The organism is Leptolyngbya sp. FACHB-60 (assembly GCF_014695775.1).
Classification (GTDB): Bacteria; Cyanobacteriota; Cyanobacteriia; order Phormidesmidales; family Phormidesmidaceae; genus Nodosilinea.
Genome location: NZ_JACJOX010000007.1, coordinates 1 through 55,801 on the forward strand (window position 1 = coordinate 1; position 55,801 = coordinate 55,801).

At 53.6% G+C, this 55,801-nt stretch carries 56 protein-coding genes and 3 pseudogenes (1 of these 59 cut by a window edge); 27 read left to right on the top strand and 32 right to left on the bottom strand.

Going from position 1 to position 55,801, the window contains the following annotated elements:
* Positions 1-220 precede the first annotated feature (220 nt).
* The 3 genes from H6F57_RS01060 to H6F57_RS01070 all read right to left on the bottom strand — a co-directional run bounded on the left by H6F57_RS01060 (position 221) and on the right by H6F57_RS01070 (position 3,592).
* Positions 221-613, bottom strand: coding sequence for a hypothetical protein (locus H6F57_RS01060; RefSeq protein WP_190624765.1), 393 nt, complete (start codon positions 611-613; stop codon positions 221-223).
* A 228-nt stretch (positions 614-841) separates the two neighbouring features.
* A complete protein-coding gene (locus H6F57_RS01065) occupies positions 842-2,431 on the bottom strand; it encodes an Hsp70 family protein (protein ID WP_190624766.1) in 1,590 nt (529 codons plus the stop codon).
* Between the two features lie 60 nt (positions 2,432-2,491).
* Entirely contained in the window at positions 2,492-3,592 is a 1,101-nt protein-coding gene (locus tag H6F57_RS01070) for a calcium/sodium antiporter (protein WP_190624767.1), read from the bottom strand.
* 90 nt (positions 3,593-3,682) lie between these two features.
* On the opposite strand from H6F57_RS01070, the gene H6F57_RS01075 reads away from it, so the two are divergent.
* The gene (locus tag H6F57_RS01075; protein ID WP_190624768.1) at positions 3,683-4,291 is read left to right on the top strand and encodes an Npun_F5749 family FMN-dependent PPOX-type flavoprotein; all 609 of its coding nucleotides are present in this window, start codon (positions 3,683-3,685) and stop codon (positions 4,289-4,291) included.
* A 207-nt stretch (positions 4,292-4,498) separates the two neighbouring features.
* Positions 4,499-4,672, top strand: coding sequence for a hypothetical protein (locus H6F57_RS01080; protein WP_242042916.1), 174 nt, complete (start codon positions 4,499-4,501; stop codon positions 4,670-4,672).
* Positions 4,673-4,814: 142 nt separating this feature from the next.
* Here the strand turns inward: H6F57_RS01080 and H6F57_RS01085 are convergent, their stop codons facing one another.
* Positions 4,815-6,059, bottom strand: coding sequence for an MFS transporter (locus H6F57_RS01085; protein WP_190624814.1), 1,245 nt, complete (start codon positions 6,057-6,059; stop codon positions 4,815-4,817).
* Entirely contained in the window at positions 6,059-6,244 is a 186-nt protein-coding gene (locus H6F57_RS01090; protein ID WP_190624769.1) for a hypothetical protein, read from the bottom strand. The genes H6F57_RS01085 and H6F57_RS01090 overlap by 1 nt, the downstream gene beginning before the upstream one ends.
* A 144-nt stretch (positions 6,245-6,388) precedes the next feature.
* Between H6F57_RS01090 and H6F57_RS01095 the strand changes: the two genes are divergently transcribed.
* On the top strand, positions 6,389-7,249 hold the full coding sequence (locus tag H6F57_RS01095; protein WP_190624770.1) for a PfkB family carbohydrate kinase: 861 nt from the start codon (positions 6,389-6,391) through the stop codon (positions 7,247-7,249).
* A gap of 44 nt (positions 7,250-7,293) precedes the next feature.
* Entirely contained in the window at positions 7,294-8,253 is a 960-nt protein-coding gene (locus tag H6F57_RS01100; protein WP_190624771.1) for a 3'(2'),5'-bisphosphate nucleotidase, read from the top strand.
* On the opposite strand, the gene H6F57_RS01105 is transcribed toward H6F57_RS01100, so the two are convergent.
* Complete coding sequence (locus tag H6F57_RS01105) at positions 8,158-8,742, bottom strand: hypothetical protein (RefSeq protein ID WP_190624772.1); 585 nt, start codon at positions 8,740-8,742, stop codon at positions 8,158-8,160. The genes H6F57_RS01100 and H6F57_RS01105 overlap by 96 nt on opposite strands.
* Before the next feature lie 204 nt (positions 8,743-8,946).
* Here H6F57_RS01105 and H6F57_RS01110 point away from each other — a divergent pair, with 204 nt between their 5' ends.
* On the top strand, positions 8,947-10,497 hold the full coding sequence (locus H6F57_RS01110; RefSeq protein ID WP_190624773.1) for a GTP-binding protein: 1,551 nt from the start codon (positions 8,947-8,949) through the stop codon (positions 10,495-10,497).
* A 17-nt stretch (positions 10,498-10,514) separates the two neighbouring features.
* Here H6F57_RS01110 and H6F57_RS01115 read toward each other — a convergent pair whose 3' ends face one another.
* Both H6F57_RS01115 and H6F57_RS01120 read right to left on the bottom strand, forming a co-directional pair.
* Positions 10,515-11,234: a Fe-S cluster assembly protein HesB gene (locus tag H6F57_RS01115; protein WP_190624774.1), complete on the bottom strand. Its 720-nt coding sequence runs from the start codon at positions 11,232-11,234 to the stop codon at positions 10,515-10,517.
* Positions 11,235-11,248: 14 nt separating this feature from the next.
* The gene (locus H6F57_RS01120; protein ID WP_190624775.1) at positions 11,249-12,037 is read right to left on the bottom strand and encodes a hypothetical protein; all 789 of its coding nucleotides are present in this window, start codon (positions 12,035-12,037) and stop codon (positions 11,249-11,251) included.
* A gap of 307 nt (positions 12,038-12,344) precedes the next feature.
* Here H6F57_RS01120 and pyrC point away from each other — a divergent pair, with 307 nt between their 5' ends.
* Positions 12,345-13,373 (top strand): dihydroorotase, encoded by a 1,029-nt coding sequence (pyrC, locus tag H6F57_RS01125; protein WP_190624776.1) that lies wholly within the window; start codon positions 12,345-12,347, stop codon positions 13,371-13,373.
* 157 nt (positions 13,374-13,530) lie between these two features.
* Here the strand turns inward: pyrC and H6F57_RS01130 are convergent, their stop codons facing one another.
* A complete protein-coding gene (locus tag H6F57_RS01130) occupies positions 13,531-15,483 on the bottom strand; it encodes a P-loop NTPase fold protein (protein ID WP_190624777.1) in 1,953 nt (650 codons plus the stop codon).
* A gap of 262 nt (positions 15,484-15,745) precedes the next feature.
* On the opposite strand from H6F57_RS01130, the gene trmFO reads away from it, so the two are divergent.
* The 3 genes from trmFO (at position 15,746) to H6F57_RS01145 (ending at position 18,530) form a co-directional block, all read left to right on the top strand.
* Positions 15,746-17,131, top strand: coding sequence for an FADH(2)-oxidizing methylenetetrahydrofolate--tRNA-(uracil(54)-C(5))-methyltransferase TrmFO (gene trmFO / locus H6F57_RS01135; protein WP_190624778.1), 1,386 nt, complete (start codon positions 15,746-15,748; stop codon positions 17,129-17,131).
* Between the two features lie 161 nt (positions 17,132-17,292).
* Entirely contained in the window at positions 17,293-17,541 is a 249-nt protein-coding gene (locus tag H6F57_RS01140) for a hypothetical protein (protein WP_190624779.1), read from the top strand.
* Between the two features lie 311 nt (positions 17,542-17,852).
* Complete coding sequence (locus tag H6F57_RS01145; RefSeq protein ID WP_199289468.1) at positions 17,853-18,530, top strand: exonuclease; 678 nt, start codon at positions 17,853-17,855, stop codon at positions 18,528-18,530.
* 127 nt (positions 18,531-18,657) lie between these two features.
* Here H6F57_RS01145 and H6F57_RS01150 read toward each other — a convergent pair whose 3' ends face one another.
* The 4 genes from H6F57_RS01150 to H6F57_RS01165 form a co-directional block, all read right to left on the bottom strand.
* Positions 18,658-19,173 (bottom strand): CHRD domain-containing protein, encoded by a 516-nt coding sequence (locus H6F57_RS01150; RefSeq protein ID WP_190624780.1) that lies wholly within the window; start codon positions 19,171-19,173, stop codon positions 18,658-18,660.
* A 200-nt stretch (positions 19,174-19,373) separates the two neighbouring features.
* Positions 19,374-20,564 (bottom strand): benzoate/H(+) symporter BenE family transporter, encoded by a 1,191-nt coding sequence (locus tag H6F57_RS01155; protein WP_190624781.1) that lies wholly within the window; start codon positions 20,562-20,564, stop codon positions 19,374-19,376.
* 143 nt (positions 20,565-20,707) lie between these two features.
* Entirely contained in the window at positions 20,708-21,547 is an 840-nt protein-coding gene (locus H6F57_RS01160; protein ID WP_190624782.1) for an AraC family transcriptional regulator, read from the bottom strand.
* A 112-nt stretch (positions 21,548-21,659) separates the two neighbouring features.
* Positions 21,660-22,046 (bottom strand): DUF559 domain-containing protein, encoded by a 387-nt coding sequence (locus tag H6F57_RS01165; protein WP_190624783.1) that lies wholly within the window; start codon positions 22,044-22,046, stop codon positions 21,660-21,662.
* A 482-nt stretch (positions 22,047-22,528) separates the two neighbouring features.
* Between H6F57_RS01165 and H6F57_RS01170 the strand changes: the two genes are divergently transcribed.
* Complete coding sequence (locus H6F57_RS01170; RefSeq protein WP_190624784.1) at positions 22,529-23,860, top strand: MFS transporter; 1,332 nt, start codon at positions 22,529-22,531, stop codon at positions 23,858-23,860.
* 418 nt (positions 23,861-24,278) lie between these two features.
* Positions 24,279-25,202: a glycine zipper domain-containing protein gene (locus tag H6F57_RS01175; protein WP_190624785.1), complete on the top strand. Its 924-nt coding sequence runs from the start codon at positions 24,279-24,281 to the stop codon at positions 25,200-25,202.
* 150 nt (positions 25,203-25,352) lie between these two features.
* Here the strand turns inward: H6F57_RS01175 and H6F57_RS28210 are convergent.
* From H6F57_RS28210 to H6F57_RS01190, 3 genes and pseudogenes are all read right to left on the bottom strand, one after another.
* Positions 25,353-25,754: pseudogene (locus H6F57_RS28210) on the bottom strand (transposase); the annotation flags it as partial.
* A gap of 109 nt (positions 25,755-25,863) precedes the next feature.
* Positions 25,864-26,502, bottom strand: a complete 639-nt coding sequence (locus tag H6F57_RS01185) for a poly(R)-hydroxyalkanoic acid synthase subunit PhaE (protein ID WP_190624786.1) — start codon at positions 26,500-26,502, stop codon at positions 25,864-25,866.
* 32 nt (positions 26,503-26,534) lie between these two features.
* Positions 26,535-27,488, bottom strand: a complete 954-nt coding sequence (locus H6F57_RS01190; protein WP_190624787.1) for an SDR family oxidoreductase — start codon at positions 27,486-27,488, stop codon at positions 26,535-26,537.
* 285 nt (positions 27,489-27,773) lie between these two features.
* Between H6F57_RS01190 and phaC the strand changes: the two genes are divergently transcribed.
* Positions 27,774-28,826 carry a class III poly(R)-hydroxyalkanoic acid synthase subunit PhaC gene (phaC, locus tag H6F57_RS01195; protein ID WP_190624788.1) on the top strand — a complete coding sequence of 351 codons (1,053 nt, stop codon included), beginning with the start codon at positions 27,774-27,776 and terminating at the stop codon, positions 28,824-28,826.
* Between the two features lie 343 nt (positions 28,827-29,169).
* Here the strand turns inward: phaC and H6F57_RS01200 are convergent, their stop codons facing one another.
* Positions 29,170-29,433, bottom strand: a complete 264-nt coding sequence (locus H6F57_RS01200; RefSeq protein WP_190624789.1) for a hypothetical protein — start codon at positions 29,431-29,433, stop codon at positions 29,170-29,172.
* Positions 29,434-29,764: 331 nt separating this feature from the next.
* Between H6F57_RS01200 and H6F57_RS01205 the strand changes: the two genes are divergently transcribed.
* From H6F57_RS01205 to H6F57_RS01215, 3 genes are read left to right on the top strand one after another with little or no spacing between them, the layout of a single operon-like run.
* Positions 29,765-30,955 (top strand): thiolase family protein, encoded by a 1,191-nt coding sequence (locus tag H6F57_RS01205; RefSeq protein ID WP_190624790.1) that lies wholly within the window; start codon positions 29,765-29,767, stop codon positions 30,953-30,955.
* A gap of 45 nt (positions 30,956-31,000) precedes the next feature.
* Positions 31,001-31,723, top strand: coding sequence for a 3-oxoacyl-ACP reductase FabG (gene fabG / locus H6F57_RS01210; protein ID WP_190624791.1), 723 nt, complete (start codon positions 31,001-31,003; stop codon positions 31,721-31,723).
* A 32-nt stretch (positions 31,724-31,755) separates the two neighbouring features.
* A complete protein-coding gene (locus H6F57_RS01215) occupies positions 31,756-32,628 on the top strand; it encodes an alpha/beta fold hydrolase (protein WP_190624792.1) in 873 nt (290 codons plus the stop codon).
* A 146-nt stretch (positions 32,629-32,774) separates the two neighbouring features.
* Here the strand turns inward: H6F57_RS01215 and H6F57_RS01220 are convergent, their stop codons facing one another.
* The 3 genes from H6F57_RS01220 to H6F57_RS01230 form a co-directional block, all read right to left on the bottom strand.
* Positions 32,775-33,431 (bottom strand): GIY-YIG nuclease family protein, encoded by a 657-nt coding sequence (locus tag H6F57_RS01220; RefSeq protein ID WP_199289470.1) that lies wholly within the window; start codon positions 33,429-33,431, stop codon positions 32,775-32,777.
* A gap of 136 nt (positions 33,432-33,567) precedes the next feature.
* Positions 33,568-34,626 (bottom strand): AI-2E family transporter, encoded by a 1,059-nt coding sequence (locus H6F57_RS01225; RefSeq protein WP_190624793.1) that lies wholly within the window; start codon positions 34,624-34,626, stop codon positions 33,568-33,570.
* 218 nt (positions 34,627-34,844) lie between these two features.
* Positions 34,845-36,176: an NAD(P)/FAD-dependent oxidoreductase gene (locus H6F57_RS01230; protein ID WP_190624794.1), complete on the bottom strand. Its 1,332-nt coding sequence runs from the start codon at positions 36,174-36,176 to the stop codon at positions 34,845-34,847.
* Positions 36,177-36,234: 58 nt separating this feature from the next.
* Here H6F57_RS01230 and H6F57_RS01235 point away from each other — a divergent pair, with 58 nt between their 5' ends.
* The 4 genes from H6F57_RS01235 to H6F57_RS01250 all read left to right on the top strand — a co-directional run bounded on the left by H6F57_RS01235 (position 36,235) and on the right by H6F57_RS01250 (position 39,309).
* On the top strand, positions 36,235-36,447 hold the full coding sequence (locus H6F57_RS01235; protein ID WP_190624795.1) for a hypothetical protein: 213 nt from the start codon (positions 36,235-36,237) through the stop codon (positions 36,445-36,447).
* A 228-nt stretch (positions 36,448-36,675) separates the two neighbouring features.
* Positions 36,676-37,575: a polysaccharide deacetylase family protein gene (locus tag H6F57_RS01240; RefSeq protein ID WP_190624796.1), complete on the top strand. Its 900-nt coding sequence runs from the start codon at positions 36,676-36,678 to the stop codon at positions 37,573-37,575.
* A gap of 108 nt (positions 37,576-37,683) precedes the next feature.
* The gene (locus tag H6F57_RS01245; RefSeq protein ID WP_199289471.1) at positions 37,684-38,223 is read left to right on the top strand and encodes a hypothetical protein; all 540 of its coding nucleotides are present in this window, start codon (positions 37,684-37,686) and stop codon (positions 38,221-38,223) included.
* Between the two features lie 3 nt (positions 38,224-38,226).
* Entirely contained in the window at positions 38,227-39,309 is a 1,083-nt protein-coding gene (locus H6F57_RS01250) for an amidoligase family protein (protein WP_190624797.1), read from the top strand.
* Positions 39,310-39,769: 460 nt separating this feature from the next.
* Here the strand turns inward: H6F57_RS01250 and H6F57_RS01255 are convergent, their stop codons facing one another.
* Positions 39,770-40,309 (bottom strand): WGxxGxxG family protein, encoded by a 540-nt coding sequence (locus H6F57_RS01255; protein ID WP_313933545.1) that lies wholly within the window; start codon positions 40,307-40,309, stop codon positions 39,770-39,772.
* 454 nt (positions 40,310-40,763) lie between these two features.
* On the opposite strand from H6F57_RS01255, the gene H6F57_RS01260 reads away from it, so the two are divergent.
* The 3 genes from H6F57_RS01260 (at position 40,764) to H6F57_RS01270 (ending at position 44,780) form a co-directional block, all read left to right on the top strand.
* Positions 40,764-41,252, top strand: a complete 489-nt coding sequence (locus H6F57_RS01260) for a hypothetical protein (RefSeq protein ID WP_190624799.1) — start codon at positions 40,764-40,766, stop codon at positions 41,250-41,252.
* Between the two features lie 400 nt (positions 41,253-41,652).
* Positions 41,653-43,725 (top strand): hypothetical protein, encoded by a 2,073-nt coding sequence (locus tag H6F57_RS27870; RefSeq protein WP_190624800.1) that lies wholly within the window; start codon positions 41,653-41,655, stop codon positions 43,723-43,725.
* A gap of 362 nt (positions 43,726-44,087) precedes the next feature.
* Positions 44,088-44,780 (top strand): manganese catalase family protein, encoded by a 693-nt coding sequence (locus H6F57_RS01270; RefSeq protein WP_190624801.1) that lies wholly within the window; start codon positions 44,088-44,090, stop codon positions 44,778-44,780.
* Positions 44,781-44,991: 211 nt separating this feature from the next.
* On the opposite strand, the gene H6F57_RS01275 is transcribed toward H6F57_RS01270, so the two are convergent.
* Positions 44,992-45,303 (bottom strand): WGxxGxxG family protein, encoded by a 312-nt coding sequence (locus H6F57_RS01275; RefSeq protein ID WP_190624802.1) that lies wholly within the window; start codon positions 45,301-45,303, stop codon positions 44,992-44,994.
* 230 nt (positions 45,304-45,533) lie between these two features.
* Here H6F57_RS01275 and H6F57_RS28215 point away from each other — a divergent pair.
* Positions 45,534-46,006, top strand: a pseudogene (locus tag H6F57_RS28215) (nucleoside deaminase).
* Positions 46,007-46,047: 41 nt separating this feature from the next.
* Here the strand turns inward: H6F57_RS28215 and H6F57_RS01285 are convergent.
* From H6F57_RS01285 to H6F57_RS01300, 4 genes are all read right to left on the bottom strand, one after another.
* Positions 46,048-46,941 (bottom strand): hypothetical protein, encoded by an 894-nt coding sequence (locus tag H6F57_RS01285; protein ID WP_190624803.1) that lies wholly within the window; start codon positions 46,939-46,941, stop codon positions 46,048-46,050.
* A gap of 89 nt (positions 46,942-47,030) precedes the next feature.
* Entirely contained in the window at positions 47,031-47,615 is a 585-nt protein-coding gene (locus H6F57_RS01290) for a GNAT family N-acetyltransferase (protein WP_190624804.1), read from the bottom strand.
* 116 nt (positions 47,616-47,731) lie between these two features.
* Entirely contained in the window at positions 47,732-48,217 is a 486-nt protein-coding gene (locus H6F57_RS01295; RefSeq protein WP_190624805.1) for a VOC family protein, read from the bottom strand.
* A 1-nt stretch (position 48,218) separates the two neighbouring features.
* Positions 48,219-48,377 (bottom strand): hypothetical protein, encoded by a 159-nt coding sequence (locus H6F57_RS01300; RefSeq protein WP_190624806.1) that lies wholly within the window; start codon positions 48,375-48,377, stop codon positions 48,219-48,221.
* Positions 48,378-49,323: 946 nt separating this feature from the next.
* Between H6F57_RS01300 and H6F57_RS01305 the strand changes: the two genes are divergently transcribed.
* Positions 49,324-50,346, top strand: coding sequence for a spore photoproduct lyase family protein (locus H6F57_RS01305; RefSeq protein WP_190624818.1), 1,023 nt, complete (start codon positions 49,324-49,326; stop codon positions 50,344-50,346).
* Between the two features lie 117 nt (positions 50,347-50,463).
* Here the strand turns inward: H6F57_RS01305 and H6F57_RS28220 are convergent.
* Both H6F57_RS28220 and H6F57_RS01315 read right to left on the bottom strand, forming a co-directional pair.
* A pseudogene (locus tag H6F57_RS28220) lies at positions 50,464-50,571 on the bottom strand (glycosyltransferase); the annotation flags it as partial.
* Between the two features lie 151 nt (positions 50,572-50,722).
* Positions 50,723-51,601, bottom strand: coding sequence for an SDR family oxidoreductase (locus H6F57_RS01315; protein WP_190624807.1), 879 nt, complete (start codon positions 51,599-51,601; stop codon positions 50,723-50,725).
* Positions 51,602-51,850: 249 nt separating this feature from the next.
* On the opposite strand from H6F57_RS01315, the gene H6F57_RS01320 reads away from it, so the two are divergent.
* From H6F57_RS01320 to H6F57_RS01330, 3 genes are all read left to right on the top strand, one after another.
* Entirely contained in the window at positions 51,851-52,225 is a 375-nt protein-coding gene (locus tag H6F57_RS01320) for a sensory rhodopsin transducer (RefSeq protein WP_190624808.1), read from the top strand.
* A 657-nt stretch (positions 52,226-52,882) separates the two neighbouring features.
* Complete coding sequence (locus H6F57_RS01325; RefSeq protein WP_190624809.1) at positions 52,883-53,110, top strand: hypothetical protein; 228 nt, start codon at positions 52,883-52,885, stop codon at positions 53,108-53,110.
* The gene (locus H6F57_RS01330) at positions 53,110-53,376 is read left to right on the top strand and encodes a hypothetical protein (protein WP_190624810.1); all 267 of its coding nucleotides are present in this window, start codon (positions 53,110-53,112) and stop codon (positions 53,374-53,376) included. The genes H6F57_RS01325 and H6F57_RS01330 overlap by 1 nt, the downstream gene beginning before the upstream one ends.
* Here the strand turns inward: H6F57_RS01330 and H6F57_RS01335 are convergent.
* The 4 genes from H6F57_RS01335 to H6F57_RS01350 form a co-directional block, all read right to left on the bottom strand.
* Positions 53,354-54,016: an MOSC domain-containing protein gene (locus H6F57_RS01335; RefSeq protein WP_190624811.1), complete on the bottom strand. Its 663-nt coding sequence runs from the start codon at positions 54,014-54,016 to the stop codon at positions 53,354-53,356. The genes H6F57_RS01330 and H6F57_RS01335 overlap by 23 nt on opposite strands.
* Before the next feature lie 68 nt (positions 54,017-54,084).
* Positions 54,085-54,459 carry a group 1 truncated hemoglobin gene (locus H6F57_RS01340; protein WP_190624812.1) on the bottom strand — a complete coding sequence of 125 codons (375 nt, stop codon included), beginning with the start codon at positions 54,457-54,459 and terminating at the stop codon, positions 54,085-54,087.
* Positions 54,460-54,544: 85 nt separating this feature from the next.
* Complete coding sequence (locus tag H6F57_RS01345; protein ID WP_190624819.1) at positions 54,545-55,240, bottom strand: SIMPL domain-containing protein; 696 nt, start codon at positions 55,238-55,240, stop codon at positions 54,545-54,547.
* A gap of 218 nt (positions 55,241-55,458) precedes the next feature.
* Positions 55,459-55,801 carry the 3' portion of an endonuclease MutS2 gene (locus tag H6F57_RS01350; protein WP_190624820.1) on the bottom strand. Its footprint extends 2,162 nt past the window's final position, so 343 of the gene's 2,505 nt are visible here — the last part of the coding sequence; the start codon falls outside the window, past its right edge — the gene reads right to left on this strand; it ends in the stop codon at positions 55,459-55,461.

A 55,801-nucleotide genomic window follows, 5' to 3' on the forward strand; every position in this document is an offset into this window, starting at 1 on the left:
TTGCGCGAACGTGTTGCGGCGGCCCTCGACACCCTGACGCCAGAGTACATCATCTCCTTGACCTCCTACAACTTCATCCTAGAAGCCCTGTTTAGCGCAGCTTTATAAGTAATTGGTATTAGAAATAAATAGCAACCCACTAGCTCAACCAATCCCTCAAAATTGGAAAATTGCGCCGCCCCGCTACGCCACAACTCAGTTGCTTGAACCAGATTTAGGGCTACAGGTGGGCTTTGACCAACATCAACGAGCCCGATAAAATCCCTAACGACAGAGAAATAGAGCCCAGCAGGGTGAGCAGCATTTTGCGGCGCATAACCCGGCTTCTGAACCTGGATGAACCGTCAAAGCTTTCTCGATCGGGGCTAGAAAGAGTGGTTAAAAAACTTAAAGAATATAGGACAGCAGCGACAAAAAATTCAAGTACTGGAGTCAATAAAATTAACCCCCGCTTCATCCCAGCATCCATATCGAAAGGGATAGCTAACATAAAAATGGCTAAATAGGCTGGGATAGCGATTAGACTGACTTGCAGCATTAATCGGCAGAATAATTGGTAAACCGTAAAAGAAGAATCTACGGCAGCTTCTGGGGATGTTCGAACAATAGTCATGAAATTTGATATTATTTCTTTTATTTTTTTGTTTGGACGCTGCTGCCAGCCATTCTAATGAACAATTCCTATAACTGAACGTAGGTAGCTATAGCTTTATGCTTATTTTAGCGACTCATGTAGTAATCCAAAAGAGCGGCAAGATTTAGGAGGATATCCGTGTATCGGCTGTTAAAACCTCTGCTGACGAAAAAGAAAAAGCAGAGAAAGCCGCCTCCATGAGCGGCATTAGCTCAGCCGCACCACAGCCTCATTATCTAGCAACGTATTGCCGGTAAGAATATCTTCGACGGTGATGCGCAGCAGCCGATCGCGATCGACTTGAAATAGCACCCGCACCCGATCGCTGCCCGGAAATCCCAGCGGGTTGAGTTGAGCAATGGTGCGCGCCCCCTCGCGATCGTTGAGCGGCTGCACCGAGGGGGCATCACTGCTGAGCTGGCGGGTCACTAGTCGACCATTCTCGAAATACACTTCGGTCTGGGTGCTAGCCGACCCCAGTTCACCCACAATTAGCTCAATGCTGGGCTGCTTTTCCACCGAGGCTCCCAGCGTAATTTCAATTGGGGTAGCCATAGGGTAAGGCTGCCCCTGATTCAGAATGGGGTGCCAGCTGTGGCGATTGTTGCGTCTATCCCAGTAGCGAATGCCGTAGCTGTGGTAAAGAAAGTCTTCGACTGTTAAGCCCTGGGCAATTTGCAGAGCACCCTGGGCCACGGCTTCAAAGGGGCGATCGCACCTCACCCGCTCAGCCCCAAACCGCTCTGTTACCCACCGCTGCACCGCCGGAATCTGCGCCGTGCCCCCCACCAGCAGCACCGCGTCGATCGCATCTGGGTCGATGCCCTGACGCTGCCCCTGCTGAAGCACCTGGGTCAATCCCTTCTCCAACCGCTCAAAGAACTGGTTCTGGGTGAGAATCTCCTCGAACTGGTCGCGGGTTAGGGCCAGGTCGTAGGTGTCAAAGGTCTCATCGTCAAAGTAGGCTTCTGCTGCCTCGGGTTGATCTGAAAGCGCAATCTTAAGGCGCTCGGCTAGCCGCTGCACCACGGCCCCACCGAGGATCCCCTGGCCGGCAAAGTGCTCTACCAACCAGTGATCAATATCGGCTCCGCCTAGGTTTTCCCCAGCTTTGGCCAGCACTCGCGCTACCTCGGGCTTTTGGGCACTTTTTTGCTCAGCATCCTGCCCTCGCCACTTCAGCAAAAAGCCCATGGGCTTCTGTTGGGCTGGGGCCATCAGCCGTACCAACGACCAATCCAGCGTGCCGCCACCAAAATCTAAGACTAAAATCGTCTGCTCTCCAGTCAGTCCGTAGCCCAGGGCAGCGGCGGTGGGTTCATCAATCAGCCGCACTTCTTTGAAATCGAGCGCGGTAGCCACATTCCCCAGCCACAGGCGATAGGCCTCAAAGCTATCAACCGGCACCGTCAGCACCAGGCTATCGTCTTCCCCAGCCACGGCGCGCACTTGGGTCAGCAGCGATCGCAAAAACCACTCCCCCAGTTGTTCAAAGGAGAGCGCTTCCCCATCAATATCGGGCAGAAACCCTTGCAATGGTGTGCCAATGCCGCGCTTGACGTTGGCAAAGAATCGAGGATCAGTCGGGATGTCGAGACCGCGATCGCGCACCGCCTGCCCTACCACTACTCCATCGACCTGGGGCTTCTCCACATAGACCAAACTGGGTACCAGCGGTGGCACCGTGGCCAAGCTCAAGCTCAGCCCCGGTAGCGCTACCGTCTCTGGACTTTCAGAAACTGGGTTCCAACGAGCAATGACGGTATTACTGGTGCCAAAATCAACCGCTATAGCCATGGTTTTAGAAAAAACACGGTGCTACCCATCCTACCGGCAGCGGGGATCGCTAGGAAGCAATCACTCATGTTCAACCGGCGATCGGCCCTTTTTTGGCCACGATCGCACCATCGCCACCACCAGCGTAATCACCGTGATGGGAATCACAAACATCAGCATCACCCGGCTGAACAGCCCCAAGCTGTCATGGTTAGCCGCCCGCAAAATGAGGTAAACCGCGTAGGCCACGTAGTAGCCCACAAACACCCACCCCTCCCAGCGGGTAATCACGCTGCCGGAAAGAAAAATGGGTAGACAGGCCACCGCCACCGCCAGCATTACCGGCAGGTCAAAGTACAGCACCGATTCAGGAATGATGACCCCTGCTCCTGAGGTCAGGGACGTCACCCCCAGCACCGTCAGAATGTTGAAAATATTGCTGCCGACCACGTTGCCTACGGCAATGTCGCCCTCTCCCCGAAACGTGGCCACCATCGAGGTCGCCAGCTCGGGCAGTGACGTACCCGCCGCGACAATAGTCAGGCCAATCACCAGCTGGCTCACCCCCAGCGATTCGGCAATGCTCACTGCCCCCGACACAAACATTCGCGACCCCGTCACCAGCGTCACCAAACCTACCGCAATGTAGGCCAGGTTAACCACCCAAGTCCAGCGACCGATGGGGGTAGGGCCATACTCTCGCTCATACTCTGACTGCACCTCGGCATTCTTTTCTTTGCGGCTCTGGTAGACCAAAAACAGCGTATAAACCACGCCACCGACTAGCAAAATAATGCCGTCGCTGGGCTGGAGCAGGCGATCGATCGAAAACAGCATCAGCAATCCCGAAACTCCCACCATAATGGGCACATCCAGCCTTACTAGCTGCTGCGCCACCGGCAGCGGAGAGATTAACGCCGACAAGCCCAAAATCACCAGCACATTAAAAATATTGCTGCCAACGACGTTACCCAACGCAATATCACCCTGTCCCGTCAGGCTAGACTGCACACTGACCGCCATCTCTGGGGCGCTAGTGCCATAGGCCACAATCGTGAGGCCAATAATGAGAGGAGAGATACCCAGCAGGGCGGCTAGCTTAGATGCCCCTCTCACCAGAGATTCTGCCCCTACCAGTAACAGGCCCGCACCCGCAATCAATAACAGGATGGCAACGGTCATACTTGCAAGCTCACTCAGCAAACGCTCTACTAAAAAGGCCCACCCTTAGGTTGGGAGCGCTCCTGCCCCCAAAGGCCACATAAGCCTAGTATGTCTGATTCTGATCCATCTCTGTCACAGACCGTTGCCCTAGCGCCCTGGCGCAGCACCCTGGCTCGCGCCCTGCACCGCAACCGCAGCCGGCCCTACAGTCGCTACTTTCAGCTGGCGACCATTACCCCTACGGGCCGACCCGCCAACCGCACCGTGGTATTTCGCGGCTGGCTACCCGACAGCAACACTCTCACGCTGATCACCGACCAGCGTAGCGCCAAGGTCGCCGACATCACCGCTCACCCCTGGGCCGAAGCCTGCTGGTATTTCACTGACACCCGCGAGCAGTTTCGCCTAGCAGGCTCCATTCAGGTGGTGACTGCTGAGGCCGATCCCGCTCTATTCCAAGCTCGACAGAATTCTTGGGAAGTTCTCTCCGACAACGCCCGCCAGCAGTTTTACTGGCCCCACCCGGCCCAATCTCGCACCGCCGAGGCCGATTTTTCGCCTAGGGAAATTCACGTGATGCCTCCCGCTGAATTTTGTTTGGTGCTGCTGCACCCTGATCAAGTTGATCACCTAGAGCTGCGCGGCGAACCTCAGAACCGCACTTTGTATGACCAACAACCCGATGGCACCTGGCAGGTCACAGTGGTAAATCCTTAACAGTTCATGGTGCCTAATCAGCGCTTTAGACCAGAGGCCGTGTTGCTGCTTTACAGCGCCACAGAAAAATTGCGCCGATGGAGAGATATTAAACTTTTATATAAAGTATAAATATAGGCCAACACGATGGACATTCACTTAAAATTCACCTAAAGAAGTGGGGCAGTAGTCTTGGTTTGCGAATTCCCCGTCGCCTAGCAGAGAGCTTTGGGTGGGTGGAATGAAAATTTCACAGTGAAGATTTTAGAAGTAAATGGGGCGCTGGTAATTCGCAAAAAGGCGCTGGCGGTGGCGCTGACCCTGAGTGAATTGTTAACCAGTATTCCTGCTGATTTTCAATATCCCGACGATGTTCACGATCTTGTCGATGGTCTTGCCTAAGGTCAAGAGCTTCTGTAACCAAGTTGATCAAGTGGTGGCAACCCTTGATCTAATTATTGGTGGATGATCCCACCCCTCTGGCCATCTCAAAGAATATCAAAGCGGCTGAGTAGCTGTTCGTGCTTTTTGTGGTTGCGATCGCCTAGCTAGCCCGGTGGCGCAGCCGTCGATCGAGCCAGGCTAAGACTCCCAAGGCCGGTAAGACGGTCACCATCAGCCCTAGCCAAAAGCTGTGCGCGGCCGCATCACCCTGATCGAGCGCCCAGCCGCCCAGGGGTGGGCCGATCAGGTAGCCTACGGCCCAGCACATTGAGTTCACCGCCAGGTAGACGCCGCGCAGGGGTTCAGGGGCGATCGACGCCACCAGCGCCGAGCCAATCGGCGTATAGGCCACCATTGCCAGCGCCATTACCCCCAGGGCTAGCCCGCTCCACACTAAAGGCAAGTTTCCCATCCCCGACTGCCACACCAGGCCAAACCCCAGCCCCCACAGCAGCGCCGACACCATCAGCCCCTGGGCACGGCGGTAGCGGTTGAGCCAGCGCGCCATGGGCAACTGGGCGATCGCTGCCAGCACCACATGGCCAGTAAACAGCAGGCTCAGCGTCCCCTCACTAACCGCCTGCTCGCCCCCTGCAAACTGGTTGAGATAGAGGGGCAGCGTGCTTTGAATTTGCGCTAAATAGCCCGTGAATAGCACGTTGACCAGGGCATAGACCATCAAGGTTTTGTCTCTGAGGGCCTGACCCCAGCCCTGGAAGAGCGATCGCGCCCCATTTCCCACCGGGCGCGTCTCGGCAATGGCAATATAGATAATGCCAAAAAACAGCAGAAACGTAATGCCATCGATGGCAAACAGCGCCCGGTAGGCCCCGGTCAGCGAGATCAGCGCCCCTCCGGCGATTACCCCGACCCCTAGACCCAAGTTATCGGCTAGTCGCACCAGGGCGTAGGCTTCGTTACGCTGCTCTGGGGTCGTAATGTCTGCCGCCACCGACTCCGCCGCTGGCCAATAAAGCCCGACGCCAAAGCCCATCAGCAGGTTGCCCGCCAAAAATATCCAAAAATCGTTGGCTAGCAGCAGCACCCCATCCGCCGCTGCCGACACCAGAGCTGACGCCAGCAACGTCGGTCGTCGCCCCACCGTGGGCGAGTCGGCCAGTGACCCGCCCAAAAACCGTCCGGCCATGCCCGCTACCGAGCCCAGGCCAATACCCAGACCCACCTGGGTCGCCGTTAGCCCCACCTGCTCAGTAAAAAAAATCGGTGCGTAAAATAGCGTAAAGCCAATGCCCACCTGCGACAGTAGCCGCCCGCTCGCCAAGATCCACACTCGGTGGTCGAGGTTAGGCAGCCACCCCTTGAGCCAGCGCTGTAGGAATGCCATCATTGCGGCAACGAATGTTGGGGTCGCCGCAGGGCATCCACCAGGGCGACTGTGCCGCCCACCATGCCCCAAACCATCCACAGGCCCAGGTCGTAGCCCTTGCGCTGGGCCACCTGGGCTGCCACCAGCCCAATCACGCAGTGCAAGAACATGAGTAAGTAGGCCAGCGGCAACGAATCAGCCATTTTGTGTAACCCAACGAAAAAAATCCAGCAAGCGGGCGAAAGATGGGGCGATCGCATTACTTACCTTACACGCAGGGCTAGACCTATGCTGTGGAGAGTACTGCTTGTCGCCGCCGATTAGAATCTGCTGAGAGAAATATCACCGTGGCCACTGGACTTTTTGTGGGGCTGATCACCCTCGACTGCATTTATCGCGTCGATCACGTGCCCAGCAGCGATGAAAAACTTGTCGCTGAGGAGAGTTTGCTGGTGGCGGGCGGGCCAGCTACCAATGCCGCGATCGCCTTCGCCGCTCTGGGAAATCGGGCTAGGCTAGCCGGTGCCCTGGGTCAACATCCCCTAGCCGATCTCATTCGGACAGACTTGGCTACCTACGGTGTTGAGGTGGTAGATCTCACGCCTGAGCTGCAATCGCCGCCACCACTTTCTACGATTCTCGTTACCGCCGCTACGGGCGATCGCGCTGTTGTCTCCCGCAATGCCGTCGGGCGACAGGCCGCCCCTGCCACGACCCCAGCAGCCTTACTCACCGATGTCGATATCGTCCTGCTCGATGGCCATCAGATAGCTAGCAGTCACACCCTCGCGATCGCCGCCCAGGCCCAAACCATCCCCATCGTCATCGACGCGGGCAGCTGGAAGCCTGGCTTCGACAGCGTCCTACCCCTCGCCACCAGCGTCATTGCCGCCGCCAAATTTCAAATACCGAGCCAACCCGATACCCTGGCAGCCCTCAGCGCCCTGGGCATTCCCGAAATCGCCAGCACCCACGGCCCTAGCCCCATTCAGTTTCGCGATCGGGGGACAGCAGGTACCTTACCCGTTCCCCAGGTCACTGTCCAAGACACCCTGGGGGCTGGAGACATTTTTCACGGAGCCTTTTGCCACTATCGCCTGCACGCCCCCTTCCCCGACGCCCTCACCCAGGCCGCCCAGGTCGCCGCCCAGAGCTGCCGCCACTTTGGTACCCGTGCCTGGATCTCAAAGGCCCCTCACCAGCTATAGTGCTCTCTTGTAATCCCCCTAATCCCCACTCCCTACTCCCCCCCATGCCCTACGATCAGGAAAAACAAGTCGCGATCGCCGCCGTCATCCAGGCCGCCCAGCTCTGTGAGGCCGTGCGTCAGGGGCTCGTCCCCGCCGCTATGGAAAAAAACGACAAAAGCCCTGTCACCATCGCCGACTACGGGGCTCAAGCGTTGATTTGCAAAGCCCTGGCAGAGGCCTTCCCCAGCGACCCCGTAGTGGGTGAAGAAGACACCACCGACCTGCGCCAGCCCGAGACTGCTGCCGTGCTCACCGCCGTTACCAAACAGGTGCAGAATGCCGTTCCCAGCGCCACCGACAGCGATGTGCTGAGCTGGATTGACCACGGCAATGGCGATGTCGCCCCCCGCTACTGGACCCTCGACCCCATCGACGGCACCAAAGGCTTTTTGCGCGGTGACCAATATGCGATCGCCCTGGCTCTGGTCGTCGATGGCGACATTAAAGTGGGGGTGCTCGGCTGCCCCTTCCTCAGCTTTGACGGCGGGGAAACCGGGCTGCTCTTCGCCGCCGTGCGCGGTGAAGGCACCGTGATGATGCCCCTGGCGGGCGGCAATCCCCAGCCGCTGAGGGTGACCGCTGCCGACGATATTGATCGCCTGCGCCTAGTCGAAAGTGTCGAGTCGGGCCACGGCGATCTCAGCCAGCAAGCGCAAGTGGCCCAGGCCGTGGGCATCACCATTCCCTCCATCCGCATGGATAGTCAGGCTAAGTACGCCGCCGTGGCAGCAGGCCAGGGCGCCCTCTACCTGCGTCTGCCGTCTCCCAAAACCCCCGACTATCGCGAAAAAATCTGGGACCACGCCGCCGGAGTGCTGGTGGTCGAAGAAGCCGGCGGCCGCGTCACCGACATGCACGGCAAGCCCCTAGATTTTGCCAGTGCTGCCCGCTTCCCCAATAACCCCGGTGTGGTGGCCAGCAATGGCGCGCTCCATGATGCGGTGCTCAAAGCCCTGAGCTGAGTCTCCCGTAAGGGTCGGGTGCCTTTGCGATGTTCTCACAGCCCCGGACTTCGTCCCAGGCACCCGACCCTTAGAAAGAAACTCCGTATAGTTCGCGCACCGACTCTTGCAGCAGCACCACCAGCGTCGCGACCCCAGCACCGTGCCCAGGGGCGTAAACAGCAGCGCCCCGCAGGCCACCACAAAGCTAAACCAGTAGTGCTTGTGTCGTCGCAAACAGCCACCCGAGATGATCAGTGCGATCGCCAGCACCAGCCCGTAGAGAAACAGCGCCAGCCCGAGCGCCATAAAAACCAGCCCCGACGCAAAGGGTGGCAGCTCACTATCGCCGCTGACCATGCTTTCGGGAGCCAGCAGCACCACCCCTCCGATCGCCACAAATACCAGTGGCAGTAGCGCAAAGGCCAGCACCAGTCCTGCCACTACGTAGTGCAGCATCGCCAGCACCCGTAACCGCTCAATATCTTGGCTGGGGGGCAGTGTGGTCATGGTGGAGACATCTCAATTGATACATCCTCTACATAGATCTTGTACCCCTTTAGACCCCCGGCTTAGGATTATGTGTCTCAACATTAAGCCGGTCGAGCCGCCTTCGCCCTTTGGGTTTTCCCCCGGTAAATACGCTATTGGCCCACCCCTCACCCCCAACCCGCTTCGCTATGCTTAAAGTAGGTTCACCTTCACCCGCTACCCATGCCCGCTAACGACCCCTTGCCCACCTCCCCAAACCCAGACATTACCTGGGAAGAGGTTGAGGCTGAACTGGGGGAACTCGTCGCCACCGTGCAGGGTGCTCCCCTCGCGCTTCCCGCCGCCGACCCCGCCACCTGGGAGGCCGTGGAGCAAGAGCTGGGCGACCTGGTGCTCGACTTTCAAGACCTGCAAGACGACCTCAACTACCGCCGCGCCCAGGAGGCTCTGGGCGGTCTGGTGCAGCGCCTCAACCTCACTCCCCGCGAGCAGGCCGGGGTCGAAGAAGCTCTGCAAAACCTCAAGGGGCTAAAGGATAAGCTAGAGAATACGGTGGTGCACATCGCCGTCTTTGGCCTGGTGGGGCGCGGCAAATCTTCGCTGCTCAATGCTTTGATGGGTCAGGAGGTATTTGCCACTGGCCCCACCCACGGCGTCACCCAGGTGGTGGAAGGCAGTGCCTGGGCCGTCAGCCGAGAATCCCTCACGCCCGACTTGCCCGATCTGCTGCGGGTTTCACTCAAAAGCGTCGGCCAGTCGCGCATTGAGCTGATTGACACCCCCGGCCTCGATGAAGTGGATGGCGAGGACCGTGCCGCTCTGGCCCGCCGCATCGCCGAACAGGTCGATTTGATTCTATTTGTGATTGCGGGCGACATTACCCGCGTTGAGTATGAGGCGCTGAAAGCTCTGCGCCAGGCCAGTAAGCCCATGCTGCTGGTATTCAACAAAGTTGACCAGTTCCCCGAGGCCGATCGCCAGACCCTTTACGAAACCCTGCGCGATCGCCGCCTGCAAGACCTGATTTCCCCCGACGAGATTGTCATGGCCGCTGCCTCCCCGTTAGCGGTGCAGGCTGTCTCCCAACCCAATGGCGAAACCACCTACAAAACCATACGCGCCCAGCCCCAGGTCGATGACTTAAAGCTCAAAATTCTCGATATTCTGCACCGCGAAGGCAAAGCCCTGGTGGCGCTCAATACCCTGATGTATGCCGAGGGCATCAGCGCCGAAATTTTAGAGCGCAAGCGGCAGATCTGCGATCGCATCGCCGACGACACCATCTGGAACGCCACCATGATCAAAGCCGTCGCCGTTGCCCTCAACCCAATCACCGTGGCAGATCTGATTGGCGGCACCGTCGTTGATGTCATGCTGATTCTCAATTTGTCGCGGCTCTACGGTCTGCCCATGACCCGACCCGCCGCCCTCAAACTGCTTCAGCAGATTGCCCTAGGCCTGGGCGGCATTACGATTAGCGAGCTGGTGATCACCCTGGGGCTTAGCTCACTTAAGGGCATGCTGGGGGTGTCTGCGATCGCGACGGGGGGGCTGGCGATCGCCCCTTACATTCCCGTGGCCCTGGCCCAGGGCGGCGTCGCCGGTTTGGCCACCTACGGCATTGGTCAGATCACCAAAACCTACCTCACCAACGGTGCCACCTGGGGGCCCAACGGCCCCAAAGCCGTGATTGGCGAAATTCTCGACGGCCTCGACGAAACATCCATTTTGAATCGCATCAAAGCCGAACTCAGGGCCAAAATTGCCCCTTAGACGAGCGCTTTTCGCGTCTAACGCTGTGCTTTTTCGCGTTTCTCTTGCCCGTAGGGACACAGATCGAGCACAACGCAGCGATCGCAGCTCGGATTTTTGAAAAAGCAGCACCGCTGACCGTGCAACATCATCACCTCATGGTGGTCATAAACCTGCTGCGCATCCCACTCAGCGGGCAAAAACGCCTCCAGCAACACGTGAGATGGCCCGACTGACATTTTGGAGGAAATTAGGCCCAGTCGTTGGGCGACTCGGTGGTGGTGGCTATCCACCGGCAGTGCTCGACCCCGCAACTGGCTAAAACACAGCACCGCTGCACTGGTCTTTGGCCCAACTCCGGGCAGCGCTTCTAGCCAGGCGCGAGCTTCCGACACCGACATATCTTTCAAAAAGTCGAGCGACCATTCACCGTTGGTTAACTCCCCAACCAACCGCAACACCTGCTGAATACGAGGCGCTTTTTGCTCGGGCCAGGTGCAAGGCGCGATCGCCTGTTCCACCAGTTCCGTCGGCGCATCGCGCACCGCTTCCCAGGTGGGAAACTGGGCTACTAGCTGCTTAAAGGCGCGGCCCGAGTCCCGGTTTTTGGTGCGGTGAGACAGCAGGGATGAAACCAGCTCGCTCAGCGGATCAAGCGCATGAAAATAGGGGATTGGGCAATCATATTCGGCGCATAGACGCTGGTGAATAGTGACTGCCTGGCGCTGCAAGTCTAGATCAATGGGTTGAACGGCCAAAATCTGCTGCCTAGCTATTGCGATGTATCGGTGTCATCCACAGATGTATCGGTGTCATCCACAGATGTATCGGTGTCATCCCCAGTAGAATCTAGCCGCTGAGGAGTTTGGACCTCAGGGATTTCAGGCGTCTCGATCTCCCTAACCGGAATGTCTAAGCGGTTTTGTGGCTCTGTAGTGCGGTTTTGTGGCTCTCTATTACGGTTTTCTAGATCTGTATTGCGATTTCCGCGCTCTGTAGCATTATCAGGTGTGTCTGACGTGTCAGATGGTGTCCGAGGCGATTCGGTCCCAGCCGGTGAGGCTTCTGCATCGTCTGTATTGGGGTTAGCCCGGTTGGTGTCTTCGTTATTAGGGTTAGCACGGTTAGTGTTTCCATTTGAGCCGGGCGTCGCAGCAGGGGTTGTCCTCGCTGGACTCACAGCAGGACTTGTCCCACCAGTAGAGTTCGTCCCCGCTGGGCTTGTTCCTGCTGGGTTTGTTCCGGTAGAGTTTGTTCCCGTTGGGTTTGTCCCTGCCGGGTTTGCTCCAGTGGAGTCTGTCCCCGCCGGACTTGTAGTGGTGGTGTTTATAACCTCAGAAGACGATGATGTGCCCTGCGGCTCAGCGGAAGCGTCGCTGGCCCCAGGCGCTGGAGAAGCCTCAGAGGCATTGCTGTCTTGGCACATGTCATCTAGATTGACGACTTCGCCCTCAGAGTTAATCAGATAGCAAAATCCTTGGGCATGACTAACGCCGGGTAACATCAGTGCACCGGCTACTAGCCCTAGACCACCTGCGTAGCTCAAAAGATTAAGTCTCATAGCCTTCAACAGAATGGGCGTACCTGCTTAACCTACCAAGCCGACAAAAGATGCCGTATCGACCGTGGGGTAGAGACTCTAACCCACGTTAGTTAGGTGAGCTTGACAATTTATCGAGTGCAGCACTGGCTGGTGCCCTGACGTTAACCCCTCGGTGAAGTGCAGCCTGAAAGCACCATTGACCTCGTCAGCAAGCGATCGAATGCGGGTGCTATTTCAAGTTGATCGCGAGCGGCGGCGGCTCACGGTGGAAGATATTCTTACGGACAAAATGAATTAAACTCCCAGAGATGTCGTGGTAGTTCATATGGAAACGCTGACCCTGACTCGACCCGACGACTGGCACCTGCATCTGCGCGACGGCGAGGCGCTGAAGGCAGTTTTGCCACACACGGTGCGGCAGTTCGCTCGGGCGATCGTGATGCCCAACTTGAAGCCCCCGGTGCGTACAGTGGACGAGGCGGCGGCTTACCGCGATCGCATTCTGGCGACAGTTCCGGCGGGTCAGCAGTTTGAGCCGCTGATGACCCTCTACCTTACCGACAACACTCGCCCCGAAGAGATCATGGCGGCCAAGGCGGCTCAGTTTGTCAAAGCGGTGAAGTATTACCCCGCTGGGGCGACAACGAACTCAGATGCTGGCGTCACCGAGATCAGCCGATGCGATCGCGTCTTTGAGGCGATGCAGCAGGTCAATATGCCGCTACTGCTCCATGGGGAGGTAACCGATTCAGCGGTTGATATGTTCGACCGCGAGAAAGTGTTTATTGAGAAACGCTTGATTCCCCTGAAGCAGCGATTTCCTCAACTACGCGTGGTGCTGGAGCACATTACCACCTCAGAGGCGGTGGAGTTTGTGCTGGCGACCGACAATATCGCGGCCACGATTACCCCACAACATCTATTGTTTAACCGCAATAGTCTATTTCAAGGGGGCCTGCGTCCCCACTACTACTGCCTGCCTATTTTGAAGCGCGAAACCCACCGGCAGGCGCTTTTGCAAGCGGCTACCTCGGGCAATCCTAAGTTTTTTCTGGGCACTGATAGCGCCCCCCATCCCCGCAATGGCAAAGAAAGTGGCTGTGGTTGTGCGGGATGTTTTTCGGCGCTGCATGCTATGGAACTGTACGCAGAGGCGTTTGAGAGTGTTGATGCCCTCGACAAGCTGGAGGCGTTTGCTAGCTTTTATGGGCCAGACTTTTATCAGCTCCCGCGCAATCACGATCGCATTACCCTGAGCAAAATGACCTGGCGCATTCCCGATGAGTTGCCTTTTGTCGATGTTGGACTGGTGCCGTTGCGGGCCGGGGAAGCGATGACCTGGAAAATGGTCTGACGCTGGAGAGCCGCTAGGGAAAGCTTCCTTTCCCCTTGATTAAGGGTAATCCCCCAACTCCCTTTTCAAGGCGGTTGGGGGGGAGCTACAGTCTGTAGCGTGTTTGCGCTAGTTTGAGTAGAAGTTCCTTCTGGTGACATTGTCTTAACGGATGAAGTCAACTAGATTGCCTTAATAAATTTGCAATCTCTTCGAGCTTATTAATGGCTGGCTCTAAATATTCTTCTACAATCAATTTTAAATTATATCCACTAGGTTTATTGAGCCTATTTTCGTACTCCTGAATAAGTATTGACTTAACTTCTCGCAAAAAATCCAATTCCGAAACCAGCTCATAGCTATCTGGAGAAGACTGAAAGTTGTATCTATCTTTAATGGAATAGCCTACTAGAAGCTTGTCTTTGTTACGGACAGACAGAACTGCATCAACAAATTTACGAGGATTAACCTCTGCCAGAATAGGTATATTATGATACTGCTTTTCTTGAATCTCTGAAGAATCATACATATGCCCTAAGCTAACTTTTCTCCAAAATTTGCTAGGATTCTCAATTAAAGTGCCTAGAAGCTCTGAAGCTTCTTCTGATAGCTTTGCCTTAGCAGCATTAGAAAGCTTTTCCTTGAAATAGGAGAAAATTTCTTTGAACTGAGATGTTTCGTGTGCAGCAAATATCAAATTACCCCAATTGTCTGAAAGGTTCATGTCAGAATAGTTTTTAAGAATTCCTTGTTCATCTAAATAATCAATATAACTCTTAGAATCAGCGATGATCCAATCAAATCTTTTCCAAAACAGGCCTAGTTCAGAAAGTCTTATAAAAATTCCACTTACATGAATTATTTCAGGAGGGATTTTATATGCTCTATTTGTCCAATCTTTATTTACAGAGTTTAAAAGGTCTATAAATCTGTCATCCTCTATATCTCTATAGTGATAAAGCTGAATCCATTTCTCTGTGTTTTCTTCAGCGAAGTGCTCGCTTTTTCCAATGACGCTGAGGATTGACTCTTTTTCTAAATAACCATTTTTCAAGAAATGAATCCAGTTATCTACTCCTAATATAGAATATTTATATCGTAGAAAAGAATACTTATCTATACACGAATCAATAGGACGAACATCAGCTGTTTTTTCATTTTTACTTTTTTGATATGAGCGAAATGTAAACATTTCTACATCTCGAATGTCTTCTGGAGTGATTCGACCAGATCTAACCTCGAAAAATAGTGCCAGGAAAGTCATTAGAACGTCATCAAGCAGCTCTTCTTTTGCGGAAAAACAATTTAATCCCTGCAAAAATAATCTTTCAAAGTCCCAGAGAGAGTGTTGAATAAACCTCAAGTTTTTATCTCCAGACATTTCAAAAATATTTAAGATTAGGTTTTTCTTTTCAGTTAAATACTTCTTTAAGATTTCATCTTTTACGTTATTAATAAAAACATCAGTCACATGCTCTAGATTAATCGAAATCTGAAAGCTTTTCCCAACAACCTTTTCTTTAATCTGTCTGTATCGGGAACTATCAATTTTGCATAAGCTTTCTGGTGCAATAGTTCTTTCGCCAATCTCATTCTCATTGGCAATTAAAACTGATTTAACCTTTTGATGTTCAACTAAAAGGTTAATATATCCCAAAATCGCTTCTATCTCTATTCTGCATCTTTCGAGATCGTCAAATATTATGAAGTAGTCGCTAGACTTTTCAGAAGCACCATCGAATATAGCTTCTAAAGTTGCAAGATTTATACTTGCATCATTCTTCGAGTCTTTGTCAAAATCCAAATCTAACCGAATGCTTGATCTAAGAAAACTTTTAAAGAATTTGTTCGCCAAAACAAAACCTTTTGACGCTCTAAATGGATGCAGTTGTCCAAAGATTTGATCTTCTATTTCTGCAAATGATGTCAATCCATTCAAGCTAACGTAAACAAAACGAACTTTTCTTCCTTTTTCTTTCCTTGATTCTTCAAAATCTTTGTAGTACTCTTTGATAAACCACGTTTTACCAGTTCCCCAGCCACCGCTTAGCATTACGGCAAAGTTTGCATCGAATTCAGAATCAAAGTAATAATTTAGGTAATCTTCAATGTGTTTATTATTAGATGCCATAACAGTTCCCAAATTGCTTTATGTCAAGCATACAATAAATTTTTTTTGAGTCATTACTTGCGCTTATCAGGTTTTATGAAAGGCACCTTTTTATTGCCACTACACGATGACTTCAATGAGCCGTCAGAAGGTGTGAGGATTACATGTGATGAGTTTAATTTTCTTAGATACTCATGCATTCTTCGGCTATCCGAAGAATTGAAACGCCTTTAACAGGCTAGAACCCGTTATCCTGGAAAAGCTGAGTTTTGAGGGCTACGCAGTGCAAACCCCAGACCCCATTCATGTGATCGGCGGCGGGCTGGCCGGTACCGAGGCCGCCTGGCAAATTGCCCAGGCCGGGGTGCCCGTGGTGCTGCACGAAATGCGCCCCCAGAAAAAATCCCCCGCGCACCACAGCGAGCATGTAGCCGAGCTAGTGTGCAGCAACTCCTTTGGGGCAATGGCGAGCGATCGCGCCTCGGGCCTGCTCCACGAAGAGCTGCGCCAGCTCGGCTCAGTGGTAATTGGCAAAGCCGACCAGCACCAGGTGCCAGCGGGCGGTGCCCTAGCGGTCGATCGCGGCATTTTTAGCCAAGACCTGACCGAAACCTTAGAGCATCACCCGCTGATTGAGCTGCGGCGCGACGAGGTGACAAGCATTCCCGACGACGGCATTGTGGTGCTAACCACCGGCCCCCTGACCAGCGACGCGCTGTCGGTGGAGCTAGAGCGGTTCACAGGCCAGGGCTACATGAGCTTTTTTGATGCCGCCAGCCCCATTGTGGTGGGCGACAGCATCGACCAGTCGGTAGCGTTTATGGCCTCCCGCTACGGCCGGGGCGAGGCCGCCTACCTCAACTGCCCCATGAACCGAGAGCAGTACCTGCACTTTTGGACTGAGCTGTGCAATGCCGAGCAGGCCGAACTTAAGGACTTTGAGCGCGAGACCGCCAAATTCTTTGAGGCCTGCCTGCCGATTGAAGAGATGGCGCGACGGGGCGAAGACACCATGCGCTATGGCCCACTCAAGCCGGTGGGTTTATTCGACGCGCGCCTGGGCGACTTCAAAGACCCAGAGAATAAGAGTAAAAAACCCTACGCTGTGGTGCAGCTGCGTCAGGAAGACAAAAGCGGCCAGCTGTGGAACATGGTGGGCTTTCAAACCAACCTGCGCTGGGGCGAACAGGCGCGAGTGTTTCGGCTAATTCCCGGTTTGGAGAATGCCGAGTTTGTGCGCATGGGGGTGATGCACCGCAACACGTTTCTAAATTCGCCGGAGCTGCTGCACAACACGCTGCAATTTAAGGCGCGGCCCACTCTGCTGGCGGCGGGGCAGCTAGTGGGCACCGAGGGCTACACGGCGGCGGTGGCCGGAGGTTGGCTAGCGGGGACGAATGCAGCCCGTTTGGCCCAGGGCCAAGAGCTGCTGAGTTTGCCAGTGACGATGATGCTGGGGGCGCTGGTCGATTTCATTACCTCAGCGGAGCCGAAGCACTTTCAGCCGATGCCGCCCAACTTTGGCATTCTGCCGCCGCTGCCGGTAAAGGTGCGCAACAAACGGGAACGCTATGGACAGTATCGCGATCGCGCCTTTAACGATCTCCATACCTGGGCCAGCCAGCACGGTCTTGTTTTGATTCAGAGTTCGCTGATGGCTACGGCCTGAGCAAGGCGGCAGGGCCGAAGGCTCGCTCTACCAAGGCATAGGGTCTAATTCTTTAGATAGATTTGCAATAATCTTCGTTGCAAAAACCTGAGGGGCTAGGCTATCGTGTCTAAGATTAAAAGAAGATCTATTTTTGTTTAAGAGAAGGTTATTTATGCCCTATGGCCTATTCTGGCTCTGCTAACAATCGACGCGATTTGGACGGATTCATTTCTCCAAAAAGCTCTTACTACGGTACGTTTTCGCCTCAACACCTTGTGTTTAACGCCAACCTACAAGAGTTTGCTAACCGAGTTGGCTACATTTCGGGGTTACAAACTGGTGGCAAGCTCTCGCCCGATGAGGCTTTTGAGCAAATTCAATCGCTGTATAAGCAGCTTAAACAAACTAAACAAGGCTTAGAAATCTAGGCGTCAAGGTTTGCATAGAAACTTTTGACCAAGGATGCGTTTGAGCTAAGACGATCGCTGCTGGCTTTCCGACATAGGCGATCGCGTCAATCAACTATACTCGGGTGTCTTTAAAGCTAGAGATACCCGTATTTTTTAGCGCCTTAAGGTCTTGACGTTAACCTAGACCAGAGCAATCGCCTTATCTCATATTGAGACTAGGATAGCTCTCCCTTGGTCTTGAAAAAAGCGTTACGAGACTTGAGGTGAGATTGCGCCATCAGGAAGAGCGGGTTGGTGGCTACAATTTCAGCGTCACTACCAAATCGACTATGGTGCCTCAACTTCCTCGCTATGTAGCTAAACGGGTGCGCCGCGAGCGCAAAATGCTCTACGAGGTAGAGGGATGTTGCTATCCCGGTGTGACCACCGTGCTGTCGGCCACCAAGCCTCAGGAATCGCGAGATGCTCTACAGCGCTGGCGGCAACGGGTCGGGGTTGAAGCAGCCCAACAGATTTCGGGCAAGACGTCTTCGGCGGGTACGCGGCTGCACAAGCAGATTGCAGCCCACCTCAACGGCGCAACGGCAGACATTCCGGCTGATTTAACAGGTTATTGGGAGTCCATCTTGCCGGTGCTAAACCAGGTGGAAGAGGTGCTGCTGGTGGAAGGGGCAGTGTGGCACCCAGAAGGGTTTGTGGGCATTCCGGATGCGCTGGTGGTGGTGAAGGGTGAGCTGCACCTGTGCGACTGGAAAACAGCCCTGCGACCCAAGCAACCTCAGTGGTTGGGGGATTATTTTTTGCAGATTGCGGCCTATCGGGAAGCGGCTCATCAGGTCTATGCAGACTTTGGGCTGGCGGTGCAAAAGGGGCTGGTGGCGATCGCCCTGGCCGATCAACCGGCCCAGCTGTTTGAAGTTTCGTTAGATGATATGGATAGCTACTGGCAGCAGTTTGAGCGGCGACTGCGGGAGTTTGAGCGGCGACGGTTGAGGTCAGTGGATTGAGGCCATAAAAAATGCTCACGAGCATAGTTAATTCCATGCTCGCGGGTGAGTAAACCCTATTCAGTTAGGCTTCTTTAAAGCCGCTCAAGCGAGGTAAGGCGCGTTGTAGTAGAGGGGACAGGTGCCCTTAATTGTGGGCCTCGAGCTGTCCGCGAACGGCCCCATCGGGAAAAGTCGGGTTATGGACGTTGATGTAAAACGCTTCAGGATTGCTCAAAATTCGCTCAACAATACCGGCTTCGCCAGTGGGAAACTTGCCTTCTTCGCCTTCGGTTAAGCAGTCGCCTGCATTACCATCTTGGGGACCAGCGAGGGCGGCCACTACAGGGCCGTTTTCGCCCATGGCCCCTTCATGAATATGGGCGGCCATGCCGTCACCCACGGGCACCATTTGGACACCAGATACCTCTAGGACGTAGCAAAGGGTGGTGGGGTCGCCATCAACGCCAAAGACGTAGGCGCTGCCAGTGCCGGTGGCATCGCCGACCATTTCGCTCAGGTCTTCGCCAACTTCGGCGCTGCCGTCTAGTTGGGTGGTCAGCACGGTATTGGTGTGGCCTGCATGGGCTTGGGGCAGAGCAACACCCAAGGCCAGGGCTACTGTACCCAAAGCAACGCTAAAAGCTTGAATCTTACTTTGCATAACTTCGTTCTCGTTAAACATGATATTTGGTCAAATTAGGGGTTTCTCAACCGCTTTACTTAGCTGAGTTTGCCGTTCCTACCCTTTAATACGTGTAATGCGCGCAAATAGATTTGCCATAAAACACGATTTAGGTGGCGATGGCGATCGCCACCAGGTTCTGCACGCTATTTATCTCCCACTGCTCAGCCTGCGATCGCCTAGGAGCTGCTGGTCACTGCTTTGGTTTGCAGGATTACAAGCGCCAGGGCTCCGGCAATCAGCCCCCAAAAAGCGGAGCCGATGCCAAAGAGGGTGACGCCGGAAGCAGTGACAAGGAAGGTGATTAGGGCAGGTTCGCGCTGGGTTTCGTCGCGCAGGGCAGTGAAGAGGCCGTTGCCGATGGTGCCGAGCAGGGCCAACCCAGCGATCGCCAGCACCAGCTCCTGCGGAAAGGCGGCAAACACTGCGCCAACGGTGGCTCCGAAAAGGCCGATGAGTAGATAAAAAAAACCGGCGGCGATCGCCGCCACATACCGCTTATCGGGATCTTCGTGGGCTTCGCGCCCCATGCAGATGGCGGCGGTGATGGCAGCCAAATTCAGCGCAAAGCCACCAAAAGGGGCAAGGATGACGGTAGCTGCCCCCGTCCAGCCAATCACGGGAGAGATGGGGACTAAGGCATAGCCAGATGCCCGCAGCACGGCGACTCCCGGGATATTTTGGGAGGCCATGGTGACCACAAACAGCGGCAGGGCGACGCCGACCAGTGCGCCTGGGGAGAACTGGGGAGCAATCAAGACGGGGCGAGCTAGTTGCAGAGTAACGGTGTCGAACTGGATCAGATTTTGCAGGGCGGCGATCGCAATCCCCACTCCTAGCGCTGCCACTACGGCATAGCGCGGCTTTACGCGGCGCATTGCTAGGTAGGTGCAAAACATGGCAAAGGTCATCGCAAACTGGGTCTGCATAGCGGTAAACACATCCAGCCCAAAGCGCAGCAGCACTCCGGCCAGCATGCCCGCCGCCAGCGATAGGGGAATGCGGTTCATCAACCGCTCAAACCAGCCAGTGAACCCAGCCAGAGTAATCAGCACTCCGGATACCAAAAAGGCCCCGATCGCTTCGGCCACTGGCACCCCTGCGGCGGAAGTGATCAGCAGGGCGGCACCGGGTGTAGACCAAGCGGTGACGACGGGGGCGCGGTAGCGCAGGGAAAGACCAATGCAGGTGAGGCCCATGCCTAGGCCCAAAGCCCACATCCAGGAGGCGATTTCTGCCGGGGTGGCATCTAGTGCTTGGGCGGCCTGGAACACAATCACCGCTGAGCTGGTGAAGCCCACCAGCACGGTGACAAAACCTGCGATGATCGCTGAGAAAGAAATGTCGTTGAATATACCTTTTGCCACCATATTTTTCGCCCAAAGGTAGATATTCCGCCGAATTCTGTTTGTTATTCTTGTGTTTGTAGGGGTGCAGCAAGCTGTACCCCTACGAGGTATTTACTTCAAATTGAAGTCTTTGAATTCGGATTGCCTAGCCAGCCTACCGAGGCTCAGAAGCCGTAGTCTTGGACAAAATTGCCCTGACGGTATTGGCCAGGGGTGACGCCAAAGGTCTGCTTAAAGGCACGGTTGAGGTGGCTTTGGTCGTAGAACCCATGGGCGATCGCAATATCGGCGATCGATTGGTCAGTGTGGAGCGATCGCTTAGCCTGCACCAGTTGCCAGTGGCGCTGATAGCTGTGGGGCGGCAACCCCACCTGCCGCCGAAAGCTGCGGATTAAATAGTAGGGACTGAGCCCCACCAGCTGTGCCAGGGTGTCGATAGAAATATTGTCGGCGTAGTGGGTTTCTAAGTAGGTTTGCACTTGGGCCAAAGCGCTGTTAGGCTCTGACCGCCGCCATCGGCGCTGTCGATCGCCATAGCGATCGATTAAATAGGCCATCAACTCCAGCAGCAGAGAGTCTCGCTCTAGCTGAAGTGTGGGCTGGCTAAGGGCGACAAACAACCGGCTAAACTTAGCCTGCCCAACTGCATCGGTGCTGGTCTGTAATGCGATCGCAAAGTAGGGCAGCCCCGGACACTCTAGCTGAGCCAAAATCTGCTGCATTTTTGGCACGCTGATGTAGAGGTTGCGAAAGCCCCAGCCGGCCTCAGCCTGCACCTGCCCAGTGTGCACTTCGCCCGGATGAATCAGTTTGAAGCTACCGGGGCAGGCATAGTGATGATCGCCCCGGTAGAAAAAGCCGCCTAGGCCCAAATGGGTGAAGCCAATGGTGTAGGCCTCGTGCATGTGCTTGGCAAAGGTGTGGTGATAGAGCTGGGCATTAAATAGCTCAACGCCAGGCAGGCTGGACTGCCACAATTGGGCAAATTCCGTTTCGGCGACCATCGCAATTTGTAAAGGGCAGGATTCTCTATTTAAGCGCAGCGGCGATATTCCTCATTCCTCTCTGCCCTCTCCCCAAACCCCTCTCCCAAGCTGGGAGAGGGACTTTGAGGGGTTATGGTGATAGGGTTTTGACGGCTTTGTCAATGTCTGTAAGTACTGTGGAACAGTCATGTTCAACGGTGTCGGTTGTGAACCGCAGTACGGTCAGGCCAAGTTCTTCAAGTAGTGTTTGTCTTTGGCGATCGCGGTCTGCTCTGTGGGCATGACTTGACCCATCGATCTCGATAACTAACCGTGCCTGAGAAATATAAAAATCAACAACAAATGGGCCGATCGGCTGCTGACGGCGGACTTTGTAACCGCGTTGTTTACGCCGAAGCTGTTGCCATAATAGGTTTTCGGTAAAGGTTTGCTCTTGCCTAAGCTGGCGAGCGACTTCAACCATGCGGCGTCGCAGGTCTTCGGAAATTTGCCATCGCTCTGTTGGTTGGGCAGCCATGCTTGAGGAACTTTGAGGGCGTCTACTCCCCTTCCTCCCGACTTGGGAGGAAGGGGTTGGGGGATGGAGGGCAAGGTTAGCGGAAGGTAGCTTGCTCTCTGCTGAAGTTTTCCCTCTCCCTAAAGCCCCTCCCCTTTCCTGGGAGAGGGACTTTAGCACCCTTCCAGCCTTTGCCTAAGAACTCCGACGGAGGCTCTACCTTCATTGGTTGAGGCGGAGCCTCAAGGGGTGCGCCTAGGCGAAGCCTAAAGGCGAGGGAACTTGCCACGCCGTGTTGTAGTATGTATACTACAAGCCTGCCATTGATGCTTTGGTAGATCTGCAAACCTTAGGTCAGAAGCGGCTTGATGCTGAATCCAGGTTGATTGCTTTTATGCTCTTGGGCAAAGACCGTTTGTCTCACCCCTTGTCTTATTTAAGCCAAGCTCAGATGCAGCTCTGACTGACACAATTTAAATCGTAGGTGGGGTGAAGAAGATTAAATGAAACCCGTTTTCTATGCCATTTTGGCGAACTCATTGGTGGCGATTCTAACCAACACCTTGGTCTGGTTTGGGGTCACGTTTTGGGTTTACCTGCAAACTCAATCGGTGCTAGCGACCTCGGTGATGGCTGGGATATATCTGGTCACCGTCGCCGTTTCTGGCTTTTTCTTAGGGTCGCTGGTCGATCGCTACCGCAAAAAAACAGCCCTGCTGATTTCTAGCGCTGGTTCACTGGTGATGTACGCTCTCGCCTACCTAATTTATGTATCTGCGCCAACGGCTATTTTTGCCGACGCGTCTAGTGCCATTCTCTGGGGATTTATCGTTTTGGCGCTGATGGGGGCGATCGCCGGAAACCTGCGCACCATCGCCCTGCCAACTCTGGTAACGGTGCTGATTCCTGAAGCGGAGCGCGACAAAGCTAATGGCTTGGTTGGCACCATCAATGGGGTGGCTTTTTTGGGAGCTTCTATTGTCAGCGGGCTAGTGATCGGGTTTTTAGGCATGTATTGGATGCTGGTAATGGCGATCGTGCTCAGCGTCCTGACTATCCTCCATTTGTGCACCATTGCTATTCCTGAGAAGCGAATTATCCAAACCGAGGCGAAGCCTAATCACATTGATATTCGAGGCACGATTCAGGTGATTCGCCTGGTGCCGGGTTTGTTTGCGCTGATCTTTTTTAACTGCTTCAACAACTTTTTGGGCGGCGTCTTTATGTCGCTGATGGATGCCTACGGGCTATCTCTAGTGTCGGTGCAGGTTTGGGGCGCTGTGTGGGGGTTCTTGAGCCTAGGGTTCATTGTTGGTGGGTTGGCAGTTGCGCGGTTTGGGTTAGGCAAAAGCCCCCTGCGAACCATGTTTCTATCCAACATTGTGATGTGGATAGTCGCGATGGGCTTCACGATTCAGCCGTCAATTATTTTGCTGGCGGTTGGTTTATTGGTGTACTTGTGCCTAATTCCTGTGGTCGAAGCTTCAGAACAACTGATCCTGCAAACGATGATTCCGCTGGAGCGCCAGGGACGGGTGTTTGGCTTTGCCCAGAGTATTGAGCAGGCGGCCTCTCCACTCACGGCATTTATGATAGGCCCGATCGCCCAATTTCTGTTTATTCCCTTTATGACCACCGGGGCTGGGGTCGACTTAATTGGTCCCTGGTTTGGCACCGGCACCGATCGCGGCATTGCCTTGCTATTTACCTTGACGGGCTTCGTGGGGTTGGTGGTAACGGTGCTGGCCATGCGATCGAGCGCCTACCGCAAACTGGCGTCAAATTATCAAAAGCGCTACGTCGATACTGTTCAACTTGAAGCCAAGAAGTCATGATGAGTCGTTTGGAATATGCCCTGGGAGTGAGTGTTGCTCCGGGCATACCCATTGGTTCGCTCATTAGCTAAGCTTCGCCTAGTGCATGATTATCAAGCACGGTTTTAGCCATGCGTTCTAGCTGTTATTCTGCCTCAATTAGCCTTGAATTCATTAAGAGAGCTTATTAGTTCTCAAGATTTTAGGTTCATCTGGCCTAATTCCTTCAGAATCCTTACTGAATCAGTATTAGGAGCTACAAGCAATGTCAGCGAATGATTACTTGAGCGTTAGAAGACCAAATTGGTAGCAAAGCCTATAACCATTGACAGAAATAGATTCTAGAAAGACTGGCCCTTGAGACGATACATCACTTGGTCTTGATTGATAAGCTTTAGACAGAAATAAGAGAAAGTTATCTTTCAGGAGAGTTTGCTTTATGACGAGTACAAGCAGTAATCAAAATCCAACTGGACAGCCTGATGAGAGGATTGTGATTCAGGCTACCGACTTCCCTTCTGCCCAATCTGAGCAGACAGCCCAATCTGAGCAGACAGAGGAAACCGAAAAACATCAAAGCGGTGAGCATACCGTAGCCAAAGCTGTTGGCGCAACCGGAGGTAGTGTTGCAGGCGCGGTAGTTGGTAGAATGGTCGCCGGTAAAGTGGGTGCAGCCATTGGCGCTGTAGGTGGCGCGATCGCAGGTGCAGCTATTGGTGATCAAGCCGCTACAGGCATGGACCAGCAAGTAGAAAACGTAGCGGGTTCAATCAAGGATGTAGCTGAAACCGTTACCCATCAGGTTGAAGATACCCTTGATAGCGTTAAAGCAAAGATTGATGAAACCGATGTCAAAGGTCTAGCTGAGTCTGCAAAGCAGAAGATTAACGAAGCGGATGTGCGCGGTGTTAGTCAATCTATTCAAGGCAAAATTGACGAAGCCGATGTGCGCGGCGTAACTCAGTCTGTGCAAGGCAAAATTGATGAAGCGGATGTCCGCGGTGTTAGTCAGTCTATTCAAGGCAAAATTGACGAAGCCGATGTGCGCGGCGTAACTCAATCTGTGCAAGGCAAAATTGATGAAGCGGATGTCCGCGGTGTTAGCCAGTCTGTAAAAGGCAAAATTGACGAAGCAGACGTTCGTGGAGTCACAGATTCTGCCAAAAGAGCAATTAATGATGATTTAAAACCTGCGATCAAAAACACCATCGATCAAACCTCTCAAAAAGCTAAAAATGCTGCCAGTAGCGCAGCTTCAGCGGCAAAGACGTCCCTACAAGAACCCTCGCCTAATACGAAGCCAGAGGGTTGGACAGATCCTTTGATTGAGCAAAAACTCCACGAGAATCAAGGGAATCTTTAGTTCCTTGAATTCTCAGTAACCTATAAAGTTGGGGAGCACCTTTTCGGGTGCTCCCCAACTTTTATATTTGTTCATTACTTACCAAGTAGGCGGGTAAAATTAAATGCAAGTACGGCCAACCCCGTTAAGAGCTGATTTGCAAAGTAAAGCTTAAGCAGCCAATTGATTCAGCATTAGACGGATAAAAGCCCCATAGATCATGGCTTCAGCAGTTTCAGTGTGCAACTCATAGTCCTTGCTCAACCGTCGATGGCGGTTCAGCGATCCAAAACCTCGCTCAATGATCCAACGCTTCGGTAATACCTCAAAGGTCTTGGATTCTCGCTCCATCACCTCGACGCGAACTTAGTCTCCGCAGACGGCTTGCACAGCCCGCCTGAAGTTTGGCCCTGAATAGCCTTGGTCAACCCAAATCACCTCTAACCGAGACAACTTCTCCTGCCCTTTGTCTAGCACTACGACGGCCCCTAAACGCTCGGAGGCATTCGCTTTAGTAACGACCACCCCAATCGTGAAGCCCTGTAAATCGACAACGAGATGGCGCTTACGCCCTGGGTAAGGGCAAACGGCCGTTTGCCCCTACGAGAGATGTTGCAGGTCTGATTTATACCTATATCTAGCGACGCCCTTATTAACCCCGCCCTCTTCTGCTCCACCTGCTTCACTGCAGAGTTTTTATAGCTTTGCGGAGTTCGTAAATACTTCGGTGAATGTCGTCTATTTCGTTGCGGGTAGGTAGGTCGTAAAATTTAAGGATAATCTCAGCTAATTTTTGTTGTTGCAGGCGAAATTGTAGGGCTGAGTTTAGAGATTTTCTCTGAATATTGAGGGCCTCTGGAGTACGAAATATTTGGGCAAATACCTGATCAAAGAGGCGGCTCCAAACCCGCAGCAGCTGTTGCCAGGTCTGAATTTTGACCTCTGGAGAGGTTGGAGAGGCTAACACTTGTATTAACTGATCGAAGGTCTGTACCCAGACAGCGCCTTGTACACCCTGGTACTGAAAACTTGCTTGCTGAAACTTAATCCAAGCCTCCCATGTTTTGAGCAATTGGTGAGCAAAATCATGGTCGCTGGTAGAGCCAAGATTAGACGGGTCGTGACCTAAAAAATGTTTTAATGAGAGAGAGAATAGGCGTTGAAGATCCTGAAGGATAGCTGGGTACGCGATATACTCAGCAGAGGTTTCGGCTTCCCCGGATGGTGTTGCTAATAGGCTTTGCCATAGTGACTCTAGACAAATCTGACTTAGGGTTTGTAGTCCTTTGAGATAGATCCATCCCTGCTCGGTTGACTCCATATCAGCCCCAATGGTTGTATAAAAACTCAGTCCTAGTAGCGACCGCCTGCCGTAAAAACTTTCATCAGTCCATCCAAAAAGCTGGGTATAACCCAGTCTTTGAAGTCTCCATCAACCCGAATTTCTTCGGGAACTGTCTCGTATACGTTGTTGCGATCGCTAGCCGCCTTGGGCTCGTCAGTGCGCTGATACTTAAAGCCCACCCCCAGCAGTAGGGCATCGACTAGCTCGGGGGAAAGGCGTTGCAGTACGTTCAGCACCTTAGCCGAATCGCCCACATAGTAGTCACGGGTGGCATGGGTAGCTGAGTAGAGCACCGCGTCGGCGACCAGTTCTGGGGAGTAGTAGGGGGGAATCCCCATCGGCTTGACCCCCAGCTTAGTGAGGGCATTGTTCCAGAGGGGAGTATTGATCACGGCTGGCTTAATGCTGGTCACGCTGATGGGCCGTGCTTCGTGCATCAGCTCCACCCGTAGAGATTCAAGAAATCCTTCAACCCCGTGCTTTGATGCCGAGTAGGCGCTTTGGTAAGGCAGCGATCGCACCCCCTCGATCGATGAAATGTGAATGAGTGCGCCTCTGCCCTCGCGCTTCAGGTGAGGTAGCGCCACCATGGCCCCGTAGGCCTGCCCCATCAGATTCACCTCTATGACTCGCTTAAATTCTTCGGGGGTGAGCTCTGCAAAGAGCGCAAAAATCACAACCCCAGGCACATGCACCCAGGTGTCTAAGCGCCCGTAGGCTTCGATCGCGCGATCGGCGATCGCCTTGACCTGCTCAAAAACAGAAATATCGGCCAGAACCGAGGTAACCTCACCGCCCAATCGCTGAATCTCATGGCTGAGCGTGGCCAACTTTTCTTCGCTGCGTCCGGCGATAACGAGCTTGGCTTTTTTCTCAGCAAAGCGCAGAGCCGTAATTCGGCCGATACCGCTGGTGGCACCAGCGATGGCAACTACCTGTTGGTCAATGGGTTTTAACTGCATGAGAAGTAGTTCCTGATTGAAAGATAAGCAAAATTGAGACTTAGCACCTTTTATGACGAATAACCCGGCAAAAGAATAGCTCAGACCTATGCCGATATTCGTTTGGCAGACTCTCTTGATAAATCAGGCTCTACCGTGTGCTCAGGGGAAAAAGCTTTCGCCCTTAACCTAAAAGGTCAATAGGGGTGAACACTATCTCTCTAATGGGAGAAGTTTTTGCGTGCAGAGTAAATTTAAATAGAACTGCTTACCCATGAACCCCCACGCCTGCGGGGAAAGGGCAGAATGTACAGTAACGTTGACTTTATTCAAAAAGGGGTGAAAGTCAGCCAAAGGTACATCGCCTTAGGGGAGGATGTTCAACCAGGGTTTTCATTAAAGGAAGCAGTTTATCGGGAAGATAAGCTGGTTTTGTATCACTTTAAACCCCAAGACAGAACTCCCTTAAGTGCCCCAATTTTAATTGTGTATGCCCTGGTCAATCGTCCTTATATCGCTGATTTAGAGGCAGGGCGATCGTTTATCGATAATCTACTCAAGCTAGGTTTAGATATTTACCTAATCGATTGGGGCTATCCAAGCCGGGGCGATCGCTGGCTAACACTAGATGACTATATCAATGGCTACCTAAATAACTGCGTTGATATTGTCTGTAACCGCCATAATCTAGATCGCCTTAACGTTCTAGGAATTTGCCAGGGTGGTACATTTAGCCTATGCTATGCGGCTCTTTACCCCCACAAAGTCAACACTCTCATTACCATGGCCGCTCCAGTCGATTTTCATCGGCAAGAGGGGCTTTTGAATATTTGGGGAGGAGCTGCATCAGGCCAGCAAGCCATTGACGTAGATCTGTTGGTTGAGGTCTTTGGGAATGTGCCGGGCAGTTTTCTCAGCGCTACTTTCTTAATGTTGAAGCCCTTTCAGCTAGGGGTACAAAAATATGTGGATCTCCTAGAGCTGATTGACCATGACGATAAGCTCCTGACCTTTTTTCGAATGGAAAAGTGGATCTCTGATAGCCCTGATCAAGCTGGGGAAGCATTTCGCCAATTTATCAAAGACTTTTACCAGGGCAACAAGCTGATTCAGGGAACGGTTGAACTCGGCGGCAAGACCGTAAACCTAAAGAATATTTCTATGCCTGTTCTCAATATCTATGCTGAGCAAGATCATTTGGTTCCACCTGCCTCCTCCCTAGCCCTGGGGCAGTATATCAGTAGCGAAGACTACACCGTGTGCAACTTTCCGGTTGGGCATATTGGTTTATATGTCAGCAGCAAGGTGCAATCGAACTTGCCCCCCACCATAGCCGAATGGATTCAGGCGAGACCTTGATTCGCGCTATCTCAGCAAGGAGTTTAAGCGCTGAAGCTGTAACCCTCATTGTCTTGGAATCTATCTTTGGGACGATAGCCTGAGAGGACAACGGTAAATAGACTTTAGGAGACTATACCGCCTCTTATTTAGCTACAGCATTTTTGAACTAGCGAGGTACTCAGATCGCTGTTAAGCCCTTGTTTCTTTAGCGTTGGGCTTCACCCTATGTTGCAAGAAAATGCTGTGTTTTCGGACCAAGATAAGCACAAGGTTTTGAGTTATTAAAGCAAGACCTAAAATGCAAAGAGGCCCTAAACAAAAAATGCTTAGAGCCTCTTACCTGGCAAAATTTCTCTAGAATTCACAGATTGCGAAACAGGCCGAAGTAGCCGTCCCACAGCTGTTTCTGGTTTTCAAGCGTCAGACGGGCTAGAAGGGCCTGAAGTTCTAAAGAACTACTGACTACCTCTTCCTGAAGCTTCAGGGTGCTAGTTGTTGCCCCCTGAGCGTTGGTCATACTATTTTTTTGCATATCTGAAACTGCCGCGTTAAAGCTGGAAAAGCTTCCCCTTTGAAGTTCGCTGAGCTGGTTTAAGAATTGCTCTAGGTTGCTGCTCCAATGCATGATTTTTCTCCTTAGGATATTTTCAACAGAATTGCTTTGGCGCCACTAGGCTTAATATAACTAAAATTCTCAAATCGACAATCATTTTACCAAAAAATTTTCATTGACAAAACACTTTTAGCGGGTTATCACACTATGAAAAGAGGCTTTACGTGAAAGAAAGTTTTCTCTCTAATTTCGTGTTTAGAGATGAAAGAAACCGTGTCTTCATAGAAGGATCTTAGAGTGACATGTACCCCTAAAAAGTAAAAAATTTGATTTTCTATTTTACAAATTTGGTTATGTCTAAGGCCGTTGCTCATTCAATTCATTTAACTCCAAAGGGATACCAATGCAATCAGCGTATGTTGTTTCAGCCGTTCGCACGCCTCTAGGCCGGTTCGGGGGTAGTCTAGCTGGGTTTTCTCCGGTAGATTTGGGTGCGATCGCCATGAGAGCCGCCTTAGATCAGGCCCGTATTCCAGGCGACGCGCTGGACCTCTACATTTTGGGCAACGTCTTGAGAGCCGGGCATGGGCAGTCTTTGCCGCGTCAGGCGGCCTTAAAAACCGGCATTTCTGAAACTGTTAATGGCTATGCCGTAGACATGGTTTGCTCATCGGGCATGATGAGCGTCATTAATGGGCTGGCGGCAATTCGGGCTGGCGAAGCCGATCTGGTGCTAGCTGGCGGTATGGAGTCAATGTCCCAGAGCGGTTTTTACCTGTCTCACCGGGCCAGGTGGGGCTATAAGTTTTTGCTGGGAGCCCCAGAGCAGCTGACCGATATTTTGCTCTACGATGGTTTGACCGATCCTGGTTCGGCAGAGGGGATGGGCGCCCAGGCCGAGCGCCTGGCCGCCGACTATGGCATTAGCCGACACGATTTAGATGAGATCGCCCTTTATTCTCAGCAACGAGCGGCGATCGCCACCGAAAAAGGGCATTTCAAACAAGAAATTGCCCCCATTCAAATTGACAGCAAGCAGGGGTTGCAGTGGATAGACAGTGACGAAGGCATTCGCGCTGGCACTAGCCTGGCCAGCCTGGCTAAGCTCAAGCCCGCTTTTCAAGAGGCGGGTGTATTTACGGCAGGCAACAGCAGCCAGATTTCCGATGGAGCCGCCGCCCTGGTGCTGGCTAGCCAGGCTGCCGTAGAGCGCTACCAGCTCAAGCCCCTAGCGCGGGTTTTGGGCGGAGCCTGGGCCGGGGGTGAAGCCTGGCGTTTTCCTGAAGTGCCTATTTTAGCGGTGCAGAAGCTGTTGGATAAGCTCAAGCTCACCATTCAAGATTTTGATCTGTTTGAAAACAACGAAGCCTTTGCCCTCAGCAACGTGCTGTTTCACCGCATGTTAGACGTGCCCTACGACAAACTCAACATCTATGGCGGAGCGATCGCCCTAGGTCACCCCATTGGTGCTTCGGGGGCACGCATTATTGTCACGCTGCTCAATGCCCTGCGGCACCAGAACGGCCACCTCGGCCTAGCCGCCGTCTGCCACGGCAGCGGTGGCGGCACGGCTATTGGCCTAGAAACGCTCTAACGCAGTTGTTAAAAATGCCTCTGGCAACAAAAAGGAGATCACCGCATGCTTTCCCTAGGGTTGGAAGACGCCACTGTTTTAGTTACTGGAGGCAGCCGAGGCATCGGATCTGCGATCGTGACTCTACTGGCCGCGATGGGGGCCAAGGTAGCCTACACCTATCGCCAAAACCATAACGATCAGCTACCAGGGCTGGCCCTTCAGGCCGATGTCACCGACCCAGCAGCCATGGATGCCGTGAGCGAAAAAGTAGAGAGAGCCCTCGGCCCCATCTACGGAGTGGTTGCCAATGCGGGCATTACCCGCGATCGCGTCTTTACTAAGCTCACCGCAACGGATTGGGACGATGTTATCGACACCAACTTGACCGGCCTCTACAACACGCTGAGGCCGATTGTGCCCAAGCTGTACGAGCAGAAAGCCGGTTCGGTGGTGTGCATTAGCTCGATTTCGGGGGAACGGGGCAATGTTGGCCAGATCAACTACGGGGCTTCTAAGGCTGCCGCCATTGGGTTTACCAAATCTCTGTCCAGGGAAGCAGCCCGCTACGGAGTACGGGCCAATGCCGTTGCCCCCGGCTTTATTGAAACCGATATGCTCAAGCCCATTCCCGATGCCGTCAAAGAGCGTATTTTAGAAGACATTCCCTTCCGCCGCTTTGGTAAGCCCGAAGAGATTGCCTGGGCAGTTGCGTTTCTACTCTCGCCCGTTGCCAGCAGCTACGTGACCGGCACAGTTTTACGGGTCAACGGTGCCCATCACACTTAGCCCATCACACTTACAAAGACAAGGAGTAACCTGTGGAACCCAACGTGAGAGAGCAGCGGATCGACATCAACGGCTTAACGATTCACTACTACGAGTCTGCTACCGCCGAAGGGCAACCCGATATTCCTCTGGTGCTGTTGCATGGTACGGGTGAGAGCGCCTTTGATTGGAACTGGGTACTGCCCGATCTGTGCTCTCAGTACCGGGTCTATGCGCCCAGTTTTCCCGGCGCAGGAGAAAGCAGCAAGCCCAATCGCGCCTATTCGATCGATTTCTTGACCCGATTCGTCCTGGATTTTCTTAGCGCCCTCAACCTGGAGCAGGCCATATTGGTTGGCAACTCTCTCGGCGGGCTGGTCAGTTTGCGCATGGCGCTAAACTATCCCGAAAAGGTGGCGGCCCTGGTGCTAGTTGATAGCGCCGGGTTGGGGCCATACGTGAACCCCCTGCTCACTCAAATGACGCTGCCGGTCTATGGCGAGGTGGCGATCGCGTGGAGCAAACTTCCTGTAAACGCCCAACTGCGGGTCAGGGCCAGAACTACCCTGATGTATGCCAACCCTCAGAAGGCCCCCGACGATTGGCTCGCGATGCAAGACAAGCTGACCCAGACGCCTGGCTTTTTAGAGGCCACCCTATCATCCCTCCGCGCCCTGTCAAATATCTTTGGGCAACACATCGTCTTGCTCGACGATCTACCGCAGCTAACCATGCCAACCCTGCTTATTTGGGGTGAAAATGACCTCATCTTGCCTAAATACCAAGCCCAAGCGGCGGTAAAACGCATTCCCCAAGGACAGCTCAGCATTATTCCCCAGGCGGGTCACTTGCCACAGATTGAGCAGCCAGACCTCTTTTTAGCGGCCCTCAAACCGTTTCTAACCCGTGTCTACACCGAAGCATAGACAGAATCGCCCCTGACAACCGCCGGCTCTCTAGCGTAGGCCAAGTCTACGGTCGGGTGAAACGCAGGGTCACCCAACGACAGACTGGGTTGGGTTGGGTTTTGCTAGCGCACCACCCAACCTACACAACGCCTGCACTTCAGGGCTTATGACTGGGTTTGCTCGGTTTGATCGCGAATTAGGGCACTCCAGTTGTCATCGGTCATAGCGGCAGTCATATCTGCTTTGGGGTCGGCGGCCTGGGCTGCATCTTGCTCTTTCGCCAGTGAGCCATCGGCCATAGCGCGGCGGAGCTTGAGTTTTTTAGCTTCGTAGGCTTCGCGTTCGGCGGCAGACATGGCTTGGGTGACGGCTTTACCCACGGTGCCATCCCAGGTGCCGTCGACATTGCCAGCTGGGGGGCTGGGCAAAGCAGCAATCCATTCATCCCGCAGGGCCGCCATCACCTCTCTGTTAGGAAAGCTAAAGGGTTGCACCGTGACTAGGGCACAGGCCGCCTCGCCTTTTTCGAGCAGATGACTGCGCAACGATAGAGAGACGTTGCGAGAGATGCCAATAAACTGAGTCTGACCCTCGCGATCGAGCACGGCATAGACCCCGGTTACCTTGGCATCCTGAGTTTGGTCGCACCAGTCGGCAATGGGTAGGGGGCTATTGCCGGTAGAAGCCGTAGGTGGAGCGGCAGCTGTTTCGGCAGCATGTTCGTCGGCGGCGCTATACAAAAAGTCGTGGAGACTGCGATGCTCAACAGGGACGTTCTGATGCTCGATCGCATCTGGCGCATCTGGTTTTTCAGAGGTCACGGGTTTGCCTGGGTGATAACACGGCTTTATTATCGTCCGAATTGCATCAACCGGCGACGTTAAAGCGTTGGGAAGGCAGCGGGGTGAACGCTTAAAGGAAGGCATGGGTCGCTCGCCCACGGAAATTGAGCCCAGCCTATCGCTGGTGCAGCCGACCTCGGCTAGTAGTAATGGGGGCTTCCCAAGAGTCCATCACATCTTTAACCAACACTTCTTGCAGCCAGGTTTGTACCACAATCAGCAGTGGAACAGCCAAAAATAGCCCCAGCAACCCAAATAAGGCGGCAAATATGACAACCGAAAGCAGCGTAAACAGGGGCATAAGTGCTACGGTTCGTTTCATGAGTATGGGCATGAGGGCCAGGCTCTCAAACTGCTGGATGAAGAAGTATAAGATCAGCACAGCAAGCCCTTTCCAGGGAGCATCTAGCAGGGCTAGTAGTATGGCTGGAACAGCACTAATAACGGGGCCGACGTTAGGAATAATCTCTAGCAGCCCAGCAAGAATGGCATTGACCAGGGGCAGCGGCACCCCCAAAATTAGCAGCCCAATGTAGCTCAGAGTGCCGATTGTTACCATGCCTACTAGAGTGCCTTGAAACCAGCCCACCAAAGAATGTTCGCACTTGTTTAAAATTTCGTTCACGCGATCGCGGTAGAAAGCGGGAAAGGCAGAGATAACGGTGCGCCGGTAGGAGCCAGGGTTGACCAGCAGCATAACGGTAGCCGCTACAACCAGCAATAGGTTGACTACCGCATTGAGCGACGAGTTGAGGATAGTGAAAAAATTACCAAATGTGCTGTATACCAGCGCCTGAGTTTCATTTAGCAGGCGGTTTATCCCCTGGTTTTCTCCTAGGACAATGCCGGGAATGCGGCCCTGAAACCAGTCATAAATGGTACTGAGGCGCTCGAGCGCCGCTGGCAGCAGGCCACTTAAATTTTGAAGTTGGTCAAGAAATCGAGGCAGAATGATGGCAAAAAGGCCAAAGACGATCAGCAGCAGCAGGGCAATGGTGATTGCGATCGCAAGTCCCCGTTTAATCCGCAGCCGCCGCAAGACTCGCACTACCCGGTTGAGCACAGTCGCTATCACCACCGCTGCAAACAATAGCAGCAGCACCTGGCGAATTTCCCAGAGCAAATAGATAGAGACCCCTAGGGCCAGCAGGCCGACCCATTTCCCTAGCTGCATAGGTCTGTCTCCAGTGGTCCATAGGTAATGCTTGTGAGCTATTCCAGATGATGAGTTACTACCGCCCCAGACGTAGCTCACCTGGCCCGATAATAAGCGGTTTGAGCCGCCCCTGCCTCTGTTTAAGGGAACAGTTGTGAAGCGTCACGTTGTAACTTTGGCGCGATCTGGTCAGGTGAGTTTTGGCCTGCTTTGGCGTGCGATCGCGGCCAGCCTCGCTACCTCGTCAAACTCTGACTGAGTTGAGCTGGTGCAGGCTCTGCCAACATCGATCGTTTGACTTTGTTGATCCACCCCTGGCTGCGGCGCAGCACCTCTGAGTAGTTCAGATCTGTATCTAAAACGAGGTCAAACACAAAGGGTGAAAACCGTTTGGGAAACCATTGGTGGAGCTTGCGACCTACAGTGAGCCGCAGAAAAAACTCCAGCACTAATGCTTTGCTGCGCGGAAAGGAGTAGTCTGACAGATCTCGCAGGGCGTGGGCTTCGACTACCCGCTGCTGAGAAAACTGGGGCAGCACTTGCGACCAATCATCCTGATATTGATCCAGCAATTGGTTCAGCCATTCCACATCTTGCAGGGCTGAGTTGCAGCCCTGGCCAATGGAGGGCGAAACGGCATGGGCAGCGTCTCCCAAAATCAAGATGCGATCGCCGTGGTGAAAGCGATCGCAGGTTACCGTCGTCAATCGGGCGGTGGGGCGTTGCAGCAGAGCCTCGGCTTCGGCCTCGCTGAGCAAGGAGCGAAAAGTGGGCAGCCGAGCGGCAAAATAGTCGAGCACATCGGCCTTGGTCTTTAGCCCATCAAACGGGCTGTTTTTGGCATTAAAAATGAAGGCTCCGTGCATTTGGTCGCCCGGCTGCGGAGCTAGCAGAATGCGCGCATCGCCCCCCATGTTGCAGGCGTGGATGAAGTCTGGGGCCAGCTCAACACCCTGCTGAGGGTTGGTGCGCGCTAGAAAAATTGACTTGTAGGCATCGGGCACGTAGGTCTGTTGACAGTTAAGGCCATGCTCAGCTACTAATGCGGCTCTGACGCAAGACTTGGCCCCATCGGCCCCAACTAGGCGATCGTAATTGACGGTGAAGCTCTGACCATCGGCGGCCTGAAAGCTCACGGTCTGGGTCTGGCTATCGACCCCCTGGCAGGTGCAGTCAAAGGTTAGACTCAGCCGCGCCGGGTCAGGATAGCGAGCGACGAGCTGCTCTAGCAGCACCAGCACCAGCCGGTTGCGATCGATAGTGAGAATGGGGTGTTTGCGCAGAATGCGGCGGGTCTTGCCCTTGCGATGTAGGTAGGTGCCTTGACACATCACGCTATATTCAGCGATCGCCTCTTCTAACCCCGGAATGCCTTGTAAGGCCCGCCGCCCCCGATATTGCAGAGAAATGGGAAACGATCGCTGTTGGTCGGGTGCCACCTGGCGCGGGTCGGGGCGGCGATCGTAGATCTGCACGCGATCGCCCCGCCGCAGGAGATAGTGGGCTAGCAATAGCCCGGCTGGCCCAGCACCGACAATCACAATAGTTTGCGATGAGGTGTCGATCATTCGCACTCACCAAGAACGGCAATGTTTTCGCGTGCTCTGTTCTCGTGATAATACGTTGGTGGCCTCCCTTTTGCACAAATTCACCTCTTGGTATTTGGTTGAGACAGTACCACGGGGGGTTGGCTGCTACGAAGCCCAAGGTTATCTCTATAGCCGCCCGGTCAATCCCGAGGCGGTTCTAGACTTTTTGGGCAGCCCTCGTCCCCAGGGCAGTGACGCCAGCCTGAGCGCTGGAGCGTTCACCCCGGATACCCAAATCCAAATCCCATAACCCCGCGTGCCAGAAGGCCAAACCGTAGGGGCGTAGGCACAGCCGAGCCAGAGGCTTTATTGCATTCGCCCTTTTGAATCGGGGTAGCCAAGAAGGATTGAGGATGAGAGGGGTTAGGTGGGTTGCAGCCAACTCTTGAGCAAGGCTTTTGTTCTCCTTAGCCCTTTTCTTGAGTAGTTTCTGCTAACCTTCCAGGCGTGCCCTTGCTGAAATTTGGGAGCCTAAGCCTTGCCGCTGCCTCACCACGGACGCTACCCCTACTCGGCCATTACGCAGCGGGCCGACTACCATTGGCCCGGCGGACGACGGCTGGCTGTTTACATCGCGCTCAACCTAGAGCATTTTGCCTTTGGCGAAGGACTGGGCGCTGAGCTGGCCCCCGGTGGCCCTCAGCCCGATGTCTTAAACTACGCCTGGCGTGACTATGGCAACCGGGTGGGCGTCTGGCGACTGCTGGAGCTGTTTGATCAGCTAGAGTTGCCGGTGGCGCTGCTGGTCAACTCGGCGATCTACGACTACTGCCCAGAGGTGGTGGCGGCCTTTCGCGATCGCAACGATGAAATTGTTGCCCATGGGCGCACCAACTCCGAGCGCCAGAGTGCCTTGAGCGAGGCGGACGAAGTCGCCCTGATTGCTGAAACGACGCAGACCCTGACCGAGCGCGAAGGGCAGCCGCCCCAGGGCTGGCTTAGCCCCTGGATTGCCCAGAGCACCGTCACCCCCGACCTGCTCCAGGAGGCGGGCTACACCTACTTGCTCGACTGGTGTCAAGACGACCAGCCCGTTTGGTTTAAGACCCGGCACGGCCGCCTGCTCTCGGTGCCCTATCCCCAAGAAATCAATGACATACCGGCGATCGCTGTGCGCCGGGTGAGCGCCAAAGACTTTGCCGAGATGATTATTGACAACTTTGACGAGATGCTAGGGCAGTCTCACCAGCAGCCGCTGGTGTATGGCATTGCCTTGCACCCTTACCTTGTCGGGCAGCCCTTTCGACTGCGGCACCTGCGCCGCGCCCTGCAACATATTGTCAGTGTGGCGAGCAACCAGCCCAATCGGGTGTGGTTGACCCATCCTGGTGCGATCGCCGCCCACACCCTCAGCGAGTTAGCCGACATCATTCCCTAGCGCCCATTCCCAGGGCATCGTTTGATGAAGGGTAAAGCGGCATTCGTTACAAACTACTGAAAAACCAAGCCCCTCCGCCTATGATGGAGCAAACTTGGCTCAAACTCTGTGAAATATTCTAAAACGCTCCATCTATCTGTTCTGCTGGCAATCGCTACCATTCTCACTACCGGCAGCGCCTTGGCCGCCGACCCCGCTGGCCAATCTCAGAGATCCCTCAGCGCTTTGCCCGAAGCCATGCTCAAGGGTGACGAGAGCGAGATTAGCCAAAACTATGCCCAGTCCGAGCTAGACACCTTTTTTAGCAGTGGCTACACCTACTGGGATGCCGCTCAGCTGGCCAGCTATTGGGGCCAAGATGTCGATGAAGCCAAGGCTCGCATGGGCCGCAAGATTCTTTGGGGGCCGGCCGATGTGGCCTTGCTTGAGCAGTTTTTGCTCGATGCCCGCCTAGAGTCACTCCAGTCAGTTGACGAGCTGCGCTTCTACAGCGAAACCAGCTACACCTACGATGACGCCGCTGCCCTGGCCGAATTTTGGGGCGACGCTACCCCCTACGAGGCCAAGCTCCGTATTGAGCGCAACCTAATTATGGGCAACGCCGACGAGGTTGACTATGCCCTGGAGCTGGCTGCGCCCGAGCCCTAAGCCATGACCCTAGCGGGCAGAGTTGGCTTAGAAATTGAGCTGATGGCCCCCCGAGGGTCTAGTCGCCAGGCTCTGGCTGAGGCGATCGCCGCCGCTCATGGGGGCAGCGTTAGCCGCGTGTTTTATCCCCAGTCAGAACACAGCCAGATTGTCGGCACGCCAGTGCTAGAGAATCTCACTCTGGGGTTTGAGGTGCGCGATGCTCAGCATCAGGCGATCGCCTGGTGTGTCGATGATCTGACTCTGCAAGCCGACTGCGATCGCACCCATCCCCCCAAGCCCGACTGGTATCGCATCGTCGGCGACGACATTCGCTTTATGCAGATCATTAGCCGCCTGAGCGATGCTAATCTGCCCCTGGCCGAGGTGTTGCAGCCCGTCGCCAAGACCTTGGGCCTAGAGTTGCAGCAGGGGCCAGAGGGCATGGTCAAACTAGCCGACGACCTGGGGCCACCCATTGCCATTGCTACCTCGCTGCCTGGAGAACGAGAGCGTCCCTGTGAATTGATCACCCCGCCCCTAACCTACGCTCAGCTGCCCCAGCTAGAGACCTACCTGCAAATTGCCCAGCAGCTCAACTTCTACGCTCCAGTGGAAGGCGCAACCCACCTGCATTTTGACGCGGCTCCCCTCTGTTCTGCCCCGGCAATTCGCAACCTGGTCAACCTGCTGTGGGCCTTTGGCCCCACCCTAAAGTCGCTTGTGGGCAGCAACCCTCGGTGTCAACGACTGGGGCTTTGGCCAGCTGAACTGCTGACCCTGGTGCAAACCCCAAGCTGGAGCGACCTGCCCTGGGAGCAGGCTAGAGAACGGCTAAAAACCGTGCCACTCACCAAGTACTGCGACTTTAACCTCAAAAATATTGTCTATGCCCCCCGCCACAAACACACCTTTGAGATGCGCATTCTGCCGGTCTACCTGACTCTGCCACCACTTTTAGACGCTATTGACCTCATGGCTGACCTAGTGAATCGAGCGATCGACCCAGCCCCCGTACCGCCCAACGACCCTTGGTCAGTAGGGATAAACGGCCTCAACGCGCTCCATCAAGCCCTACCATCATCCCAATTTTTACGTCAGCTATAGCTATGGAAGATTAGCCCAGAACAACTTGTGGAATAAAACCCTTAGCAGAAGTGCGAAAATGGGCGTTGCTGATCAGCGGTATGATTTGCCCCCCTACCCACCGGACAACTTCAAAGTCCCCAAAGTTGGGGGATTTAGGGGGCCGATGCAGGGACCTACCGCGTTGCAGATTCATTCCTTGATTCAGCAACGCCCGAAAATGAATGTCCTAACACAGACTTCACCGTCTATTGCAAACATCCCTTAGGTTGAGACAGGCTTGGCGTAGGGACATTGCACTGCAACGTCCCTACCAGAGGATTTCGCCTGCCAAAGTGTCCCAACTAAATTAACTGCTGCAATATACTGCTTTGTCGCTGTAGTCCCTACGGTCACAAGAAAAGGGTGCTAAACAGCACCCTTTCTTAAGCAGTCAAACTATTGCCGTCGCCATCGCTGCACTGACGCTAACTACCTAACCTCAAATACGAGGACCGGCAGAAGGATGGTCAACCACGCGATCTTCAGTAGTGTAAACCGGTGTTGGGCGCTTACGCTTTGCCAAACCACTCAGACCAAGCAGTCCTAAGAGGCCCAGCCAACCCCAGCTTGAGGAGTCATTATCTCCAGCAGTTGTCGTTGTTGTGTTTGGAGCCACTGGGTCAGCATAGGTCTCACTGGGCGCTGTGGCATCAGGAGAAGCCGTGCCGGAAGTCGCTGGGTCAACCGTGCCGGGGGCGGTTGGGGTCACAGGGTCAGGGGAGGTTTCACCAGGCTCCGTTGATCTAGGCGTTGTTCCTTCGGAGGTTGCCACATCACCTGTGTCAGAGGTCGTTGTGTGGGCAGAGGCAGGCAACATAGATGGGGTCAGCGCTAGGCCAAGTGCCAGCGCACTACTACCAACCCATATCGACAAGGCATTGCTTTTCATAAACCAAATTCCTAAAAAAACGAAAGGCATCTGATTTGCCCCTGGGTATTCAAGCCCAACGCGTGGCTCTTGACACCAAAGCAAACCCATATGCCTACAACCTAGACGGTTTCTATGGAGCTGTTATTCATCCTCGGTTAGAGGTTTATGCCTACTAATCATCTACCCAATGATGAGAAGGCTTTAAGACTCTTTCAATCAACAGCTTTTGCAGAAAAAGAGCTAAGAAAACAGTATTTTTCTTTCCCCTAAATAGCCATGCCGTAGCCCAAATTCAACATTAATTGGGTTCTTAAAGACTCGCTAAGTAACTACAGTTGCCTGCTGGTGCTTTTTTTGACTAGTGTTGGCCAAAACCCCAAACGAGCCGAAATCCCTCTAGTAACAACCCTCGAAGGCAATCAAGTCTACCTATTTACAGAGCATAGCCAGCGTCGGGATCGTCACTATACAGAGATGAGAACAAAGCCAAGGCGAAACCAGAGAGAAGAGTTAATGCTCTGGTTTGACTTGAAAGTAGAACTACAGTTAAGGAGTTATTCCTATGACAGCACAGTTAACGCGAAATCGAGAGATAGTTGCAGTATTTAAGACCCGCCAAGAAGCCGACCAGGCTAAACAGGCGATTCAGGCAGCTGGTCTCAACGGGCAGAAAATATTGATTGATGACAGTATCCCCGCTGACCTCCAGTTAGCCGCCCAGGGCATCACCATGGGTCCAGAGGCAGGCCTGCTGATGGGATTTACCCTAGGTGGCATTGTGGGACTGATTGCCACCATCATCATCGTCTTCCAGCTAACGGGTGACTACCCATCGTCTGCTGCCAGCCGAATTGCGGTGTTCGCCAGTGCGATCGCAGGTGGTGTGTTTGGTGTCGGTGCCGGCCGCACGCTAAAGGCTCGCCAACCAGCTCGTCAGCAAATGAAGGGCAACCCCAATCTGCCTCGGGAATATAAGCTGATTGTTGAAGGCAGCCATGACGACGTGATCAAGGCTCAGCAAGCTCTCGGTCAGCCCCCTGTGACGGCCTAAGCCTCAGCCCGTAGTACTCTTCACTAAACCATCCCCTTACTGAGGATGGGCTTAGGAAGATAGAGCTAAGCGGCTGGAATGGTGAGGTGATATTGGCAAAGCTCTCGCTTACCCTGCCAAGCGCCTTTCCTTCTATAAAAACCTAACGTTAACGTCTCCTGGGCTAACTAAATTTAGCTTGGGAGACTTTAATGTTGCCAAATAAGTTAAGCCATCTCAGTAAGATATTCAAAAGCTATGTATATTAAATTTTAAAACTTTGGCTCGACTCACGCAACTGTTTTATTTCAGTTTGTTTGATCTCGCCAGATATACCCTTTCTTTATTTCTCTTTACCCATAAGGCCTGATAATCCCTCACTATAAAAGGCAGGTGTGCTTACCAAGGGGCTTAAATTGCTATGTCTACATTTACGATCGCTGGCTTTACCTTTGACGAGACTGATCTAGTCACCGATGGCTCGATTGTCGATGGAGCATCCAGAACGCTCCTCTTTGGGTCTGGACTGCAATTTCCAGAGCTTTTAGATAACACAGTCGGCTCACTTGTCGGCGGCAGCAATGGGCAATCCATTGCCTTGGGCAATCTTTTTAATCGCTCAACCCTTGAGCTAACCTGGAACGCTGGCCTTGGCCCCGTCAACCAATCGGGGGATGATTTTGTCGTCTACGAGAACGGCTTTGCTAGAGCGCCGGAAGATTACGCCGTAGCCGTGCGCAATGCCGCCACCGGACTGTTCACTCCGTTTCGCTACGAGTTCTTTGATAGCTATGACGAAACTGCCGTCAACGGCCCCGCAGATGGCACGGGGCTGTTTGCTACGGCTTTTGATCTAAGCGACTTTGGCTTAGCTACCGGAGAAGCGATTGATGCCATCCGAATTGTGAGCTTGCTAAAAACCGACACAGTCGATAGTGCCGATGGTCAAGGTGTAGTCAAGCTAAACGAGACCCAACATTCAAATCTGCTGGGCAATCTGTTCAATCGCCCCTTGCCAATCGGTAGGTTTGACCCCGATATTACGCTGGTGGCTGGCTTAACTACGGGCGTATCGCTGCAACCCCTACAACTGTTTGATGCTGACAATAATCTGGTAGGTGGTTTCAGCAGCATTCAAGCGGCGGTTGATGCTGCTGCCGATGGCTACACGCTGCTGGCAGCAGCAGGCACCTATAGCGAAAATGTCACCCTCGATAAAGCAATCACATTAGTTGGGGCCAATTTTGAGCAGGCTGGCAACGATGCGGCTCGCGGTGCCGAATCAATTCTTGCGGGCTCGTTTACCCTAGCCGACGACAATATTTCTATTCTGGGGTTTGAGTTCACTAACAATACAGCTGCGATTCGTGGGGGCGGCGACAGCAGCGTTAATTTCAACAACATTACGATTGCCTTCAACGACTTTGTCGGACTGACCGACAACAATCAAACCTTTATCACCAATGGCTTTGGTACCGGCGGGGGAATATCGGGTGGCTCTAACTGGTCAATCACCAATAATTATTTCGACGGCATCACCGGCAACGATGCCTCGATTATGCGGATTGACAATGTTGATGGCTTGCTAATTGCTGACAATGTCGGCATTCATGACGATGCCGCTGTTGTAGGTCGGCGAGGCATTCAAATCGATAATTCTCAAAATGTCGAAGTTTTAGGCAACGTCGTCGATCTGGGGGTAACAGACTTTTCTAATGAAATAGCCGCCTTTACCGCCGCCCGATATAACCTCCAGCTCTCTCTAGATGTTGACGGTTCTGCTAATTCCACCACTAATGTAACCATTGCCGACAACACCTTTTCTGGAGCCTACGACGGCATCGTTACCCTAGACGATCGCGATCTGTCGGCAGTTGATATCGTTGACAATAGCTTCTCCAATGCGTTCTATGGCATTCGGTTAGCGGCCGCAGAGGGCACCCCAGCCCAGGGCACACAATCTGACATTAAAATTAGCGACAACAGTTTTGCTGCGATCGCAGCCGCAGCGGTGGCCTTTGACCATCGCGAGCCAACGGAAACATTTGCTGACATTGTCGTTGAGGACAACACCTTTAGCGGTGAGTTTGCTGGCATTACCCACGTCAGCGGCGATACGCGGAGCCTGGCCGGAACTAACACCTTTGAAGGGGCTGACGGCAGTGACAACCTGTTAGGGGGCAGTGGCGACGACACCCTATTCGGCTTTGGCGGCAATGATCTGCTCGATGGTGGCGCAGGCAACAACACAACCTTTGGCGGGGATGGCGTAGACACCTTTGGCCTATTTGATGGCGCTGGTATCACCACCGTGCTGGACTTTGACCCAGCGGTTGACAAGCTCACCAACGCTACCTTTTTTGATGTCATCTTGGCCCAGGGCACGGGGGTAGAGGCGCGCAATACGTTTGTCTTAAATGCGACCTCGTTTGATGTGATGACGAAGTTGTTATTGACCGATGCTGTTGATGTTACCGCAGCCAATTTTGTTTAAGCCCGATCTGAGAGATATAGTTGCCGCCTCTATATTTGGGATAGAAATTTCTCCCTATATATATAGAGGAGGGTTTTTGAGTCTGGCCTTAAGGTGTAGTCAGGCACAGTCGATTGAAGGCAAGGGTAAGCAGCTTTGGCCAAGCCAAATTTCAAGGCAAATCAAAGCTTAGAGTATCAACTTTAGAGAGCAAATTTTTGCTTAAGAGCTGGCCATTTTTGGCCAGATTTTGGGCTGTTTTTTGCTGCTCCGACTTCGTTTGATGCTGCTGTATATTACCCTTTCGCCAGCAAAATCAAAGAAGTGTTTACCTCTGAGATTAAGCTTAATTCTGTAGTCACCCAAAAACACCAGAGGAACCTATGTTTTTCCATAAAAAAGATCCTGTTCATACCGTTCAAGTTAATGAGGCCGATCCTGTATTTGCTCAACTGCTGCTAGAGCAGTTTGGTGGGGCCACCGGTGAACTCACGGCTGCTCTTCAATACTGGGTACAATCCTTCCACGTTGAAGACCCCAGCATTAAAGACATGCTCCAAGACATTGCGATCGAAGAGTTTGGCCACTTAGAAATGGTGGGTAAGCTTATCGAGATTCACACCAAAAATACCGACCAAACCCCAGCCTACAACAGCACACTCTTTGCTGTTCGCGGCATCGGGCCTCACTTCCTCGACAGCCAGGGCAGTAGCTGGACAGCCAGCTACATCAATGAAGGTGGGGATGTCGTTAGAGACCTGCGCGCCAACATTGCGGCGGAAGCTGGTGCTCGCCAGACCTATGAATCGCTGATTAAACTAGCTACCGATGAGGGCACCAAAAAAACCCTCACCCATCTGCTAACGCGGGAAATTTCTCACACTAAGATGTTTATGAACGCCTTAGATGCGATGGGTAAGCTGACCGATCCAATGTTTGGCAACATTCAGCCCGACGAAACGGTAAACCTTTACTACAATCTCTCTACCGATGACAGCGGTAAAGATGAGCGTGGCCCCTGGAACTCTGAGCCTGACTTTAAGTATATTGCTGACCCAGTTGCATCTCGGAACTAAGGCTGAATTGACCTCTCTTCAGGATGTCTATATCCTTGAGCGAGAGTAGATAAGTCTATTCTGTATACTCTTTAGACCACCTTCGGTACTTCATTAAGTATCGGAGGTGGTTTTTTCTATGTCTACCAGTCACAATTGCAATAAAAAAGGAGGGTTCGCTAGTTAACGAACCTTCCTTTTCTGGTAACTATCAAATGTGACAACCTCTGCTTTAGTAGCGAGGATTGTTGGTGGAGGTTGTGGTAGTGCGATCGGCGTAGCTAACCCGGTTGTCGTTGTCGCGATCTTTTCCTTTCAGACCCGCTAGACCGGCTAGACCAATAAGACCCAACCAACCCCAGTCAAATCCGTCGTTATTGTCGTTGGTGGTAGTCGTGGTGCCAATACCGTCGGTAGTAGTAGTACCAACCCCGTCGCTACCGGTAGTGGTTTGAGCAGACGCGGGCAGGATGGAAGGCAGAACGGCAAGGCTTACGGCGAGAGCGCCAGTACCTAGCCAAGTAGCCAAGGATTTATTTTTCATGGGAGAAACCTCAAGAAATAGCTGTTAGTGAAATGGAGCAACGCAGACGTGGCATCAACACAAACGATTGATACCTAATCTAGATTTCCTATACCCTCATAGTATGTTTTTCCTCTCGACCTGCTATTTGCCGTTGGATGGAGATTGATTCTATTTACTCTGGCTTAGAAGACAGTGGCTGGATCGTTTTAGGCTCTACCCTTACTCATAGTTAATTAGACATCGAACCTATGAGGGAGCCCACATCTATACAGGTAGTTCAGCACCTACGGCGCGCTAACCAGGTAGCTCAAGCGGCTATGGCCCAGGGGCACCATCCTTTTGGGGCTATCTTGGTAGCTCCAGACCACGCCACTGTCCTGCTAAAGCAAGGCAACATCGATACGGTGAACCACGCCGAATCGACCTTGATGCGGCGCGCCTACGCTAAGTTTGAACCCGATTTTTTATGGAACTGCACGCTTTACACGACGGTGGAGCCCTGTGTGCTGGGGCGCAGTATTGGGCTAATGTGGGGCGGCTGGTCTACGGCATTGCAGAAAAACAGCTGCTGGCGCTCACGGGCAACCACGCTGAAAACCCCACGCTAGATGTGCCCTGTCGCTATGTGTTTGAGCGGGGTCAAAAGGCGATCGCCGTCTGGGGGCCGATCGCTGAGGTGGAAGTAGAAATTGTCGCCCTCCACCGCGGCTTTTGGAGGTGAGTAGCCTGATGGTTTTAGTCATGAGGACAATAGCCAACTGATTAACTTGATTTTGGTGGATTGGAGCTATTAGCCTTTTTGTGATGCATCAAAGTTGTCAGCGCTCTCGATAACTCAGCCTCGTCTTTCAAAGCTTGTGCGAGGCGTTCTGACAATTCTCCAAGAACAACTCGGATACTACTGGCTAGCTCTAAGCAGTCCTCATCTGACAATGCATGCACTCCTTCACTCAAAGCACTGTGTAAGAGTAAGAGCGGGCTATGTCCATTGATCAGTAAACTTTCTGGCACTGCATTCCTCGTCATATCAAGCGCTCGACTGAATTGCGTTTCTTGCACAGCGTCCCGCAAAATCTGAATTTTGTCCAATGGCAATGATATCTTCTCTGAAACCTTTATAATTTCTTTAAGAATACGATTTTTTTGATTTTCTACCACGCGCCGATAATAGACAAAAGCACCTATTCCTAGGCCTTGATTTTCACATCTTCTTCCTTTTAGGAAAATATCTCGATCAGGACCTATTAGCTTAATCAGACGAGATGGAGTTGGTGGTCCAAAGGGCGGCGACTCGCCAAATTTGTATATTTCTCCAGTAGGTTGCTCTATATGATCCATCTTCACAGCTAAAGAATAATGTTTTTCAGTCTGCCGACAGTTCGAGCATTGATAAGTCAAAAAGAAAAATTTGTAATGAGCAGCGGTATAGCGTTTATCGGTAGAAACACATCTAAAAAATCGAATTCCATCGCAGACTTCACTAGCACAATGCAACTGAATTTCTGGAGTATTAAGAATTGGAGTGTAACTAGGTTGAATCACAGCCAGATCACTGACGCGAGCAACTTGGTTTGGGGGGCTGTCCTCGAAAAATTCCGAGAGCAAACTGTCCTGTGGCTCTACCTGAACTTCATCTGCGTCTGAACCCGTGCTCATCTTATACTCCTCAAATCTTATTTACCGAGACGGCTCACTCATGATTGTAGTCAGCGCCTGGCACGACATTGCAACTTCACCAGTGGGTTTCAACAGCCTGTTGCACCACGGTTGCTATGCAGTGGCGCAATGCGACGCTCCCACTGCTCCTTCGTAATGCGCCAATCTACCTCGTTCCAACCTCGCTTAGACATCCATGGAGAACCTGAACGAATAGCGACGACTTCTGCGCCAACCCACTCTGCCAATCGGGCGATTCGCTTATTCGCGCTTACGGTAGAACCGGAAATTACATCCAGCTTTAATTCCTGAAACCCAAAATTGAGCAGAGCACGCCCCACTTCTATTGCGTAGGCATAGCGGCCCCAATAGTTGGGTGCAAGTTCGATGCCTAATTGCATCTCACCAGCGGGGCACCGTGCTCCCCGCAGTCCGCAGCAGCCGACGAGCGCTTTAGGTTTTTGTTGTTGCACGATCGCGAGTTGGTAATTGGTGCGGGGGCGATCGGTAGCCCAGCTCAGGAATGTGTCAAACAAACGTTTTGCCTGTTCGGCATTGGCGTCACTTGGTTCGTAAAAAGTTTGGCTGCGTGGATCGGCTTGATAGTCTAGAAATGAAGGTCGATCCAACTCAACAAAATCACGCAACAGAAATCTTCTAGTCACGATTTCCATATCAGCGAACCTAATATTAAAATTGTCGAAAACCGCAGACTCAAGATCGAGCGGTTTTGAGTCCGCCCATCATGTTTTCCTTGCGTTTTCAGAAGGCAGGCTTTGAAGATGCAGCCTTAACCGCGGTGCGCCGCCTTGATCGCAGCAACGTCGATCTTTTTCATTTGCATCATTGCGTCAAACGCGCGCTTGGCGGCAGCGGGATCGGGATCGGTGACCGCTTTGGTCAGGGCGATCGGCGTAATCTGCCAGGACAATCCCCATTTGTCCCTACACCAGCCGCACGCGCTCTCCTCGCCGCCGTTGCCGACAATCGCGTTCCAGTAGCGATCGGTCTCGGCTTGGTCATCGGTTGCGACCTGAAACGAGAATGATTCGTTGTGCTTAAACGCAGGGCCGCCATTGAGCCCGAGGCAGGGAATTCCCATCACTGTAAACTCGACCGTTAACACATCCCCTTTTTTCCCAGACGGAAAGTCTCCCGGCGCGAGGTGCACCGCGTCAACGGATGAATCGGGAAAGGTCTCGGCGTAAAACTGCGCCGCATCCTCGGCATCGCCATTGTACCAAAGGCAAATTGTGTTCTTTGCTGCTTTCACCATGTCACTTCTCCATTGTGATGGGCCACCCGAAATCGGAGTTAATAATGCGATCGCAGTCAAAGAGCATCAGCTCGGCATACTTTTCTGCGTCAATATACGGCAAATTCGTACCATTCTGGCGCTGCTTCAGTGTGCTGCGCATAGGCGGAATAACTCGCATTTGGCTTACTTTCTCTCTTTACTTCTGAATGACATCTTTAGTCAGAGCAATTAACCAGAGCTTGCGTTAAAAAATTGACCTTCGAGGGGGAGTTAGTCTGGAAATTGTTTAGTATGACTTCCAAGAATAGGGCGTTATACAGATCTTGCTCTGCATGGTAGATCTCGTACGGGGTGCTATGTAAATAATTCAGCAATTCTTCATTGCAGGTAGCGCAGTCTAGCTCCATGTTGGTTGGGTCACTGCGCTTTAGAGGAACTGCTACCCATTGATCCGGGGGCAGACTACCCATTCATCTGGGGTTGATTCAGCGGCGGCTTCGGCATCGTAGGAGATAGCAACCTTACGTTCACCCACCCGTCAGCAGCACATGTCAGAGCAGACGATTAAATGTCACACCAGCGCTATCTTTGCGGTGCGTTCCCGTTGTCTCTCCTCGATAGAGAATTACTCCCCAAAATTGACCTAAGGTGGTGAACAGTTCCTTGCCTTTCGGTGGCTACCCGTTGGCAGACCTCAGCAGACCGCAGCAACACGGCATTTTGGTTGCTGTGGTGCTTCAGGTGGTCTTTAGCCAGTGGGGTCTGATGAACTTTTTGTTTTCGACTACCCCCCTCAGCCTCAGTCCAAGGGCTACTTTGTTTAGGAATATCTTTACCGATGGTTGTAGTGGCGATGCTGGCCAATCGCCTCAATCTGCAAAATTTAGGGTCAGATTCTAGGAACCGCAACCCCACCGCACTGGCTACAGCCCCCCCGAGGGTGTTCGACTCGAACCTGTAATCTGAATGATGCTTTGCTTCGGTAAGGTCTTTACGATCGAAAGAGAATATCGATTATCTGTTGTTCTTACCGAATTGTTTTGACTCATTCGATCACAACCGCACCCACTGTTGAGGGTACTCAACCGGCCACCCTCAATACCGCTTACCGCCGCCGTCGGTGGCTGCCAGAGCAAGTCTTGTTTACTCCTGCCGCCCTAGACGAGCCTTGGGGACAGCAAATTTTAGAGCGAGTGCAAGCACTCGACCTACCCGTGGAATATCTCAAGCAAAATCGCCTGACCGGCCTGCGGGGAGACACCGAGCGCGAGACCTATGCGATCGCCAAGCGCACCCTGGCTGTGGTCACCGCACCGGCTAGCCAGCTCAAGTTGACGCCAATTCCGCCCTCGGCCGACTGGCAGTTTCATCTGGCCCAGGGCTGCCCGGCCCACTGCCAATACTGCTACCTGGCGGGCAGTCTCCAGGGACCACCCGTGATTCGCGCGTATGCCAACCTGCCGCAGATTTTAGACAACCTCAAGCACTACGAGCACCCCGATCGCCCCACCACCTACGAAGTTAGCTGCTACACCGACCCCTTGGGCATTGAGCACCTCACCGGCAGCCTGGCAGAGTGCATTCGCTACTTTGGCACGCGCGATCGCGCTCACCTGCGCTGGGTCTCTAAGTTTGACCAGGTAGACGACCTGTTGGCCCTGCCCCACCACGGCCGCACTCGCTGCCGCTTCAGCATCAATGCCGCCTCTGTTTCCCGACTATTAGAGGGGGGCACAGCCTCGGTAGCGGAGCGATTGCAGGCCATTCGCAAGTTAGCCCTGCCGGTAGAGCAGGGCGGCGGTGGCTACCCAGTGGGGCTGGTGATCGCGCCGATTATGCCGATTGAGCACTGGCAAGACGAGTATGGCCAGCTCCTGGAGGAGGCTGCCAGCGCCCTCGACTTTGACTGCGACCTCACCTTCGAGCTGATCTCCCACCGATTTACCCCTGGGTCGAAGGGGGTGCTAGAGCAGTGGTACCCCAACAGCAAGCTAGACCTAGACGAGTCAACCCGCACCACCAAGCGCAACAAGTTTGGCGGCACCAAGTACGTCTACGATCGCGACACCATGACCGAGCTGCGCACCTTTTTTGAAGGGGCGATCGCGCGGTGGTTTCCCCAGGGCAAAATTCTCTACTGGACTTAGTAGGTTGTTAAGCCAGAGATGACAGATTGATGGGGTACAAGGTTCAAGGTTCAGGGTGCATGACCTGCCTTGAACCCTAAACCCTAGACCGTCAAACTGGTCTTCGCTCTGGTCAGACACAATGACCCGAAAGTTTTTGTAGGTCTGGGCGCACAGACTGGTCAGGGTAATGGCCAAGGCATCAGTCAGGTTATAGGTGGGAATCAGGACGTCGATGGTGGGCATAGCAAGGTGAGGGGTAAGGGGGATTTTAGCAATCAAAATTCCCTAGGTAGAGTTAGGCTTTGCAGCTGTAGGGTGGGCAATGCCCACCCAAACCTCAGAGTAGGCGTACAGCGCTAGGGCATGATTTGCTTTATTGATGTACACCTAAAACTCACTTAATTGACTTGACGGTCTTATTCTTCAAGCCTTCGCGGCTGTGGCGCAGGTCAGACAGCTGCCCAGTGGGCTCGCGCTTGAACTCGTCGGGCACCTGATCGCCCATTGGCCCTTTGCCGACGGTCACACCACCGTCGGCTAGCCACAGAGCACCAGTCACGTAGCTGGCCTCATCCGACGCCAAAAAGGCGTAGACGTTGGCCATTTCTTCCGCCGTGCCTCGCCGACCCATGGGGGTCGCCTGAATTAGGGTTTCCTCCATCTGCTCATCCATGGGGCCGGTCTCTTTGTGGGTCCAGGCCGTGTCGATTGCACCGGGACAGACGCAGTTAGCTCGCACGCCGTGCTTGGCCTGCTCCACCGCTACGCCCTTCATAAAGGAGTGCACCCAGCCTTTGGTGCCGCCGTAGACTGCATTTTGGGCCAGTCCGTTAAACCCGGCCTCTGAGCCAGCCGACACAATGTTGCCCCGGCTCTTTTGCAGATAGGACAGGGCGTATTTGGTCATCAAAAACGCCGAGCGAATGTTCATTTGAATAGTGCGATCGAACAGATCGACTGGGTAGTCTTGGGTTTCAGCGGTGACTAGAAATACCCCAGCATTGTTGACTAAAATATCGAGCTGGCCAAAGGCGTCGATCGCTGCCTGCACACAAGCCTCGGCCTCTTCAGTCTGGGAAATATCGCCTTTGTAGGTCACGACCTCGCCGCCGTGCTGCTGAATGGCTTGGGCGACATCCTCAATTGGGTCGTCGGGCAGGCCGTTGATCAGAACCTTGGCCCCTTCAAGGGCAAATTTATGGGCGATCGCCTCGCCAATTCCGGTAGCAGCCCCGGTAATTACAGCCGCTTTGCCGTCTAAACGTCCAGTCATGGGTTAATCCTTAAATACTTCTAGTAAGCGCTCCTTTAGGATTAGAAGAACCAGCTGGAATTGCCTCTGTTAGAGGTGAGATTCAGCCGCCGCTTTTTCGTTTTGTAGACTGAAAATATTTCTTAGCGGGCTAATTTTAACGGCACCATCCCTTCTGAACCAGTTGATAAGATCGTCGAACTGGCTCCCCTGATAGACGTAAGCGTTGGGCAAAACCGCTAACCTCCTAGTAAATGCAGGAGAATTTTCATGGCACATCCCATCGGCAAAACCTACTGGGCGATCGCAGAGGGCTACATTCCCCCCGACGACACCGACCGGCCGCCAGAATTTGTCAGCCATGAGACCGCCTGCCTGCTCAACACCTCTGACCAGGAGGCCCAGGTGCAAATTATGCTGTACTTCAGCGATCGCGAACCCGTCGGCCCCTATCACATCACCGTAGCTCCCCGGCGCACCAAGCACGTGCGGTTCAACGACTTGCAAAAGCCTGAACCGGTGCCCCGAGGCACCGAATACGCCAGCACAATCACTTCTAATGTGCCGATTGTGGTGCAGCACACTCGGCTCGATTCTCGCCGCACAGACGTCGCGTTGCTCAGCACCATAGCCTACGCCGGTTGAGGCTCTTGACGATATTTTTTAGTCAGGGTTGAATTGAGGCGCAAATCGGTCGAAGCGCCGTTGCAAAAAAACGCTTCACAGGAACAAGAATCTGTAGAGCGAAAAAGTCCATTAGGTCAGGACAGGTTCGCTGTAGTGGCGTTGCAGTGCAATGCCACTACCAGAGGATTCCGCTGACTGCGAATGCACTATACCAGCTCCCCTTCGCTAACGGTGCCGGTGAAGCGTACGGCAATGCCCTCGTTGACGAGCGATCGCCCTACCTCGGCAAATAGCTCCGGTGGGTTTCGATTCATACCTTGAGTCAGCAACGTTCTGAAAGTTTTTTCTCCGAAAACTGCGCCGTTTGAACAAGATATTTGGCAAGGTCTAGTCGCTGATTGGTAGCCGTTTGGTAGAAGCACTGCCGCGCGCTTCCGAGTTGCAAGTGGTGAGCCGATCGCTGAGCACGGTGGATCCAAATTCAGACCACCGAAGAGCGAAACAGCGGCTGTTAAGTCAGGGTTTGTGAATTTATCTAGCGCGATCGCTCCATTTCTGGCGTATTTTGTAAAAATGAATACAGAAATGCTTGACTGACCTACTTCTTGTTCGCACAAACTTTTTTTCGCACCAAGATCGGTCTGTCGCCCGCATTAACCCCTCAGAGGCGACCTCATGATCCCACAAGTCCATTCTCAAACTGACCGCAAGCCCGCTGCTGGGTGGCAGCCCGTTTGCCATATTACTTACACCCGCGACACCTGGGTCAAGCTGGCCCAGCCGCTCAGCGCCTACGCTGCTGACGAGGCCAAGCTGCTGTGCCAAGCGTCGCCCGATACCTGGGTTGCCTGGGTGCCCGACCACGGCGAAACCGTGCTACACAAAAGCCACTTTTACGCCTAATGCATCCCCAATCTCTGCCCGAGTCAGCCATCGATTGGGATGAGCTGTTTGACTACCTGCCCGGCACCCTTGTTGAGCAGGTAGACCAGCCCGGCATTCTCTACGAAATTGAGGGCTACGAAGCCACCATGGTGCCGCCGATCTGGCTGGTGAATGATCCGCGCCCGCGCTATCCCCACGAGCTGCGCATTGTGTCTCGGCAGCGCGCTCGGGTCTGTGCGCTAGAGCCGCGATCGACCCCAACTAAGACGATGCGCCCCGTTTGAGCAATTTTTCTTGCCAGTTGCGCGACAGCAAGGGGCAACTGGCAAGCTCTATCGCCGCCGCGCGATCGCCCAAATCATGGTGCATGATGCGGTTGGCGCGGGCCACAGTCCACTCCGGGTAGGGGCGATCGCACAGCGTTATCGCCAGTCCCGGCTCGACGGTACCCTCCTGCAACACTCGAAAATACCAGCCGCTACGGCCGTTGGCCTTGACCTGGAGAGCTAAGTCTTCTACGCGCCAGCGGCGAGACAACTTCCAGCAGGGCTGCCGGGGTTGTGACACCTGTACCCTAGCGCTGCCGATCGCATAGATATCGCCAATGCAGGCCTCAGCCTCGGTCTGCCCCGCCACGGTAAAATTTTCGCCAAAGCCGCCGTAGGGCAGGTCGGAGTTGTGTAAGTACGATCGCCAGTCAGGGTAGTGCTCGGCGCTGTAGGCCAGCACCGCTTTATCTACGCCGCCGTGGTTTTTCAGATCGGCCTGGCCATCGCCTGCCAGGTGGGTGGAGCCCACCCACACCTCCCCCGCAATCGGCTGCTTAAAGAACCCGGTGATCCAGGGCTGATCCATCGGGTCGGCGGCGGTTTCGGTGCCCAGGGTTTGGGGCAGGCCCACCTGAATTGAGACAAGCTCAGGCATAGTAATCAAACGATAAGCGACAGAAAAAGGGCGTGTCTTAGCTAAGACACGCTCTCTCTAGAATACGCTTACTGGTTCAGCACATCCCGCTTGTGCTGGGGTGCTGCCGCAATGGCGGCCACCTGCGACCTGAGTTCTTCAGATACGCCCATTTCTTCTAAGGTCAGCATCAGGTCTTCGGCAACGGCATCAAAATGTTCGCTATTCAGGCCGTGGTTTGCGACCAATTCTTGGTGAGCTTCGCGCATGTAGCGGCCGTCGTACTTATCGGTGCCGCCAAAGGCATAGGTCAAAAAGGCCTTTTGGTGCGCCCGCTGCTTGGTCATATTGACGTTGGCAAAGAAATGCTTAATGCGCTCATCTCGTAAGACCCGCTCGTAGAATTTATCGACCGCTAGGTCAACAGCAGGGGCACCGCCAAGTTGGTCAAAAAGAGTTGTCATAGTCTGCTCTGGAATAAGGGGTAGTGCCCTTAGAATGCCCTACCCCAGCAAACCATCTCTACTCTAGGCACCCCAACCGGGTTTCTTAATAGCGAATCTGTAGGGTCACCTGAGCCTGTACCGTTTGCTCACCCCCTACCACTGGGGTAGAGGCATCGGCCGACATGCCAGCGTACTCGGCCTGCCGCATCATCGGTACTGGCATGGGCGGGGCTGCCCCATTGATTTGAACGCTGACAATCTCCTGCGATCGCAGGTTCAGGCTCCCTAGCACCACCCCTGCCTGAGATTGAGCATCCGCCACGGCCTCGCGCAATGCCTGCTGACGAGCGGCCTCTAGGGCAGCGTCTTCGGCCACAAAGCTAACACTGCGAATCTGGTTGGCCCCAGCATTCACCGCATCGTCGAGCAACGAGCCAGCGCTCTCGGTGGGCACCCGAAAGCTGACGGTGTTGCTGCCGGTGTAGCCGATCACATCGTTGCGACCATTCTCATAGTTGTAGCGGGGGCTGAGCTGAATGCCGGTGGTTTCGAGCTTTTCCACCCCTCGCGATCGCAGCAGCTCAACCACCGCCGCCGTGCGCTGGGCCACCTCGCGCTGCACCGCTTCGGCATCGGTGCCCTGCACATCGACCCCTAGGTCAATCTGAGTTTTGGTTGTCTGCACTGATTCTTCACCCTGACCGGTTACGGTTAGCGTTCTCATAGCTGCCTCCTGGGCGATCGCTGTGGGGGTAAAGACAGGCACAAAACCGAGCCCTGAGATCAGGGTCGCCGACATCACTGCCGCCGCCGCCATCCGTCTGGGGGTAAAAGACTTAATTTTCATGGGCCTCACACTCATTAATAGAAGTTTGTCCATTCACTGTGCCACGGCAACTTTAGGACAGCGGCGGTGTTACCAATTTCGATACGGATGCCGAGACCCGTCGGGCATCCTGAACCTAAGGATGATGACTTTCACAGGCCTACAAATCAAGCCTAATTTTGGATAGCCTATTACAGATAAGCCACCGTTACCCCAGTGCCACCGTCGGCCTGGGCCGCAGGCTCAAACCGCTGAATCTGCGGATGCCGCTTGAGGTACTCATGCACCCCCGCTTTGAGCTTGCCGGTGCCGTGGCCGTGGATGATCCACAGGGCGCCGCTGCCTTGGGCGATCGCCTCCTCCAGTACTGCCTCTGATTCCGCTACCCGCATGCCGCGCAGATCGATCGTGTTGCGGTTGGTACGAATGGCGGGGGCGGGTGGGGCAGCCTGGGCGGCGGGCACAGTATCGACGGGTTTAGTCTTGACCGGCACCTCTGCCTTTTCGCCCCGCAGCGACTCAATATCGGCCAGG

What these genes read in the sequence shown, in the direction of transcription:
- H6F57_RS01060 (WP_190624765.1), bottom strand. Translation starts at nt 613, where the DNA reads ATGACTATTGTTCGAACATCCCCAGAAGCTGCCGTAGATTCTTCTTTT.
- H6F57_RS01065 (WP_190624766.1), bottom strand. Translation starts at nt 2,431, where the DNA reads ATGGCTATAGCGGTTGATTTTGGCACCAGTAATACCGTCATTGCTCGT.
- H6F57_RS01070 (WP_190624767.1), bottom strand. Translation starts at nt 3,592, where the DNA reads ATGACCGTTGCCATCCTGTTATTGATTGCGGGTGCGGGCCTGTTACTG.
- H6F57_RS01075 (WP_190624768.1), top strand. Translation starts at nt 3,683, where the DNA reads ATGTCTGATTCTGATCCATCTCTGTCACAGACCGTTGCCCTAGCGCCC.
- H6F57_RS01085 (WP_190624814.1), bottom strand. Translation starts at nt 6,059, where the DNA reads ATGGCATTCCTACAGCGCTGGCTCAAGGGGTGGCTGCCTAACCTCGAC.
- H6F57_RS01090 (WP_190624769.1), bottom strand. Translation starts at nt 6,244, where the DNA reads ATGGCTGATTCGTTGCCGCTGGCCTACTTACTCATGTTCTTGCACTGC.
- H6F57_RS01100 (WP_190624771.1), top strand. Translation starts at nt 7,294, where the DNA reads ATGCCCTACGATCAGGAAAAACAAGTCGCGATCGCCGCCGTCATCCAG.
- H6F57_RS01105 (WP_190624772.1), bottom strand. Translation starts at nt 8,742, where the DNA reads ATGACCACACTGCCCCCCAGCCAAGATATTGAGCGGTTACGGGTGCTG.
- H6F57_RS01110 (WP_190624773.1), top strand. Translation starts at nt 8,947, where the DNA reads ATGCCCGCTAACGACCCCTTGCCCACCTCCCCAAACCCAGACATTACC.
- H6F57_RS01120 (WP_190624775.1), bottom strand. Translation starts at nt 12,037, where the DNA reads ATGAGACTTAATCTTTTGAGCTACGCAGGTGGTCTAGGGCTAGTAGCC.
- pyrC (WP_190624776.1), top strand. Translation starts at nt 12,345, where the DNA reads ATGGAAACGCTGACCCTGACTCGACCCGACGACTGGCACCTGCATCTG.
- H6F57_RS01130 (WP_190624777.1), bottom strand. Translation starts at nt 15,483, where the DNA reads ATGGCATCTAATAATAAACACATTGAAGATTACCTAAATTATTACTTT.
- H6F57_RS01140 (WP_190624779.1), top strand. Translation starts at nt 17,293, where the DNA reads ATGGCCTATTCTGGCTCTGCTAACAATCGACGCGATTTGGACGGATTC.
- H6F57_RS01145 (WP_199289468.1), top strand. Translation starts at nt 17,853, where the DNA reads ATGGTGCCTCAACTTCCTCGCTATGTAGCTAAACGGGTGCGCCGCGAG.
- H6F57_RS01150 (WP_190624780.1), bottom strand. Translation starts at nt 19,173, where the DNA reads ATGCAAAGTAAGATTCAAGCTTTTAGCGTTGCTTTGGGTACAGTAGCC.
- H6F57_RS01155 (WP_190624781.1), bottom strand. Translation starts at nt 20,564, where the DNA reads ATGGTGGCAAAAGGTATATTCAACGACATTTCTTTCTCAGCGATCATC.
- H6F57_RS01160 (WP_190624782.1), bottom strand. Translation starts at nt 21,547, where the DNA reads ATGGTCGCCGAAACGGAATTTGCCCAATTGTGGCAGTCCAGCCTGCCT.
- H6F57_RS01165 (WP_190624783.1), bottom strand. Translation starts at nt 22,046, where the DNA reads ATGGCTGCCCAACCAACAGAGCGATGGCAAATTTCCGAAGACCTGCGA.
- H6F57_RS01170 (WP_190624784.1), top strand. Translation starts at nt 22,529, where the DNA reads ATGAAACCCGTTTTCTATGCCATTTTGGCGAACTCATTGGTGGCGATT.
- H6F57_RS01175 (WP_190624785.1), top strand. Translation starts at nt 24,279, where the DNA reads ATGACGAGTACAAGCAGTAATCAAAATCCAACTGGACAGCCTGATGAG.
- H6F57_RS01185 (WP_190624786.1), bottom strand. Translation starts at nt 26,502, where the DNA reads ATGGAGTCAACCGAGCAGGGATGGATCTATCTCAAAGGACTACAAACC.
- H6F57_RS01190 (WP_190624787.1), bottom strand. Translation starts at nt 27,488, where the DNA reads ATGCAGTTAAAACCCATTGACCAACAGGTAGTTGCCATCGCTGGTGCC.
- phaC (WP_190624788.1), top strand. Translation starts at nt 27,774, where the DNA reads ATGTACAGTAACGTTGACTTTATTCAAAAAGGGGTGAAAGTCAGCCAA.
- H6F57_RS01200 (WP_190624789.1), bottom strand. Translation starts at nt 29,433, where the DNA reads ATGCATTGGAGCAGCAACCTAGAGCAATTCTTAAACCAGCTCAGCGAA.
- H6F57_RS01205 (WP_190624790.1), top strand. Translation starts at nt 29,765, where the DNA reads ATGCAATCAGCGTATGTTGTTTCAGCCGTTCGCACGCCTCTAGGCCGG.
- fabG (WP_190624791.1), top strand. Translation starts at nt 31,001, where the DNA reads ATGCTTTCCCTAGGGTTGGAAGACGCCACTGTTTTAGTTACTGGAGGC.
- H6F57_RS01225 (WP_190624793.1), bottom strand. Translation starts at nt 34,626, where the DNA reads ATGCAGCTAGGGAAATGGGTCGGCCTGCTGGCCCTAGGGGTCTCTATC.
- H6F57_RS01230 (WP_190624794.1), bottom strand. Translation starts at nt 36,176, where the DNA reads ATGATCGACACCTCATCGCAAACTATTGTGATTGTCGGTGCTGGGCCA.
- H6F57_RS01250 (WP_190624797.1), top strand. Translation starts at nt 38,227, where the DNA reads ATGACCCTAGCGGGCAGAGTTGGCTTAGAAATTGAGCTGATGGCCCCC.
- H6F57_RS01255 (WP_313933545.1), bottom strand. Translation starts at nt 40,309, where the DNA reads ATGGGTTTGCTTTGGTGTCAAGAGCCACGCGTTGGGCTTGAATACCCA.
- H6F57_RS01260 (WP_190624799.1), top strand. Translation starts at nt 40,764, where the DNA reads ATGACAGCACAGTTAACGCGAAATCGAGAGATAGTTGCAGTATTTAAG.
- H6F57_RS27870 (WP_190624800.1), top strand. Translation starts at nt 41,653, where the DNA reads ATGTCTACATTTACGATCGCTGGCTTTACCTTTGACGAGACTGATCTA.
- H6F57_RS01270 (WP_190624801.1), top strand. Translation starts at nt 44,088, where the DNA reads ATGTTTTTCCATAAAAAAGATCCTGTTCATACCGTTCAAGTTAATGAG.
- H6F57_RS01275 (WP_190624802.1), bottom strand. Translation starts at nt 45,303, where the DNA reads ATGAAAAATAAATCCTTGGCTACTTGGCTAGGTACTGGCGCTCTCGCC.
- H6F57_RS01285 (WP_190624803.1), bottom strand. Translation starts at nt 46,941, where the DNA reads ATGAGCACGGGTTCAGACGCAGATGAAGTTCAGGTAGAGCCACAGGAC.
- H6F57_RS01290 (WP_190624804.1), bottom strand. Translation starts at nt 47,615, where the DNA reads ATGGAAATCGTGACTAGAAGATTTCTGTTGCGTGATTTTGTTGAGTTG.
- H6F57_RS01295 (WP_190624805.1), bottom strand. Translation starts at nt 48,217, where the DNA reads ATGGTGAAAGCAGCAAAGAACACAATTTGCCTTTGGTACAATGGCGAT.
- H6F57_RS01300 (WP_190624806.1), bottom strand. Translation starts at nt 48,377, where the DNA reads ATGCGAGTTATTCCGCCTATGCGCAGCACACTGAAGCAGCGCCAGAAT.
- H6F57_RS01315 (WP_190624807.1), bottom strand. Translation starts at nt 51,601, where the DNA reads ATGACTGGACGTTTAGACGGCAAAGCGGCTGTAATTACCGGGGCTGCT.
- H6F57_RS01320 (WP_190624808.1), top strand. Translation starts at nt 51,851, where the DNA reads ATGGCACATCCCATCGGCAAAACCTACTGGGCGATCGCAGAGGGCTAC.
- H6F57_RS01325 (WP_190624809.1), top strand. Translation starts at nt 52,883, where the DNA reads ATGATCCCACAAGTCCATTCTCAAACTGACCGCAAGCCCGCTGCTGGG.
- H6F57_RS01330 (WP_190624810.1), top strand. Translation starts at nt 53,110, where the DNA reads ATGCATCCCCAATCTCTGCCCGAGTCAGCCATCGATTGGGATGAGCTG.
- H6F57_RS01335 (WP_190624811.1), bottom strand. Translation starts at nt 54,016, where the DNA reads ATGCCTGAGCTTGTCTCAATTCAGGTGGGCCTGCCCCAAACCCTGGGC.
- H6F57_RS01340 (WP_190624812.1), bottom strand. Translation starts at nt 54,459, where the DNA reads ATGACAACTCTTTTTGACCAACTTGGCGGTGCCCCTGCTGTTGACCTA.
- H6F57_RS01345 (WP_190624819.1), bottom strand. Translation starts at nt 55,240, where the DNA reads ATGTCGGCGACCCTGATCTCAGGGCTCGGTTTTGTGCCTGTCTTTACC.